General features: G+C 72.1%; 45 protein-coding genes and 3 pseudogenes. 27 read left to right on the top strand and 21 right to left on the bottom strand.

All coding sequences use genetic code 11. The features are described 5' to 3' along the window. Positions 1-115: 115 nt before the first annotated feature. The 6 genes from AB0I15_RS57870 to AB0I15_RS57845 all read left to right on the top strand — a co-directional run bounded on the left by AB0I15_RS57870 (position 116) and on the right by AB0I15_RS57845 (position 6,855). On the top strand, positions 116-529 hold the full coding sequence (locus tag AB0I15_RS57870; RefSeq protein WP_358117251.1) for a fibronectin type III-like domain-contianing protein: 414 nt from the start codon (positions 116-118) through the stop codon (positions 527-529). Beyond that, on the top strand, positions 526-1,512 hold the full coding sequence (locus AB0I15_RS57865) for an ABC transporter permease subunit (RefSeq protein ID WP_358117249.1): 987 nt from the start codon (positions 526-528) through the stop codon (positions 1,510-1,512). Before AB0I15_RS57870 ends, AB0I15_RS57865 begins: the two co-directional genes overlap by 4 nt. Further along, positions 1,506-2,384 (top strand): carbohydrate ABC transporter permease, encoded by an 879-nt coding sequence (locus AB0I15_RS57860; protein WP_358117246.1) that lies wholly within the window; start codon positions 1,506-1,508, stop codon positions 2,382-2,384. The genes AB0I15_RS57865 and AB0I15_RS57860 overlap by 7 nt, the downstream gene beginning before the upstream one ends. Before the next feature lie 36 nt (positions 2,385-2,420). Further along, positions 2,421-4,055, top strand: coding sequence for an extracellular solute-binding protein (locus AB0I15_RS57855; protein ID WP_358117243.1), 1,635 nt, complete (start codon positions 2,421-2,423; stop codon positions 4,053-4,055). 107 nt (positions 4,056-4,162) lie between these two features. Next, positions 4,163-4,849: a hypothetical protein gene (locus AB0I15_RS57850; RefSeq protein WP_358117240.1), complete on the top strand. Its 687-nt coding sequence runs from the start codon at positions 4,163-4,165 to the stop codon at positions 4,847-4,849. Positions 4,850-4,866: 17 nt separating this feature from the next. After that, a complete protein-coding gene (locus tag AB0I15_RS57845) occupies positions 4,867-6,855 on the top strand; it encodes an alpha-glucuronidase (RefSeq protein WP_358117238.1) in 1,989 nt (662 codons plus the stop codon). Positions 6,856-7,030: 175 nt separating this feature from the next. Here the strand turns inward: AB0I15_RS57845 and AB0I15_RS57840 are convergent, their stop codons facing one another. From AB0I15_RS57840 to AB0I15_RS57825, 4 genes are all read right to left on the bottom strand, one after another. Next, positions 7,031-7,669: a response regulator transcription factor gene (locus AB0I15_RS57840; protein WP_358117236.1), complete on the bottom strand. Its 639-nt coding sequence runs from the start codon at positions 7,667-7,669 to the stop codon at positions 7,031-7,033. Next, the gene (locus tag AB0I15_RS57835; RefSeq protein WP_358117234.1) at positions 7,666-8,778 is read right to left on the bottom strand and encodes a histidine kinase; all 1,113 of its coding nucleotides are present in this window, start codon (positions 8,776-8,778) and stop codon (positions 7,666-7,668) included. The genes AB0I15_RS57840 and AB0I15_RS57835 overlap by 4 nt, the downstream gene beginning before the upstream one ends. Before the next feature lie 3 nt (positions 8,779-8,781). Further along, the gene (locus AB0I15_RS57830; RefSeq protein WP_358117231.1) at positions 8,782-8,955 is read right to left on the bottom strand and encodes a hypothetical protein; all 174 of its coding nucleotides are present in this window, start codon (positions 8,953-8,955) and stop codon (positions 8,782-8,784) included. A 69-nt stretch (positions 8,956-9,024) separates the two neighbouring features. Then, positions 9,025-9,612 carry a hypothetical protein gene (locus AB0I15_RS57825; protein ID WP_358117229.1) on the bottom strand — a complete coding sequence of 196 codons (588 nt, stop codon included), beginning with the start codon at positions 9,610-9,612 and terminating at the stop codon, positions 9,025-9,027. 369 nt (positions 9,613-9,981) lie between these two features. Between AB0I15_RS57825 and AB0I15_RS57820 the strand changes: the two genes are divergently transcribed. After that, positions 9,982-10,989, top strand: coding sequence for a LacI family DNA-binding transcriptional regulator (locus tag AB0I15_RS57820; protein WP_358117226.1), 1,008 nt, complete (start codon positions 9,982-9,984; stop codon positions 10,987-10,989). 70 nt (positions 10,990-11,059) lie between these two features. Here the strand turns inward: AB0I15_RS57820 and AB0I15_RS57815 are convergent, their stop codons facing one another. Beyond that, positions 11,060-12,976, bottom strand: a complete 1,917-nt coding sequence (locus AB0I15_RS57815) for a primary-amine oxidase (protein WP_358117223.1) — start codon at positions 12,974-12,976, stop codon at positions 11,060-11,062. Between the two features lie 223 nt (positions 12,977-13,199). On the opposite strand from AB0I15_RS57815, the pseudogene AB0I15_RS57810 reads away from it, so the two are divergent. The 3 genes and pseudogenes from AB0I15_RS57810 to AB0I15_RS57800 all read left to right on the top strand — a co-directional run. Further along, positions 13,200-13,832 (top strand): annotated as a pseudogene (locus tag AB0I15_RS57810) (sugar-binding domain-containing protein); the annotation flags it as partial. 115 nt (positions 13,833-13,947) lie between these two features. Then, a pseudogene (locus AB0I15_RS57805) lies at positions 13,948-16,245 on the top strand (glycoside hydrolase family 2 TIM barrel-domain containing protein); the annotation flags it as partial. Between the two features lie 76 nt (positions 16,246-16,321). Next, on the top strand, positions 16,322-17,725 hold the full coding sequence (locus AB0I15_RS57800; RefSeq protein ID WP_358117220.1) for an NPCBM/NEW2 domain-containing protein: 1,404 nt from the start codon (positions 16,322-16,324) through the stop codon (positions 17,723-17,725). A 33-nt stretch (positions 17,726-17,758) separates the two neighbouring features. On the opposite strand, the gene AB0I15_RS57795 is transcribed toward AB0I15_RS57800, so the two are convergent. The 5 genes from AB0I15_RS57795 to AB0I15_RS57775 are packed head-to-tail and all read right to left on the bottom strand — an operon-like array spanning position 17,759 to position 22,919. Next, entirely contained in the window at positions 17,759-19,033 is a 1,275-nt protein-coding gene (locus tag AB0I15_RS57795; protein ID WP_358117217.1) for a cytochrome P450, read from the bottom strand. A gap of 1 nt (position 19,034) precedes the next feature. Next, positions 19,035-19,631, bottom strand: coding sequence for a helix-turn-helix domain-containing protein (locus tag AB0I15_RS57790; protein WP_358117214.1), 597 nt, complete (start codon positions 19,629-19,631; stop codon positions 19,035-19,037). Between the two features lie 42 nt (positions 19,632-19,673). Further along, entirely contained in the window at positions 19,674-20,570 is an 897-nt protein-coding gene (locus tag AB0I15_RS57785; protein ID WP_358117211.1) for a carbohydrate ABC transporter permease, read from the bottom strand. A gap of 10 nt (positions 20,571-20,580) precedes the next feature. Then, positions 20,581-21,495 (bottom strand): sugar ABC transporter permease, encoded by a 915-nt coding sequence (locus tag AB0I15_RS57780; protein ID WP_358117209.1) that lies wholly within the window; start codon positions 21,493-21,495, stop codon positions 20,581-20,583. Continuing rightward, the gene (locus AB0I15_RS57775; RefSeq protein WP_358117207.1) at positions 21,492-22,919 is read right to left on the bottom strand and encodes a sugar ABC transporter substrate-binding protein; all 1,428 of its coding nucleotides are present in this window, start codon (positions 22,917-22,919) and stop codon (positions 21,492-21,494) included. The genes AB0I15_RS57780 and AB0I15_RS57775 overlap by 4 nt, the downstream gene beginning before the upstream one ends. A 373-nt stretch (positions 22,920-23,292) precedes the next feature. Between AB0I15_RS57775 and AB0I15_RS57770 the strand changes: the two genes are divergently transcribed. From AB0I15_RS57770 to AB0I15_RS57755, 4 genes are read left to right on the top strand one after another with little or no spacing between them, the layout of a single operon-like run. After that, complete coding sequence (locus AB0I15_RS57770; RefSeq protein ID WP_358117204.1) at positions 23,293-25,038, top strand: glycoside hydrolase family 97 catalytic domain-containing protein; 1,746 nt, start codon at positions 23,293-23,295, stop codon at positions 25,036-25,038. After that, positions 25,035-25,811: a hypothetical protein gene (locus AB0I15_RS57765; RefSeq protein WP_358117201.1), complete on the top strand. Its 777-nt coding sequence runs from the start codon at positions 25,035-25,037 to the stop codon at positions 25,809-25,811. Before AB0I15_RS57770 ends, AB0I15_RS57765 begins: the two co-directional genes overlap by 4 nt. Next, positions 25,808-27,016, top strand: coding sequence for a hypothetical protein (locus AB0I15_RS57760; RefSeq protein WP_358117198.1), 1,209 nt, complete (start codon positions 25,808-25,810; stop codon positions 27,014-27,016). Before AB0I15_RS57765 ends, AB0I15_RS57760 begins: the two co-directional genes overlap by 4 nt. Next, positions 27,006-28,589, top strand: a complete 1,584-nt coding sequence (locus tag AB0I15_RS57755; RefSeq protein ID WP_358117195.1) for a hypothetical protein — start codon at positions 27,006-27,008, stop codon at positions 28,587-28,589. The genes AB0I15_RS57760 and AB0I15_RS57755 overlap by 11 nt, the downstream gene beginning before the upstream one ends. Before the next feature lie 9 nt (positions 28,590-28,598). Here the strand turns inward: AB0I15_RS57755 and AB0I15_RS57750 are convergent, their stop codons facing one another. From AB0I15_RS57750 to AB0I15_RS57740, 3 genes are all read right to left on the bottom strand, one after another. Further along, a complete protein-coding gene (locus AB0I15_RS57750) occupies positions 28,599-30,254 on the bottom strand; it encodes a glycoside hydrolase family 36 protein (RefSeq protein ID WP_358117192.1) in 1,656 nt (551 codons plus the stop codon). Positions 30,255-30,570: 316 nt separating this feature from the next. Next, positions 30,571-31,728, bottom strand: coding sequence for an ROK family transcriptional regulator (locus tag AB0I15_RS57745; protein ID WP_358117190.1), 1,158 nt, complete (start codon positions 31,726-31,728; stop codon positions 30,571-30,573). Positions 31,729-31,862: 134 nt separating this feature from the next. Beyond that, on the bottom strand, positions 31,863-32,447 hold the full coding sequence (locus AB0I15_RS57740) for an NUDIX hydrolase (protein WP_358117188.1): 585 nt from the start codon (positions 32,445-32,447) through the stop codon (positions 31,863-31,865). Positions 32,448-32,609: 162 nt separating this feature from the next. Between AB0I15_RS57740 and AB0I15_RS57735 the strand changes: the two genes are divergently transcribed. Beyond that, on the top strand, positions 32,610-33,239 hold the full coding sequence (locus AB0I15_RS57735) for a sigma-70 family RNA polymerase sigma factor (RefSeq protein ID WP_358117185.1): 630 nt from the start codon (positions 32,610-32,612) through the stop codon (positions 33,237-33,239). Positions 33,240-33,317: 78 nt separating this feature from the next. Then, complete coding sequence (locus AB0I15_RS57730) at positions 33,318-33,557, top strand: zf-HC2 domain-containing protein (protein ID WP_358117182.1); 240 nt, start codon at positions 33,318-33,320, stop codon at positions 33,555-33,557. Between the two features lie 49 nt (positions 33,558-33,606). On the opposite strand, the gene AB0I15_RS57725 is transcribed toward AB0I15_RS57730, so the two are convergent. Then, complete coding sequence (locus tag AB0I15_RS57725) at positions 33,607-33,876, bottom strand: zf-HC2 domain-containing protein (protein WP_358117179.1); 270 nt, start codon at positions 33,874-33,876, stop codon at positions 33,607-33,609. 160 nt (positions 33,877-34,036) lie between these two features. Here AB0I15_RS57725 and egtA point away from each other — a divergent pair, with 160 nt between their 5' ends. The 6 genes from egtA (at position 34,037) to AB0I15_RS57695 (ending at position 41,027) form a co-directional block, all read left to right on the top strand. Then, positions 34,037-35,353, top strand: coding sequence for an ergothioneine biosynthesis glutamate--cysteine ligase EgtA (gene egtA / locus AB0I15_RS57720; protein ID WP_358117177.1), 1,317 nt, complete (start codon positions 34,037-34,039; stop codon positions 35,351-35,353). Further along, positions 35,350-36,642, top strand: a complete 1,293-nt coding sequence (gene egtB, locus AB0I15_RS57715; RefSeq protein WP_358117174.1) for an ergothioneine biosynthesis protein EgtB — start codon at positions 35,350-35,352, stop codon at positions 36,640-36,642. Before egtA ends, egtB begins: the two co-directional genes overlap by 4 nt. A 1-nt stretch (position 36,643) precedes the next feature. Continuing rightward, positions 36,644-37,351 carry an ergothioneine biosynthesis protein EgtC gene (gene egtC / locus AB0I15_RS57710; RefSeq protein WP_358117171.1) on the top strand — a complete coding sequence of 236 codons (708 nt, stop codon included), beginning with the start codon at positions 36,644-36,646 and terminating at the stop codon, positions 37,349-37,351. 20 nt (positions 37,352-37,371) lie between these two features. Further along, positions 37,372-38,352: an L-histidine N(alpha)-methyltransferase gene (gene egtD, locus AB0I15_RS57705; RefSeq protein ID WP_358117168.1), complete on the top strand. Its 981-nt coding sequence runs from the start codon at positions 37,372-37,374 to the stop codon at positions 38,350-38,352. Then, positions 38,349-39,542: an ergothioneine biosynthesis PLP-dependent enzyme EgtE gene (gene egtE, locus AB0I15_RS57700; RefSeq protein ID WP_358117166.1), complete on the top strand. Its 1,194-nt coding sequence runs from the start codon at positions 38,349-38,351 to the stop codon at positions 39,540-39,542. Before egtD ends, egtE begins: the two co-directional genes overlap by 4 nt. A 69-nt stretch (positions 39,543-39,611) precedes the next feature. Further along, positions 39,612-41,027, top strand: coding sequence for a BNR repeat-containing protein (locus AB0I15_RS57695; protein ID WP_358117163.1), 1,416 nt, complete (start codon positions 39,612-39,614; stop codon positions 41,025-41,027). A gap of 37 nt (positions 41,028-41,064) precedes the next feature. On the opposite strand, the gene AB0I15_RS57690 is transcribed toward AB0I15_RS57695, so the two are convergent. After that, positions 41,065-42,504, bottom strand: a complete 1,440-nt coding sequence (locus AB0I15_RS57690; protein WP_358117160.1) for a hypothetical protein — start codon at positions 42,502-42,504, stop codon at positions 41,065-41,067. Positions 42,505-42,628: 124 nt separating this feature from the next. Here AB0I15_RS57690 and AB0I15_RS57685 point away from each other — a divergent pair, with 124 nt between their 5' ends. Next, positions 42,629-43,936 carry a hypothetical protein gene (locus AB0I15_RS57685; RefSeq protein WP_358117157.1) on the top strand — a complete coding sequence of 436 codons (1,308 nt, stop codon included), beginning with the start codon at positions 42,629-42,631 and terminating at the stop codon, positions 43,934-43,936. Positions 43,937-43,942: 6 nt separating this feature from the next. Here AB0I15_RS57685 and AB0I15_RS57680 read toward each other — a convergent pair whose 3' ends face one another. Further along, a complete protein-coding gene (locus AB0I15_RS57680; protein ID WP_358117154.1) occupies positions 43,943-45,856 on the bottom strand; it encodes a S41 family peptidase in 1,914 nt (637 codons plus the stop codon). Positions 45,857-45,981: 125 nt separating this feature from the next. Further along, entirely contained in the window at positions 45,982-46,707 is a 726-nt protein-coding gene (locus tag AB0I15_RS57675) for a maleylpyruvate isomerase family mycothiol-dependent enzyme (protein WP_358117151.1), read from the bottom strand. A 116-nt stretch (positions 46,708-46,823) separates the two neighbouring features. On the opposite strand from AB0I15_RS57675, the gene AB0I15_RS57670 reads away from it, so the two are divergent. Continuing rightward, a complete protein-coding gene (locus AB0I15_RS57670) occupies positions 46,824-48,203 on the top strand; it encodes an OFA family MFS transporter (protein WP_358117148.1) in 1,380 nt (459 codons plus the stop codon). A gap of 126 nt (positions 48,204-48,329) precedes the next feature. On the opposite strand, the gene AB0I15_RS57665 is transcribed toward AB0I15_RS57670, so the two are convergent. Together AB0I15_RS57665 and AB0I15_RS57660 are read right to left on the bottom strand one after the other, a co-directional pair. Beyond that, positions 48,330-48,590 (bottom strand): hypothetical protein, encoded by a 261-nt coding sequence (locus tag AB0I15_RS57665; protein WP_358117145.1) that lies wholly within the window; start codon positions 48,588-48,590, stop codon positions 48,330-48,332. Further along, the gene (locus tag AB0I15_RS57660) at positions 48,587-49,075 is read right to left on the bottom strand and encodes a hypothetical protein (protein WP_358117143.1); all 489 of its coding nucleotides are present in this window, start codon (positions 49,073-49,075) and stop codon (positions 48,587-48,589) included. Before AB0I15_RS57660 ends, AB0I15_RS57665 begins: the two co-directional genes overlap by 4 nt. An 82-nt stretch (positions 49,076-49,157) precedes the next feature. On the opposite strand from AB0I15_RS57660, the pseudogene AB0I15_RS57655 reads away from it, so the two are divergent. The 3 genes and pseudogenes from AB0I15_RS57655 to AB0I15_RS57645 form a co-directional block, all read left to right on the top strand. Further along, positions 49,158-49,427: pseudogene (locus AB0I15_RS57655) on the top strand (hypothetical protein); the annotation flags it as partial. A 91-nt stretch (positions 49,428-49,518) separates the two neighbouring features. Further along, complete coding sequence (locus tag AB0I15_RS57650; protein ID WP_358117140.1) at positions 49,519-50,199, top strand: helix-turn-helix domain-containing protein; 681 nt, start codon at positions 49,519-49,521, stop codon at positions 50,197-50,199. Positions 50,200-50,207: 8 nt separating this feature from the next. Then, positions 50,208-50,807 (top strand): DJ-1/PfpI family protein, encoded by a 600-nt coding sequence (locus tag AB0I15_RS57645; RefSeq protein WP_358117269.1) that lies wholly within the window; start codon positions 50,208-50,210, stop codon positions 50,805-50,807. 1 nt (position 50,808) lies between these two features. Here the strand turns inward: AB0I15_RS57645 and AB0I15_RS57640 are convergent, their stop codons facing one another. Both AB0I15_RS57640 and AB0I15_RS57635 read right to left on the bottom strand, forming a co-directional pair. Further along, a complete protein-coding gene (locus tag AB0I15_RS57640; protein ID WP_358117138.1) occupies positions 50,809-51,246 on the bottom strand; it encodes a MarR family winged helix-turn-helix transcriptional regulator in 438 nt (145 codons plus the stop codon). A gap of 159 nt (positions 51,247-51,405) precedes the next feature. Continuing rightward, positions 51,406-51,657, bottom strand: a 252-nt coding sequence (locus tag AB0I15_RS57635) for a hypothetical protein (RefSeq protein WP_358117136.1), incomplete at its 5' end; no start/stop codon positions are given.

The following is a 51,657-nucleotide window of genomic DNA, read 5'->3' as shown; positions in this document are numbered from 1 at the left end:
CGGAACAGCGGCCGGAACAGCGGCCGGAACAGCGGCCGGAACAGCGGCCGGAACAGCGGCCGGAACAGCGGCCGGAACAGCGGCCGGAACAGCGGCCGGAACAGCGGACGACCCAGTGGGCGGTTCCGGGGACTGGCCGGTCGACGGCGAGGTGCGCGCCGGGATCACGGTGCGCAACACCGGGTCGCGGGCCGGCGCGGAGATCGTCCAGCTCTACCTGCACGACCCCGTCGCGCAGGTGACGCGGCCGGTGGTCCGGCTGATCGGCTACGCCCGCGTCCCGCTGGAGGCGGGGGAGTCGGCGCGCGTGACCTTCACCGTCCCCGCCGACGTCACGTCGTTCACCGGGACCCACGGCCGGCGCATCGTCGAGCCGGGCGCCGTCGAGCTGCGCTTCGGCCGTTCCAGCGCGGAGACGGCGGCGAGCCTGCCGCTGCGCCTGGTGGGCGCCGAGCGCCAGGTCGGACACCAGCGGCGGCTGCAGGCGCCGGCGCACATCGACCGCAACCCACCGGAGGGCCGAGGATGACCACATCCAAGACGCTGAGCCCGGACGCGCGCGACACCCGCGAGAAGAAGCCCGTCCGGGGCCGGCGCGCGCGTTACGGGGGCGGCTCCTGGCGGGCCGCGATCCGGCGGGACTGGCAGCTCTACTCGCTGGCGATCCTGCCGCTGCTGTTCTTCGCGATCTTCCGGTACGCGCCCATGATCGGCAACATCATCGCGTTCAGGAAGTTCGAGCCGGGCGGCAGCATCTTCGGCGAGGACTGGGTGGGTCTGCGCTACGTGAGGATGTTCCTGAGCGACCCGACGTTCTGGAACGTGTTCACCAACACGCTCGTCCTCGGGGCGCTGACCCTGCTGTTCTGCTTCCCGCTGCCGATCGTGCTGGCCCTGCTGCTCAACGAGGTGCGCAGCGTGCGCCTCAAGAGGTTCCTGCAGTCGGTGTCCTATCTGCCGCACTTCCTGTCGATGGTCATCGTGGCCGGCATCGTCATGCAGATGTTGTCGATCGACGGGCCGGTCAACCAGATCGTGAAGTCGTTCGGCGGTGAGGCCACGGCGTTCATGCAGAAGCCGGACTGGTTCCGCACGATCTTCGTCTCGTCGGAGGTCTGGCAGACCGTCGGCTGGGGGACCATCCTCTACCTGGCCGCGCTGACGACCATCAACGAGCAGCTCTACGAGGCGGCCAGGATGGACGGCGCCGGCCGGTGGCGGCAGATCTGGCACGTCACCCTGCCGGGCATCCGGCCGACGGCGATCACGCTGCTGGTGCTCAACATCGGCACGTTCATGGCCGTGGGCTTCGAGAAGGTCTTGTTGCTGTACAACCCGCTGACCTATCCGACCGCCGACGTGATCTCCACCTACCTGTACCGCATGGGCGTGGAGTCCAGCAACATGAGCTACGCCGCCGCGATCGGCCTGTTCGAGGCGCTGATCGGCGTGGTGCTCATCCTGTCGGCGAACCTGATCTCCCGTCGCACAGTAGGGACGAGCCTGTGGTAGCGATCAGCAAGAGCCGGGGCTACCGCGCGTTCCAGGTGATCAACGCCGTCGTCCTGACCGGCGTCGTGATCGTGACGCTGTACCCCTTCGTCAACATCATCGCCCGTTCGTTCAGCCAAGAGCGCTACATCATCAGCGGGCAGGTCAACCTCGTCCCGCGCGGGTTCAACCTCACGACCTACCGGATCGTGATCTCCGACCCGATGTTCTGGACCAACTACGGCAACACCGTGCTCTACACCGTCGTCGCCACGGCCATCGCGATGCTGCTGACGACGTGTTACGCGTACGTGCTGTCCAAGAAGCACCTCAAGGGCCGCACGTTCCTGATCTGGGTGGCCGTCTTCACCATGATCTTCTCCGGTGGCCTGATCCCCCAGTACGTGCTGGTCAACGGCCTCGGGCTGACCAACTCGATCTGGGCGATCGTGCTGCCCAACGCCATCAGCGTGTTCAACCTCCTGGTCATGAAGGCGTTCTTCGAAGGGCTGCCGCAGGAGCTGGAGGAGGCCGCCGCCATCGACGGCCTGAACACCTACGGCGTCCTGTGGAAGGTCGTGCTGCCGCTGTCGAAGGCGGTCCTCGCCACGATGGTGCTGTTCTACGCGGTCTCGTTCTGGAACTCGTGGTTCACGGCGTTCCTCTACCTGAACGAGACCGACCTGTTCCCGGTGACCATCTACCTGCGCAACCTCATCGCCGGGGCCACCGGAGCCGAGTCGGCCGGCGCCGTGACCTCCGAGGTGACGCAGGCCGCCGCCAACATCCAGTCGGTGACGATCATGCTCACCGTCCTGCCCATCCTCGCGGTCTACCCCTTCGTCCAGAGGTACTTCGTCTCCGGAGTCATGATCGGCGCGGTCAAGGGCTAGTCCGTTCCCCCCACCGCCTCACCAGAAGGAAATCCCATGCGCGAACTCTCCCGACGTCAGGCGCTCCTCGGCCTGGGGGCGCTCACCCTCGTGCTCGCCGGCTGCGGCGAGGACGGGGCGCCGAAGAAGGCCGCCGACGTTTCCGCGAACAAGGCGGGCGCGATGGCGAACTACGGCGTCAACCAGCAGTTCAAGGCCACCGAGCCGGTCTCGTTCGACGTGCTCTACAACAACCACCCGTTCTACCCGCACAAGGACGACTGGCTGTTCTGGCAGGAGCTGACCAAGCGCACGAACGTGACGCTCAAGGCCGTGACGGTGCCGCTCAGCGACTACGAGAAGAAGCGCGGCCTGCTGGTGGGCTCGGGGCAGGCCCCGCTCATCATCCCGAAGACGTACCACCCGCAGGAGGAGGCGTTCGTCGCCTCCGGCGCCGTCCTGCCGGTCAGCGACTACCTCGACCTGATGCCGAACTTCAAGGACAAGGTCGCCAAGTGGAAGATGGAGCCGGAGCTGGACACGCTGCGCCAGTCCGACGGCCGCTTCTACCTGCTGCCCGGCCTGCACGAGGAGATCTGGGTCGACTACTCCCTCGCGGTGCGGACGGACATCCTGGAAAAGCTCAACCTGAAGGTCCCCACGACCTGGGACGAGCTGTACACCGTGCTCAAGGCCATGAAGGCCGAGTATCCCGACCAGTACCCCATGACCGACCGGTGGGGCGTGCCCACGCCGGGCGGCAACCTGCTCAAGATCGTCGCCCAGGCGTTCGGCGCCAAGGGCGGCTGGGAGTACCAGCACGCGACCTGGGACTCCGCCGCCGGCAAGTTCGCCTACACCGGCGCCATGCCGCAGTACAAGCAGATGATCGAGTATCTGCACAAGCTGGTGAAGGAGAAGCTGCTCGACCCGGAGAGCTTCACCCAGCAGGACGATCAGGCCAAGCAGAAGTTCGTCTCCGGCAAGTCCTTCGTGATCAGCAGCAACGCACAGTCGCTGATCAACGACTACCGGGCGTCGCTGACCGAGAACAACCCCGACGCCAAGATCGCCAAGATTCCGGTGCCGATGGGCCCGGTCGGGGACTACAAGATCGGCACACGCCTCGAGAACGGCGTCATGATCTCCAAGAAGGCCCTGGAGAACAAGAACTTCGTGGCCATGATGCAGTTCATGGACTGGCTCTGGTACTCCGACCAGGGTGAGGAGTTCGCCAAGTGGGGCGTCGAGGGCACGACGTTCAGCAAGGACGGCGGCACGTACAAGCTGGCCGCCGACATCGACTTCGTCGGGCTCAACCCCGGCGTGCCCAAGCACCTGCAGAAGGACTTCGGCTTCTCCAACGGCGTCTTCGCCTACGGCGGCACCACCGCGCTGCTCAACTCCACCTTCTCGGAGGAGGAGCTGGAGTTCCAGAAGGTGATGAACGCCAGGAAGCCGTGGCCGGTCGACCCCCCGCACCCGTTCAACGAGGAGGAGCGTGAGCAGACCACGCTCTGGGAGACGCCGCTCAAGGACTACGTCACCCAGAACACGCTCAAGTTCATCCTCGGCGAGCGCGACATCAGCGAGTGGGACGCCTACGTCAAGGAACTGGAGGGCAAGAACATGACCTCCTACATCAACCTGGTCAACTCCGCCTACGAGCGGTTCAAGAAGGACCACGGCTGACCTGCCGGAGACGGCCAGGACACGAAGGACGATGACGCGGCGGTGGCCGACGGGACTCCACCGAGGTGGGACGACGACCGGCCGCTCGGACTGGGGGAGGGCGCACCATGAGCGACGTCAAAGCGGATCAGCGCTTCGGGACGGGGCCGCTCTCGCGTGCCGCCGCGCTGATCTACACCCTGCTGACCGTGGAGCTCCTCCTGCTGGTCACCTCCGCGCCCGGCCTGGCCGGGCTGATCCTGCTCGACCGGCACGCCAGCAACGTGCCGCTGGCCGCGCTCTGCCTGCTCCCGCTCGGCCCCGCGCTCTCCGCCTCCCTCTACGCGCTGCGCCACCGCCGCCGGGAGCTGACGGACCTGAAACCCGGGGTCGCGTTCTGGCGCGGATACAAGGCGAACGCCGGCGGCGCTCTGAAGATCTGGGCACCCTGGCTGGTCTGGCTGACCGTCGTCGGGACGATCCTGGGCAACTTCTCGGCCGCGGGGGTGCCCGGCTGGTGGGCGGTGCTGCTGGTGGTGTTCGCGGCGGTGTCCACGCTGTGGGTGGGCAACGCGCTGGTGATCACGTCGCTGTTCGCGTTCCGGGCGGTGGACGTGGCCCGGCTGGCCGCGTACTCGCTGGGCCGCTTTCCCGGGGCCACCCTGGCCAACCTGTGCCTGCTGATCGTGGCGGGCGGCGTCACGCTGGTCGCCACCGAGATGGTGCTGGTGCTGCTGGGCTCGGTGCTCGCGGCGGCGCTCCTGTGGAACGCCCGCCCGATGATCGCCGAGGTCCAGCAGCGCTTCACCGCCTGACGTGAGGAGTTTCCCCGATGACCATTCCCGAGCTGAACGACGTCCATCCGGCCTGGCTGCCCCCTGAGGCGTTCCGGGCGGTCGGCTCGCGCCGGACGCTCGTGGCCGGCGACGGGACGCTCGCCGAGACCGTCCGGGCCGAGGTCGCGCACGCCTGCGCCCGGTACGGCGGCGAACCCGTCGCCTCCGGCGCCGCCCACGATCTCGCCCTCACGCTGTCCCCGGACGGCGACCTCGGGGACGAGGACTTCGTGCTCGGCCGCCGGGACGGCGTCACCACGGTGCGCGCCGGCGGCCAGGCCGGCCTGCTGTACGGGTTCTTCGAGGTGGTCAGGCTCGGCGAGGCCGCGTTCGCGGCGGACCGGGCGGCGGTCCGCCACCGCCCGGCGACGCGGCGGCGTATGCTCGACCACTGGGACAACATCGACGTGCATCCCGTGATGGGCCAGGTCGAGCGGGGCTACGCGGGCGGGTCGATCTTCTGGCGGGACGGCGTCGCGCACGACGACCTGACCCGGGTGCGCGCCTACGGGCGGCTGCTGGCCGCGTCCGGGGTGAACGCGGTCGCGGTGAACAACGTGAACGTGCACGCCACCGAGGCCCGTCTGCTGACGGACCGGCTCGGCGAGGTCGCCGCGATCGCCGCGGAGCTGCGCCCGTACGGGATCCGCGTGCACCTGTCGGTCAACTTCGCCTCCCCCGTCGCGCTCGGCGGGCTGCCGACGGCCGACCCGCTCGACGCGGGCGTCCGGGAGTGGTGGGCGCGCACGACCGAGCGGGTGTACGCGACGATCCCCGACTTCGGCGGGTACGTGGTCAAGGCGGACTCGGAGGGCCAGCCGGGGCCGTTCGCGTACGGGCGCAGCCACGCCGACGGGGCCAACCTGCTGGCCGACGCGCTGGCGCCCCACGGTGGGGTGGTGCACTGGCGTGCCTTCGTCTACGACCACCGCCAGGACTGGCGCGACCGCTCCACCGACCGCGCCCGCGCCGCGTACGACCACTTCGCCCCGCTCGACGGGCGGTTCCGCGACAACGCGATCTTGCAGGTCAAGTACGGCCCCATGGACTTCCAGGTCCGCGAGCCGGTGTCCCCGGTGATCGCCGCCATGCCCGCCACCCGCCTGGCGGTGGAGTTCCAGGTGACCCAGGAGTACACCGGGCAGCAGCGGCATGTCTGCTACCTGGGGCCGCTCTGGAGCGAGGTGCTCGGGTTCCGGCCCTGGGGCGAGGCCGGGCCCGCGGTCGCCGACGTGGCGGTGCGCGGCGGGGTGGTCGCGGTGTCCAACGTGGGCGACGACCCGTACTGGACCGGCCATCCGCTCGCCCAGGCCAACCTGTACGCCTTCGGCCGCCTGGCCTGGGCGCCGGGCCTGGAGCCGGGTGCCGTGCTCGACGAGTGGATCGGGTTGACGTTCGCGGGCTGCGCCGATCCGGAGCGGCTGCGGCGCACGCTGCGCGAGATGATGGACGGGTCGTGGCGGACGTACGAGCGGTACACCGCACCGCTCGGGGTGGGGTTCATGGTCCGGCCCGGCCACCACTACGGGCCTGACGTGGACGGATACGAGTACACGCCGTGGGGGACGTACCACTTCGCCGACCGCGACGGGGTGGGGGTGGATCGCACCCGTTCGTCCGGAACCGGGTTTACCGGCCAGTATCCGGAGCCGTGGTCGGAGGTGTACGAGTCGCTCGACGACTGCCCCGACGAGCTGCTGCTGTTCTTCCACCACGTGCCGTACGGGCACGTGCTGGGTGACGGGACCACGGTCGTTCAGCACATCTACGACACCCACTTCGCCGGGGCGGAGGAGGCGGCCCGGACGCGGCTGCTGTGGGAGAAGCTGGCGGGCGACGGGCTGGTCGCGCCCGACCTGTACGCCCGGGTGCGGGAGCGGCTCGACGAGCAGGTGCGCTCGGCCGGGGAGTGGCGTGACCAGCTCAACACCTATTTCCTGCGCAAGTCGGGCGTCCCCGACGCGCACGGCCGCCCCATCCACTGACCGCGCGGTCCGGGGGTTCGCGTTGAACGGGGTGAGCCGCAGGCGGATCGAGGTGGGGGCGAGGTCCTGGATGTAGGTGGACTGGTCGGCGACGTCGTCGAAGGGGTAGCCGTGGGAGTGTGAGAGAGCGCTCTCTCACAATTCGGTTAAGTTTCTTTCCAGTAAGGGCGGGCTGTCAAGGGAGGAGTTTGTCCCGGGCGTACCCGGCGGCCTCCGTGCGGTTGCGTACGCCGATCTTGGCGAAGGCGTTGTTGATGTGCGTCTTGACGGTCGTCCCGGCGATGAACAGCCGGGCGCCGATCTCGGCGTTGCTCAGACCCTCCGCGATCAGCCGCAGCACCTCCACCTCCCGGACGGTCAGCCCGTCGGGGCACGTCGTCACCGGCTCGGGCGGCCCGCTCCGCGACAGCGCCGCCACCAGCCGCCGGGCGGCGGCCGGCGAGAAGGTGGACTGCCCGGCGGCGGCCGAGCGCAGCGCGGCGGCGATCTCGGCGCGCCCGGCGTCCTTGGTGAGGTAGCCGCGCGCCCCCGCCAGCAGCGCGGAGTCCACCGACCGGTCGTCGTCGTACGTCGTCAGCACCACCACGGCCACCCCCGGATACTCGCGGGCGATCCGCCTGGTCGCTTCGACGCCGTCCATGACCGGCATGCGCAGGTCCATCAGCACCACGTCGGGGCCGAGCGCGGCCACCAGGCTCAGGGCCTCCTCGCCGTGCCCCGCGTCGCCCACGACCTCGACCTCGTCCACCAGCCCCAGCAGGGCCACCAGCCCTTCGCGCATCGCCTGCTGGTCGTCCACCACCAGGACCCTCATTCCGGCACCACCGCCCGCACCTGCCAGACCCCGCCGGCGGGCCCCGCGACGAGCCTCCCGCCGGCCAGCGCCACCCGCTCCCGCATGCCGGACAGCCCGTATCCGGCCTCGCCCGGCGCGGCGGCCGGTCGCCGGAGGGGGTTGCGCACCGTCAGGCGGACGTCCTGGTCGCCGTACGTCAGCTCGACCGTGATCGGCCGGTCGGCGGCGTGCCGGGCCGCGTTGGTGAGGGCCTCGCGGGCCGTGCGCAGCAGGCAGACCTCCGCCGCCGGGGTGATCGGGCGGCGCACACCGGTCGTGCGCAGCTCGGCCGGCACGCCGTGATCGCGGCGGTGCTCGGACACCAGCAGCCCGAGCGCGTCCGGCAGCGGCGGTATGTCCTCACGCAGCGCGGCCACCGCCGCCCGCGCCTCGACGAGCCCCTCCCTGGCCAGCCCCCGCGACCTGCGGATGCGCGCCACCGCGCCGTCCACGTCGCCCCGCTCGGTCAGCAGCGCCTCGGCCACGTCGAGCTGCACGCCCAGCGCCCCGAGCGAGTGGGCGAGCACGTCGTGCAGCTCCCTGGCGATGCGGGCCCGCTCGTCGAGCGCCATGGCCCTGGCCCGGTCCTGCTGGGCGCGGCGGTATTGGCGCCGGTGCAGCGCGAACAGCACCGCGCAGAGCATCACCGCGGCCTGCACCGCGATGGCCGCCCGCGACGGCTGCTCGAACCAGAGCATGCTGCCCGCCATCAGCGTCAGGTCGGCCGCGGTGACGAGCGCGATGGCCGCCATGCCCGGCGTCATGTGCGCCGAGAACAGCAGCAGCATCGCGAACAGGAACACCGTGGGCGCCGCCTCGGCCGAGCCGCTCACCGCGGCCGACGCCGCGGAGCCGCCCGCGAGCAGCCCCACGGCCAGGCGCGGGAAGCGGCCGTCGAGCAGCACGAACGCCAGCCAGCAGGCCATCGCCACACCCAGCGCCGTCCACACGAGCGCGGGCGCCCGGCCGGGCGAGACCGTGACCAGCGACCACGCCAGGACCACGCTCAGCACGAACCTGGTCAGCCGCCCCGTCTCCGGGTCGTCGGCGGCCAGCAGCCGCTTGACCCGCGCCCACACCTCCCGCATGGCCTAGCGGGAGTCCCTCAGCGTGAGAATCATGTCCACCAAGATAAGGCGGAACGCGACGAATCCGATGACGACGATCACGGCCACGACGGCGATCGCGAGCAGGAACTTTCCGGTCAACTTTCCCCCATTGGCGTCCAGGAGCCGCTGCAGCAGTTCGAGTTTCTTGTTGTTCACGGCAGCGACGGTAGGAAACGAGCCGGGTGGACCGGCACCTCCGAAGGGTGGAGACCGGGGTGGAGCGCCCTACTTCGCGAGCTGACCCGGCGGGGTGTGCGTCTGCTCCTGCCCCGGTGCGCCGGCCTGGCCCGGCGGCCGGCGCGTCTGGCCCGGCGGGGTGCGGTCGCGGCCGGTCGCCGGGGTGACGCTGGGCGGCGGCGTCACGGTCGCGGTCCGGGTGGGGCGGGCGGCCCTGCGCTGCTTGGCGGGGGGCGGGGTGGCGGGCACGACCTTCAGGACCTCCCGCCCGGTGGGCGTGCGGCCCGACACGGGCGGGGTGGTGCGCGTGGGGCGCCGGGTGGCGGGGCTGGTGCGCGCGGCGGGCGTCGGCGGGGCGCCGGCGGAGGCCGTCTCCGGACGCGGGGGCGCGGGGGTCCTGGACGGCGAGGCCGTCGGGCGAGGGCTGAGCGCGGCCGCCGGTCGGCGGGTCGCGAGATGCCGGTGGTCGTGGTCCAGGGTGGGCAGCGGGGCGAGCGTGGGGGAGCTGCCGGGGACGCCGACCAGCAGGGCGGCCAGGACGAGCTGAACGAGGCCGGCCAGTACGGTGGAGACGCGTAACGCCCGTCCCCGGCGGCGGCGCCGCTCTACGGCCTGGTCGGGATGCTCGGTCAGCACGGCGTACGCGTCCCTGCCGAAGCCATGCGGGTGTCCTCCGAGGGGTTCTGGGGCGGGTGAACCTTTTGATCTAAGGATGGATGTCCGATGCGGTCAAGGCCATCTGACGAAGATCACCCAACCGTGACGCGTCAAAGCGAATGAGGTACGGGGCGCTCACGACCCCAAGGGCGTCAAGGACCTCGGCCGGGTCACGGACCCGCTGGGCCGATGCCAAGTAGTGAGTAAATCGTTTCGGAACGGCCCGTGTCGGCTGCGCTATGATCACCGTGACGACACGCTCGCGACCTGGAACGATTCACCACCCCCTGACGTCGCCGCCGAGCCGCGTGTCGCCAGCGCTCCGCCGCTCACCTGACGCGAGGAACGATGTCGAGCATCAAAGAGGTTGCCCGGCTCGCCGGAGTCTCCGTCGGCACGGTGAGCAATGTGCTCAACCGGCCGGAGATGGTGGCGCCGGACACCCGGCGGCGGGTTCAGTCCGCGATCGCGCAGCTCGGCTACGTCCGTAACGGCTCGGCCCGGCAGTTACGCGCCGGGCGCAGCCGGACGATCGGCGTGGTCGCGCTCGACCTGGCCAACCCGTTCTTCATCGACGTGCTGCGCGGCGTCGAGACGGCGGCGCAGCGGTCCGACATCACCGTGATGGTCTTCAACAGCAACAAGGACGCCGGCCGCGAGGCGGGGCTGCTGGAGACGTTCGAGGAGCAGCGGCCGCTGGGCGTGCTGATCACGCCGGTGAACGACAGCGGCGAGGAGGAGCGGCTGAGCCGGCTCATCGCCCGGGGCATCCCGGTGGTGCGGTTCGACAGCTCGGCCCGGCACAGTCACGGGTGCGCGGTCGCGGTGGACGACGTGCTGGGCGGGCGGCTGGCGGGGCGGCACCTGCGGGAGCGGGGGCATCGTCACATCGCGTTCGCGGGCGGGCCGTTCAGCGTACGGCAGGTGCGGGAGCGGCACGACGGGCTGGCCGGGGTGCTCGGGGCGGACGACCGGCTGACCGTCATCCCCCTGCCCGACCTCACCGTCGCCACCGGCCGCACCGCCGGCGAGGAGATCGCCGGCCTGCCCCCGGGTGAGCGGCCCACCGCCGTCTTCTGCGCCAACGACCTGGTCGCGATCGGGGTGCTGCAGGAGATGACGCAGCGCGGCCTGCGGGTGCCCGCCGACCTGGCCATCCTCGGCTACGACGACATCGACTTCGCCGCGGCGGCCGCGGTGCCGCTGTCGTCGATCCGGCAGCCACGCGAACAACTCGGCCACACGGCCGCCCTGCTCCTGCTGGAGGAGGCCAACCGGCCCGACGGGCACGAGCACCGGCAGGTCATCTTCCAGCCCGACCTGGTGGCCCGCGCCTCGACCACCCCGCCCCGCTGAGACGGCGCCCGACGCGCACGGCCGGTCGATTGTTCCGGTCGATTGTTCCGGCCGATGTCCGTGTGAGGGGTCAGGCGCCGTGCCCGTCGTGCGCGGCGGGCACGTCGAGCGTGGGATTACGGTCGAAGAAACCGACCGGCCGCAGTGCGAAGCCCGTACGGTCGACCGGCATGATCGGCCAGTCCTCCGGCCGGGGCGCGTGGGTGAGCCCGAACGTGTGCCAGACGACGAGGGATTGGCCGTCGAGGTCGCGGTCGGCGGCGGCGAAGGCGGGCAGCCCCGCGCCGCCCGGATGCCGGTTGACGAAGTCGCCCGCCGGATAGCGCTCGGCCGGGTCGTACGCCGTCACCCACAGGTGCCGGGTGGCGAACGCGGCCCGCGCGGCGATCGAGGAGCCGGGATCGGCCAGCAGCACCGGCTTGCCGTCGGGACACAGGGCGTACCCGACCGGGTTGCCCAGCGCGTTGCGGGCGGCCGGGTTGGTGATGTGCCAGACGCGGTCAACGCTCGCGTCGGCGCCGCGCTGGGCGCGGCTCTCCCGGGTCAGCGGGGTGCGCCGGTAGGTGAAGGCGTTGCCGCGCGGGTTGCCGGGACCCATCGGGATCCGGGCCACGTCCACCTCCTCGACCCGGTTGTCCGCCCCGTCCACCGCCATGTCCAGGCGGGCGCAGAACAGGTGCTGGTGGAAGGGCGCGCCCAGGCCCGGCGCCACCTCGGCGGCGTACGGCTGCTCGCCGCCCGGGTGGGCGCAGGTGAACAGCACGCCGGTGGCCTTGAGCTCGAACTCGATGCCGCCGTCGAGGTAGAGGTACCAGTAGAAGCCGTAGTCGTAGTTGCCGACCGTGGTGAAGAAGGACAGGACCAGGCGGCGCTGACGGCGGGTCTGCGCCGCGTTCGTCCACAGGTCGCTGTGCTTCCAGAGGACGCCGTGATCCTCCTCGTGCACGCAGACCGCGTTCGTGATGGTCTTCGGGGCGCCGTGCTGGTCGGCGATGACGGCGTCGAGGTAGGTGATCTCGCCGACGCAGTCGCACCCGAGCTCGAGGGGGTTGGCGTACTGGCCGACGAGGTATTCGCCGGTGTCGAAGTAGTTCTGCCACGAGCGCACCGGCGAGGGGTCGGCGTACGGCACCACCATCTCGGCGATCGAGGCGCGGTGGACGATCGAGCGGTCGCGGCCCGCATCGCGATCACGGAACGAGAGCTGGTGCAGGACCAGCCCCTCGCGGGCGTCGAAGCCGACGCGGAGCGACCAGTTCTCCCAGCGCAGCAGGTTCCCCTCCAGGGTGAACGAGGGCCCCTCCGGCTGGCTGATGACGATGGGCCGTTGCGTCGTGCGCGGCGGGCCGGTGACGGCGGGGTCGTCGTAGTTGCCCGACACCGCGGGCACCGGCACGGGCCCGAAGTCCAGGACGCGGTCCACCGACCGGTTGGTGACGTCGACGTAGGCGACCAGGCCGTCCACCGGGTGCGCCCACGCGTGGTCCTTCTCGTGCTCCTGCACGAAGGCCAGGCCGCGCAGCAGGCGGCGGCCGGTCTCGTCCGGGTATTCGTCGGCGTACACGCCGGCCGACAGCGGGGCGACCCTGACCTGCGCCACGTTCAGGCCCCGCTTCCTGAGGGCGGCCAGCCACCGCTCGTCGGTGGCCAGGAGCTCCTCGACCACCCCGAACTCCTCGTCCAGCACGGGAAGCTGGCCGTCCGTCGCGGCGTCGAGCACGCGGTCGGAGTCGATCAGCTCTCTGGTGACCGAGACGACCACGTCCCGCGACGGCCCGCCGGCGACGTCGAGCAGCATGACCCGCACCCGGCGGTCGACGGGGTCCCCTGGCGCGAAGCCGAGGAGCGTCTCCTTCGCCGGTTCCTCGAGACCGGCGTAGGCGAACCGGGTGGTGCGCCCGACCAGGCCGGCGGCGTCCAGCACGGTGCGGACGGTGGTGAACTCGTCCGGCGTCAGCGGGTCGAGCGGGTGCGGCGTGGCGGTCATGGCCCCTCCTGTGACGAGCGTCCCGGATCGGTGCGTACGCGGGGAGCCGCCCCCCGTCCCATCGGCGGGCACCCACGACAGCGAACACCACGGGCACGATGATTTCCAGGGCGGCCTGGCCAGGGCTGATCTGCAACCGATTGTTTTCGCCGCCGTTCGATGTTAGATATGGCGGAGTCAACCCTCATGTCAGCATCAGCACCCTCGGCTTCCTGGAGTGGCGATGTCCCCACGTCGCGGGCGGGTAGCAAGGATCAGCGGGTTCGTGGTCGCCGTGGCCGCGCTCCTGACTCCGTTCCTGACAGCGGCGCCCGCCGGCGCGGCCCCGGAGGCGGTGGACGTTCACCGCTATCTGGAGGATCCGGAAATGGTGGGAGAGGGGCAGCAGGCGCCGCACGCGGTGCTGCGGCCGTACGCCGACGCGCGCTCCGCGATCGCGGACGTGGCCCGGCACGAGGCCCGCTCCCCGTGGATCGCCTCGCTGAACGGCGACTGGCGGCTGGACCTCGTCCCGCGGCCCGAGGAGGTGCCCGAGGGCTTCCACACCGCCGGCCATGACGTCTCGCGCTGGCCGGTGGCCAAGGTGCCGCACACCTGGCAGTCCGACTTCACCGACCACCCGATGTTCCGCAACATCACCGAGGAGGTCTGGCCGGACACCCCGCCCAAGGTGCCCCGCGACGTGAACCCGACCGGCGCGTACGTCCGCCAGATCGACGTGCCGGCGAACTGGTCGGGGCGCCGGGTGTTCCTCCGGTTCGAGGGGGTCACCAGCGGCTACTTCGTCTGGGTCAACGGCGCCTACGTGGGCTACGACCAGGGCGGCTACACCCCGGCCGAGTTCGAGGTGACCGCCGCGTTGCGCCCGGGGGCGAACCGGGTGGCCGTGCAGGTGCACCGGTGGGGGGGCGGGGTCGTACCTGGAGGACTTCGACCAGTGGCGCTACAGCGGGATCTTCCGCGACGTCTGGATGTACGCCACCCCCCGGACCCTGCTCCGCGACGCCTACGTCACGACCGACCTCGACGACCGGCACGAGAACGCCACGCTGACCGCGAAGGTGCAGGTCGCGGGCGAGGCCGCCGGCCACACCGTGCGCGGCACGCTGACCGACGCCCGCGGCCGCCCGGTCGCCACCGTGTCACAGCCGGTCGACCAGGGCGGCGCCACGCTCACCGCCCAGGTCGCCGCCCCCGCCAAGTGGAGCGCCGACTCGCCCACCCTGTACGCCCTCGCCCTCGAACTGCTCGGCCCCGACGGCAGGATCCTGCACACCACCGCCCAGGCCGTCGGCTTCCGCGAGGTGGCGGTGCGCGACCGGCAGATGCTGGTCAACGGCGAGCGCGTCCTGATCAAGGGGACCAACCGCGCCGAGACGGACGCGGACACCGGCCGCCACCTCACCCGCCAGGCCCAGCGGCGCGACGTCGAGCTCATGAAGAGCCTGCACATCAACGCGGTCCGCACCTCGCACTACCCCTCCGACCCCTACCTGTACGATCTGGCCGACCGCCACGGGTTGTGGGTCGCCGACGAGGTGGACATCGAGACCCACTCGCGCGAGTCGTGCCCCCGCAACTGCCTGGCCGACCGGCCGGAGTGGCAGGCCGCCTTCGCCGACCGGTTCAGGGCCATGGTCGCCAGGGACAAGAACCACCCCAGCGTCATCATCTGGGACACCGGCAACGAGGCCGGCCTCGGCGCCGCCCACTACGCCATGGCCGAGTGGGCCGACGCGAACGAGCCGACCCGCCTGCTCTACCACCAGTCCAACAGCCCCAACGGCGACGCCCCGTACGCCGACGTGTGGGGCCCGCGCTACCCCACGCCCGGCTACGTGGACTCCATCGGCAGGACCACCACCAGGCCGGTCGTGTTCGGCGAGTACGCCCACGCGATGGGCAACAGCCTGGGCAACTTCGACCGCTTCTGGGAGCTGATCCGCCGTTACCCGTCGCTGCAGGGCGGGTTCATCTGGGACTGGGCGGAGGCCAACCTGCGCCAGCCGCTGGTGTTCACCCCCGACTCCTCCCGCAACCGCGTCCAGGCCTTCCTCGTGGGCAGGCCCCGGGCCGCCGGCGGGCATCGCGGCCAGGCGGTCGAGCTGTCCAGCCTCGACGACTTCGTCAACGTGTTCAGGGACCGCGCGCTCGACCTCACCGGCGAGGCCGTGACGCTGGACGCCTGGGTCAAGCCCGGTCAGTGGGCCGGCAGCTTCCCCATCGTGACGAAGGGGCGAGCCTACGCGCTGCAGATGCGCGACGAGCGGACCCTGGAGTTCGGCGTCACGACCGGCGGCGGCTGGAAGGCCACGGCGGCGGCCGTGCCAGAAGACTGGTACGGCGCCTGGCACCGCGTCACCGGCCGCTACGACGGCACGGAGCTGCGGCTGTCCATCGACGGGCGGCAGGTCGCGACGGCCGCCCAGTCCGGCGCCCTGGAACCCGGCCTGTACGAGGTCAACGTCGGCCGCAACGCCGAGACCCAGCAGGACAACACGCCGACCCGGCTGGCCCGCGGCCTCATCGACGACGTCCGCGTGTACGGCGCGGGCGCGGACCCGGTGCTGGCGCTCGACTTCGACCGGTTCGAGCGGCGCGGCGACTTCCTCAGCCTGGGCCTGAGCCTGTCCGGCACCGACGGGCTGATCGGCTCCGACCGCTACCCGCAGCCGGAGACCACCGAGATGGCCTGGGCGCACGCCCCCATCAGGTTCACCACCGCCGGCACCGGCGCGGTACGCGTGCACAACGAGCAGCCCGCGGGCGAGCTCCGGGTCAAGGTGCGCTGGTCCCTGGAGGAGGTGGACCGCACGCTCCGCTCCGGCACCCGCGACCTGCGCCTGGAGCCGGGCGGCAGCGCGGACCTCGACCTCGGCGCCCCGCCCGCCAACCCGCGGAACCGGCAGCGCTGGCTGAACCTCGAGGCCCTGCCCGCCGACCCGCCCGCCTGGGCGCCCCAGGGCTGGCGTCTCGGCTGGCAGCAGCTCGCCCTCGGCGGGCGCGTCGTGCCCGGCATCGCCCAGCCGCCCGCCGGCACGCCCAAGCTGAGCCGCGACGGCGACACGATCACCGTCAGCGGCACGGGCTGGCGATACCGCTTCGAGCGGGGCGCCCTGACCTCGATGGACGCCGCCGGCCGCGAGCTGCTGCGCGCGGGCCCGGAGCTCGACGTCTACCGCCCGCCCACCAGCAACGAGACCTACGACTGGGGCACCGCCGACCGGGACGTCTGGCACCGGGCGGGGCTCGACCGCCTGCGGACGCAGGTCACCGGCGTGCGCGCGGACCTGGACGTTGACGCCGCGGTCGTCGAGGTCACCAGCACCGCCGCCGCCCCCCGGGATGGCGAGCCTGTTGTCGTTCGAGCAGGTCATGAGCTACCGGGTGGACGGCCGGGGCACGATCAGCCTGCGGCACCGGGTGGTGCCGCGCGGCTCGCGGCTGACCACGCTGCCGTACCTGCCGCGGGTCGGGGTGCAGGTCGAGGTGCCGGAGTCGATGCGCGGGCTCGCCTACTACGGCAAGGGGCCGCAGGAGACGTACAACGACCGGTCGAGCGGCGCCTTCACCGGCGTGTGGCGCGGCGACGTGGACCGGGAGTACGTGCGTTACTCCCGGCCGCAGGCGTACGGCAACCACACCGGGGCCCGCTGGGTGACGCTCAACGACGGCCGGGGCGCCGGGCTGCTCGTCGGCAGGACCGACGGCCCGATCGACGTCAGCGCCACCCGGTACGACGACCTCGACCGCGCCGAGTACGACTTCCAGCTCCCGCTCGTGCGCAACGACGGCTGGATCACCCTGCACGCGGCGATCGGCGAGACGGGCATGGGGGAGACGCCCAACTCGGTGCTGACCGAGTACCGCGTGCCCCCGGGCAAGACCCAGGACTACACGCTGACGCTGCGCCCGCTCACCGCCAAGGAGGTCCGGGCCGGCGGCGTGGTGGACTCCGGCGTGACGGCCCCCTGCCCGCCGGACGTGACCGCGACCGGCGACGGGAACGCCGAGCCCGGCGCACCCGAGCGGATCACCGTCACCGTCGCGGCCGGCTGCGCGGACGGCCTGACCGGCACGACGGTCACCGTGGCCGCGCCGCAGGGCTGGACGGTCACCCCCGCCACGGCCGACCTCGGCACGGTCGCCCACGGCACGCCCGGACAGGCCGCCTTCACCGTCACCCCACCCGCGGGCACGGACTTCGGCGAGCACGAGCTGACCGCCACGGTCACGGCCACCTCCTCCGGCTTTCCCGTCACCGCGCGGGCCGCGACGACGCTGCGCACCCCGCTCCCGGCGGGCAGCGTGTGGGCGAGCGACCTGCCGTTCACGGCGTCGGAGAACGGCTGGGGGCCGGTGGAGCGCGACCGCAGCAACGGCGAGCAGCCGGCCGGCGACGGCCGGACGCTGTCCGTCGGCGGCCGGACGTACGAGAAGGGCATCGGCGCGCACGCGCCGTCGCGGATCGCCATCGACCTGGGCGGCCGGTGCACCACGTTCCGCGCCGACGTCGGGGTGGACGACGAGATGGGCGGCAGCGGCTCGGTGGCCTTCGAGGTGTGGGTGGACGGGCAGCGGCGCGCGGCCTCCGGCGTGCTGACCGGGGCGGGCGGCGCGGAGGCGCTGTCGGCCGACGTCACGGGGGGTGAGCTGCTGGAGCTGCGCATCACGGACGGCGGAGACGGCAACGGCGCCGACCACGGCGACTGGGCCGCCGCCCGCCTGGCCTGCGCGACGTCCTCCTGACGCCTCTCCGGCAAAGGCGTCAGGAGGCGGGGCTCAGCGCCCCAGGCGGAGGGGCAGGGCGCGCGGGCCGCGTACCTGCCCGGTGGACCAGATCACCGCCGCCGGGTCGTCGAGGGAGAAGACCGGGACGCGTTCGAGCCACACCTCGAGCGCGACCCGCAGCTCCATCCGCGCCAGGTGCGAGCCCACGCACCGGTGGATGCCCAGCCCGAACGCGGCGTGCCGGTTCACCTCACGGTCGATCACCACCTCGTCCGCCCGCTCGAACTGCCCGGGGTCGCGGTTGCCCGCGGGAAAGGACAGCAGGATCCAGTCGTCGGCCTTCATGTCGACGCCGTTCCAGCTCATGTCCTCCCTGACCAGCCGCGCCATCGTGACCGGCGCGTAGGCCCGCAGGAACTCCTCCATCGCGGTCGGCAACAGCCCCGGCTCCGCGACCAGCCGCTCCCGGTCGGCCGGCGTCCTGGCCAGGTGCCACAGCGACGCGCCGATCGCGCTCCACGTCGTGTCGATGCCCGCGATGAGCAGCAGGGCCATCGTGCCGGCCACGTGCGACCGCTCGAGCTTGTGGCCGTGCAGCTCCGCGTTGACGAGATAGGTCGTCAGGTCGTCGCGCGGATGGTCGAGGTGGTCGCGGATCTGCGCGAGCAGGTAGTCGAACAGCTCGTCCATCCGGGCCATCCGCTCCTCGGGCGGCAGGTTGACGCCTTCGAGCACGTTCTCGATGAAGCGGGTGAAGCGCGGGCCGTCCTCCTGGGGGAAGCCCAGCAGGTCGGCGATGACACGGACCGGGATGTGCTGGGCGTACTCGCGGGCGGCGTCCACGGACGGCCGTCCCTCGAACGCGTCGATGAGCTCGTGGCACGTCGCCCGCGCCGCCTCCTCCCGCTTCTGGACCGCGCTCTTGGTGAACGCCGGGAGCAGCAGCTTGCGCGCGTGGTGGTGGAAGGGCGGGTCGGAGGAGATCGGCGGCGTGCTGCCCACGGGGGCCAGCTCGTGGGGCGGCCGGAAGTTGCCCATGACGATCGCCCGCGACGAGAAGCGCTCGGTGTCGTACGCGATCGCGGCGACGTCCTCGTAGCGGGTCGGTAACCAGCCGCCGCCGAACCGCCCGGTGTGCGCGATCGGGCAGCGCTTCCGCAGGTCCGCGAGGATCGGGTAGGGGTCCGCGGCCCACTCGGGCTCAAGGTGGGAGAAGTCGGTCGCCCAGTCCGAGACCGGCCCGGTGACGATCTCGTTGCGTACGCCGGTGGGCTCGTCCTCCTCGCCCCGCTGGAAATCCTGGACGAAACGGTCGTCCACGCTCATGTCATGTCTCCTCGGTGGGGGCCAGAGCACCGATGACGCGGGTGAGCAGCGCGGCCCACTCCTCGCGGTCCACCGCGTGCAGGTCGGGGGTGACGAGCGCACTGCCCATCGCGAGCAGGAGACAGAAGTGGGCCACCGCGTCCGGCGACAGCGCGGTGTCGAACTCGCCTTCGCCCTGTGCCACCTGCACGAGCTCGGCGATCCAGGCCGCGCGTTCGCCGACGTAGTCGCGCGTCGGCCCGGCCACGTCCTCGTCCCGGCGGGCCGCGACCAGGGCCTCGACGATCAGGTGGCCGGCGGCGTCGCGCCGCTCCGGGAGCCGGAGCCCGATGGCGAGGAGGAGCTCGGTGGCCGACCGGTCGGGATCGGCGGCGAACAGGCCGGCCAGCAGCCGCCGTTTGTGCGCGCGCAGCGCGGCCACGAGCAGCTCCGCCTTCGAGCCGAAGTGGGCGTACAGGGCGCCGTTGCTCACACCCGCGGCGGCGGCGATGTCGGCGACGCGCGTGCCGTCGTAGCCGCGCTGGGCGAAGACGTCGGCGGCGGCGCGCAGTAACCGCTCACGCGTCTCCGCCGCCGTCACGCCCGCGATGCGTCCCATGTGGCAAATTAAAATGATCGTTCATTTGAATCGTCAAGAGGGTCAGCGGCCCGCGATCCCGGTGAGCGTGACGCCTTTGATGAACGTCTTCTGCGCGATGAAGAACAGGATCAGGATCGGCATCAGCGTGATCAGGGCCACCGCCATCATCTGGTTGTACTGGGTCGCGTACTGGCCGGAGAACATGGCCAGCCCCAGCGGGATCGTGAACTTGTCCGTCGTCCGCAGGTAGATCACGGACTCCAGGTACTGGTTCCAGTTCCCGACGAACGAGAACAGCATGATGGAGGCGATCGCCGGTTTCGACAGCGGCAGCATGACCCGCCACAGGATGCGCAGCTCGGAGGCGCCGTCGATGCGGGCGGCGTCGATGAGCTCCTGCGGGATCGTGGTGAAGAACTGCCGCAGCAGGAAGATGTAGAGCGCCACCCCGAAGAACTCGGGCACGACCAGCGGCAGGTAGGTGTCCACCCAGCCGAGGTTGGCGAACATGATGTACTTCGGCACCAGCGTGATCTCCCGCGGGATCATCATGGTCGCCAGCATCAGCGCGAACATCACGCCCGCCGCCCTGGCCCGCAGCCGGGCGAAGGCGTAGGCGGGCAGCACGCACGAGACCAGGTTCCCCAGCATGGACAGCGCGGTGATGAGGACGCTGTTGATCAGGAACGTGTTGAACGGCAGGCTGCCGCTCCACCCGCGGGCGTAGTTCTCGACGTGGAAGGAGCTGGGCAGGAACTCCGGCGGGAAGGCCAGGTTCTCCGCGTCCGACTTGAGCGACGTGGTGATCATCCACAGGAACGGCAGCACGAACACGGCCGTGGCGATCACCAGCAGCAGGTAGGCGCCCGTGCGCCTGATCCGCCGCACGCGCTCCGCCTGCGCGGCGGTGAGGGCCCTCGACGGGGTGGCCGCGGGCCTGGCCGTCTCCAGCAGCATCACGGCCTCCTCACTTGAACTCGTAGTGGACCCAGCGCCTGGCCAGGCGGAACTGGATGAAGGTGACGGCGATGACGATGACGAACATCGCCCACGAGAGCGCGGCGGCGTACCCCATGTCGAAGTAGACGAACGCGTGCCGGTAGATGTAGAGGCCGAGCACCATCGTGGAGTTGGCCGGGCCGCCCTCGGTCATGATGAGGATCAGCGTGTACGCCTGGATGCTCGCGATGAACCCGGTGACCACGTTGAAGAAGATGACCGGCGACATCATGGGCACGGTCACGCTCCAGAACCGGCGCCACCAGCCGGCCCCGTCGATCTCCGCGGCCTCGTACAGGGACTTGGGGATGCCCTGCAGGCCGGCCAGGTAGATGATGATCGTGTTGCCGGCGCCCCACACGCTCATGAGGATCAGCGCGGGCATCGCCCACTCGGGCGAGCCCAGCCAGCCGGGGCCGGTGATGCCGGCCATCGCCAGCAGCTTGTTGATCAGCCCGTAGTCGGGGTGCAGGATGTTCAGCCAGAGCAGCGCGGTGGCCACGCCCGAGACCACCGACGGCATGTACATCACGGTGCGGAAGAGACCCTGGAAGCGCAGCGGCTGGTTGAGCAGCATGGCCAGGAACAGGGTGAAGGTCACGCCGAGCGCCACGGAGCCGAGGCCGTAGTAGAAGGTGTTGCCGACCGCGTCCCAGAACTCCGCGTCGGCCAGCATCTTCCGGTAGTTCTCGAACCCGATCCACTCGGGCGGGCGCAGCAGGTTCCACTTGGTGAAGCTGAGCACGACGGAGGCGAGGATCGGGCCGCCGCTGAAGAAGACGAACCCGATCACCCACGGCGAGACGAACAGGTGGAAGCGCCGCGCCTCGCGCCGGCTCGCGGAGACGGGCCGGCGCCGCCTGCCGACGCTGACCGCCGTCATGCGATCTTGTTCTCGGCCAGCAGCGGCGTGACCTTGGCGGCGATCTGGTCGAGCGCCTCGTTCAGGCCGATCTTGCCGATCATGGCCTGCTCCCAGATCGGCTTGGCCGTGTCCACGACCTTCTTGTTGGCGGGCAGGTGCATGACGCCGTCGCTGGTGGCGTAGTCCTTCATCGCCTGCTGCGCGACCTCGATGACGTCCTTGGGGATGCCCAGCGCCTCGGCGTTCGGCAGCCAGGCGGACTGGCGGGCCGGGGCGCTGATGCGGCGGAACTGCTGGCCGGTGGAGGACAGGTACTCGTTGAGGTAGATCCAGGCGGCGTCCTTCTGCTGCGAGGTCGCCGTCATGGCCAGCGCGCTGCCCACCGCCGGGGTGAAGCGGCCCGCCGGGCCCTTCGGCACGGCCACGGCCCCCCACGTGAACGACTTCTGCTTGGCCAGCTCGGTGAGGATCCAGGCGCCCTGGATCGACATCGCGGCCTTGCCGGTCTTGAACGGCTCCACCTTCTCCAGCACCTGGTTGAGCTCGGCCAGGCTGGGCACCGCCTTGTCCTTGAGCAGCACGTCCAGCCACATGCCCATGGCCTTCCTGGCCGGCTCCTGCGTGATGGCCACCGACATCTCGTCCTGGCTGAGGAAGCGGCCGCCGTACGGGAGCAGGAAGATCGTGGCCAGGTCGGGCGCCGGGAGCGGCATCGGGGTGAAGCCGAAGATCTTCTGCGCGCCCTCGCCCTTGGTCAGCTTCTTCGCGGTCTCGACCATCTTCTCGACGGTCCAGGACTCGTCGGGGTGGTCGACGCCGGCCGCGTCGAAGATGTCCTTGTTGAAGAAGAGCAGCTTGGGGGCCATGTCCGTGGGCAGGGCGTGGAGCTTGCCGCCGCCGTCCTTGAAGTAGCCGAGCGCGTTCTCCGGCAGGTCGTCCATGCCGAACCCGGGGGTCCTGGCGATGTACGGCTCCAGCGGCTCGAACACGTCGTTGGCGATGAAGTTCTGGGCCCAGCTGTAGTGCGTGTACATGACGTCGGGCAGCTTGCCGCCCGCCGCCTGGGCCATGTACTTCGTGAGGTAGCCGTCGAACGTGGAGGTCTCGCGCTTGATCTCGATGTTCGGGTGGCGCCGTTTGAAGAACAGGTCGAACTGGGCGTTGCGCACCTCGGCGATGACGTCGGCCGTGATGGCCACGGTCAGCACGACCTTGGACGACGGCTCGGGCACCTGCGTCGTGGGCCAGGTCAGCGACTTGTCGAGCGCCTCGGCCTCCGCGTAGGGCCAGGTCTCGTTGCCGGGCCGGTTCGGGTCGAGCTCCGGGACTCCGGACTTGACCGGGCCGGAGGGCTGAGCCTGGGGACGCTGGCGGGTGTCACCGGCGCACGCGGTGAGCGCGGGCAGGGCGACCGCGAGGGCCAGCAGCCTTCGGCGGTTCATCTCCATGGGACAGGGCCTTTCAGAGGAAGTGCTCGATCACCGGTACGGCCGCCGCGAGGGGGGCCGCCGGGTGAGGGTGCCACTCGTCCGGAGCGGACAGGTCGAAGCGCTGCTGGCGGAATCTGGCCGGACGCGCGGCAGAGGTCGGATGAATAGCCGGGCCCGTCTGGGCTTCCTGAGACGGTCCGTGAGGCATGGCCGTACCGTAGACCTGGTAATTAACTTCGTCAAGAATTGAATTGAAAGCGCTTGCAACCTAGGCTCGGGCGCACTGTGAGGAGTCGGGTGGCCGCCCGTTCGCAGCCGCCGCGACCGGCCCCGCAGAGTAGCGGGCCGCGGTCGACTCCTCCTATCTCTTCGTACTGGAGGACTTGTGCCGGAGTGGACGCTCAGCGAGGACGATCTGGAAGCGACGGTCGCGCTCAGCGCGGTCGGCGAGCTGACGCTGGAGGTGCGGCACGAGGGCCGCACCGTGCTCAGGCCGTCCCGGCTCGGGATCCGGGCCGCCCACGAGGACCTGACCACGGGGCTGGCCTTCGCCGGCGCCGCCGAGCGGCGGATCGAGGATGCCTATCGGACCGTGACGGGCAAACGGCGTGAGCACCGGTACGCAGCAGGGGAGTGGACGCTGTCGTTCGCCAAGGGCCGGCACCGGCTCGACCTCGTGGTCCGGATCGGCGGGGGCGGCGTGGCCTACCGGTACGCGGTCCCCTGGACCGGGCCCGTCACCGTGACCGAGGAACTGTCGGAGTACGTCGTGCCGGGCGACGCCCGCGCGGTGCTGCTGCCGTACGAGAACGGGCGGTGCGACTACGAGGAGATCCACCGCCACACCACGGTCACCGCCGCCGAGCCCATCCTGTACGGCTACCCGTCGCTCTTCCACACCGGCGGCACCTGGCTGCTCGTCACCGAGTCGGACCTGGACAGCGGCTACGCCGGCTCCCGCCTGCGCTTCGACGGCCACGCCTTCCGCCTCGACCTGCCCGACCCGTACGTGACCGCGGCCAGCCCCCTCGTCACCCCGTGGCGCACGATGATCGTCGGCGACCTGGCCACGATCGTGGAGAGCGACTTGGTCACCAGCCTCGCGGCCCCTTCCGAGGTCGAGGACACCGGGTGGATCCGCCCGGGGGCCGTCGCCTGGTCCTGGTGGTCGGACGGCCCCTCCACCCGCGACCTGGACGCCCAGAAGCGCTGGGTGGACTTCGCCGCCGCCCACGGCTGGCCGTACGTGCTGGCCGACGCCGGCTGGAACAAGGAGTGGATGCCCGAGCTCATCGCCTACGCCGGCGAGAAGGGCGTCGGCGTCTGGCTGTGGTCCCACTGGCAGCACGTGGACACCGAGCTGGAGCACCGCGAGAAGCTCGCGCTCTGGAAGCAGTGGGGCGCCGTCGGCGTGAAGATCGACTTCACCGAGTCGGACGGCCAGGACCGCATGCGCTGGTTCGACGCCATCCTGGCCGCCACCGCCCGGCTCCGGCTCATGGTCGTCTTCCACGGCGGCACGATCCCGCGCGGCACCGAGCGCACCTGGCCGCACTTCATGACGGCCGAGGCGGTCAAGGGCGCCGAGTGGATCAAGCCCAAGCCCGGCAAACAGCCGCTGTACGCGGCCACCCACTACCTCGCGCTCGCCTTCACCCGCAACGTGCAGGGCCCGATGGACTTCACCCCGTGCACGTTCACCGGCGTCCGCGTGATCTCGGCCGGGTTCGAACTGGCCCTGTCGGTGCTCTTCGAATCCGGCGTCCAGCACTTCGCCGACGGCATCGAGGCCTACGAGGCCAGGCCGGAGGCGCTGCGGCTGCTGTCGTCCGTCCCCACCGCGTGGGACGAGACGCGGCTGCTGTCCGGCGACCCCGCCGACCACCTCCTGCTGGCCAGGAGGAGCGGCGGCGACTGGTACGTCGGCGCCGGCGTCGCGGGCGAGGCCCGCACGCTCACCGTGCCGCTCGGCTTCCTCGACGAGGGGGAGTGGACGGCCGAGATCTACCGGGACGCCCCTGGCGACCGGATCCTCGCCGAGACGGTCACCGTCTCCGCCGGGGGCAAGCTCGACCTCGCCGTACCCCCCAACGGCGGGTTCACGCTTCACCTCAGGAGAGAGATCTCATGATCAAGCGACTCGGCGGCGTCATGGCCGCACTGATGACCCTCACCGCCACAGCCCTCCCCGCCGGCGCGGCCGCCTGGACCCTGCGCTGGAACCCCGACCCGGCCAGCCAGAGCGTGGCCGCCGCGTTCGAGGGCATCGAGGACGACCGCGCCGACTCCCACTCCGGCGCCACGCACATCTACGTCTCCGGCGGCGCCTACCGCTTCGACATGCACACCCAGGACCGCGACGGCTCCGACCGGCAGCGGAACGAGGTCAAGGGCATGCGCACGAGCAGTAGCTCGTACCTCAAGATCCTGGAGAACCAGACCTGGCGGATCAGCTACCAGCTCTACATCCCCACCTCACTCGACGCCACCAGTTCCTTCAGCCACATCGCGCAGATGAAGACGCCCGGCTCCGGCGCGCCCCTCTACACGATGTCGCTGCCGATCTCGGGCGGCACCCCGAAGATCAACGTCAGGTACTGGGACGAGTCCGAGCAGACCCACGAGGTCGGCAGCACGAACCTCAACCCGATCCAGGGCAGGTGGCTGGACACCACCTTCGAGTTCAAGGCCGCCGACAACGGCTACCTGCGCTGGACGCTCAAGGACGGCTCCACCACGCTCGTCGACCGGCGCATGGACGGCACCGACCTGTGGCGGGGCGACGACGAGTACCTGCGCCCGAAGTGGGGCATCTACCGCAGCATCAACAGCTCCGGGCTGCAGAACACCTACCTGCTGATCAGGAACCTGCAGGCCCACCAGCTCACCGGGAGCGCCGAGTGAGCGCCCGCCTGGTGAGCGTGCTCTGCGCCGTGGCGCTGCTCGTCCAGGTCGGCGCCGCCATCCCCGCCGGGGCGGCGCCGCGCTGGGAGCGGCGCTGGGAGCCGAGCCCGTGGCGCGACGGGGTCGGCGCGTTCGAGGCGCTGGAGGACGACCGGCGCGGCTCCCACCCCGAGGGGCAGCCGCACGTCCGGGCCGAGGGCGGTGCCTGGCGCTTCGACGCGCACCTGGAGGACCGCGACGGCTCCGACCGCATGCGCAACGAGGTACGCGGCATGCGCGCCGCCGACGGGCGGCCGCTGGAGATCCGGAAGGACGAGACGTGGCGGCTCACGTACCGGATGTACATTCCGGACACGCTCGACGCGACCACCGGCTTCAGCCACATCTGGCAGCTCAAGACCTCCGACATCGGCACCCCCGTCGCGCAGATCTCGCTGCCGGTCGTCGGCGGCGTGCAGAAGATCGTGGCCCGCTACTGGACGCTGGCGGACAACAGGGCGCACGATTTCGCGACGGCCGACCTGGAGCCGATCCAGAACCGCTGGGTGACCACCGTGATCGAGTTCAGGTCGGGTGACGACGGATACATGCGGTGGGCCCTGCGGGACGGGCGGCGCACGATCGTCGACCAGCGGGTGGACGGGATCGACCTGTGGTGGACCGATGAGCAGTACAACCGGCCGAAGTGGGGCATCTACCGCAGCATCCGCAGTACCGGGTTGCAGGAGACGTACCTGCTGGTCAAGGACCTCACGGCGGAGCAGCTCGGGCCCGCGACGCCGCCCGTCTCGCTGCCGCCGCCGGACCGGAGCCCGGGGACGTACGAGGCCGAGCGGGTCGGGAACGTCTGGGAGGGCGCGGCCGAGCCCGCGTACTGCAAGGTGTGCTCGGGCGGGCGCAAGGTCATCCTCATCGGCGGCAACGTCTACGACTACGCCGTGGTCAAGGGCGTGCTGGCGGAGACCGCCGGGCCGCGGCGGATGACCGTGCACGCGCTGGTGGACGGCGCGCAGTCGTTCTCCGTCAGCGTCAACGGCGGTGACGCGATCCAGGTGCCGATGACCGGGACCAAGGACACGGTCACGACCGCCAGTGTGCCGGTGGACCTGGTGGCCGGGGTCAACACGATCAGGTTCTTCGGGCACACGGCCCGCGGGCCGGAGCTCGACAAGATCGTCATCGGGGAGGCCGTGAATGGGAGCTGACCTCACCAGGCGCGGGCTGCTCGCGGCGGGCGGCGCGCTGGCGTTCACCGCCGCGGCAGGCGGTACGGCCGTCGCGGGCACGCCGGCGGTCTGGCAGTCCCGGCTGGTGCGGTACGACCGGCGGGGACGGCTCGTCTACGAGCAGGACGCCGAGGGCAACCGCGTCCCCGACTTCAGCCACGCCGGCTACCGCAACGGCGAGCGGCCGATCCCGCACGTGCCCGTGGTGAAGGTGATCCGGCCGGTCGAGGGCGACAACACCGCGCACATCCAGGCCGCGCTCGACGCCGTCGGCGCGCTGCCCCGGGCACGGCGCGGCGCCCTGCTCCTGCTGCCCGGCCTCTACCCGGTCGCCGGGACGCTGTACGTGCGGGCGAGCGGCACCGTGCTGCGCGGCGCGGGCGACGGCGAGGACCCGGCGGGCAACACGATCATCAAGGCGACCGGGAACAACCCGAAGGACCGGGACGTGATCGTGGCCGGCGGGGTCGCGGGCGGCGGCTGGGGCGGCGAGGTGCCGGGCACCCGTACCGAGATCACCACCGGGTTCGTGCAGGTGGGCGCGCGCGCGTTCGAGGTGGCGAACCCGGGCGCGCTGCGGCCGGGCGACAACGTCGTGATCCACCATCCCTGCACCGAGGAGTGGCTGAAGGCCATCGACTACGGCGGCCACGACGTGGGACCGGCGTGGAAGGTCGGCGAGCAGCCGATCATCTACAACCGCTACGTACGCGACATCTCAGGAAATGTCGTGACCATCGATGTGCCGGTCTTCAACCACCTCAACCGCTCCCACGCCACCTCCTCCCTCTACAAGTGGGACCGGGCCGGGCTCGTCACCGAGGTCGGGGTGGAGCGGCTGCGCGTGGACATCGAATACCACGGTGACCCCGAGCAGGACGAGGACCACGCCTACAACGCGGTCGTCCTGCTGCGTACCGAGGACTCGTGGGTGCGGGACTGCACGATGCTGCACTTCACCCAGGCCGGGGTGGCCACCCAGGAGACCACCCGCGCCACGGTCGAGAACTGCCGCGCCATCGACCCCGTCAGCGTCGTCACCGGCAGCAGGCGCTACAACTTCAACACCTACGTCTACTCCCAGCAGGTGCTCTTCCGCGACTGCCATGCCTACAAGGCCAGGCACGCGTTCGTCTCCAACGGGCACAGCACGGTCTCGGGCGTCGTCTTCCTGCGCGGCACGGCGGAGTACGCGCTCAACTCCAGCGAGGGCCATCGGCGCTGGTCGCAGGGGCTGCTGTTCGACGGCCACAAGGACGTGGACCCGCACTACGACTACACGCTGGGCCTGTACAACCGGGGCCGCTACGGCACCTCGCACGGCTGGTCGGCGGCCCACTCCGTGGCCTGGAACTGCGACGTGGCGACCAGCCGGCTCATCGTGCAGAAACCGCCGACGGCCCAGAACTACGCGATCGGCTGCCGGGGCACGGTGACGGGCGACGGGCCGTTCCCGCAGCCGGCCGGCCACATCGAGGGCCCGAACGTCCCCGGCCTCCTGCCGCCCTCGCTCTACCAGGCTCAGCTCCTGGACCGCCTGCGGCGATCCTGACCCACGCCCTCAGTCGCCGGGTTCCTCCCGGCGCTCCAGACGCAGCAGACCGCCCTCGGGCACGGTGACCTCCACCAGCCCGGGGGCCAGCGTCACGATCTCGTCGCCCTCGACGCGGCCCCGGCAGTCGCGGACCGTGGCGCGGGCCGTACCGGGGCCGGCGACCCGGAGGAGCACGGCGGCGGAGGCGTCGCCGTTGGCCAGCCACAGCGTGCCGGTGGCGGGCACCTCGACCGGCAGCGGCGCGTAGCGGGCCGTGATCACCGTGCCCTCCGCGCGGGCCGTCACCTGCGGGTAGGCCAGGTCGGGGCGGGCGGGCAGGAAGTCGCCGCGCTGCAGGACGGCGGCGTGCTCGCGGAAGAAGGCCAGCCAGAAGCGCAGGGCCTCCTCCTGCGCCGGGGTCTGCGCGGTCAGGTCGACGGAGATCTGCGGGACCGCGAACAGCACGTTGATGAGCTGGGCCGCGACCCGCTGCGGGCTCTCGCCGGGGTGCCACATCAGCATGTCCGCGTGCACGGCCAGCGGCCCGGCGATCAGCCGCAGGTCCACGGTGCGCTGGCGGTTGTGGGCGGGGCTGAGCGGGCAGTCGGAGGCGCGCACCATCGTGGCGTACGGCCACAGCCCCGGGCTCACGTACGGCTGGCGCAACTCCACCAGGCAGTCCTGGGGCAACTGGGCCAGCAGCCTGCGCACGCCCTCGTTGACCGTGGCGCAGTCGGCCTCGGGGCCCGGCTCGGGCGGGTCCTCCACGGCGAACTGGTCGATGAAGTCGATCTTGAGGCCGTCCATGCCCCACTCGCCGACGGCGCGGGCGAGGCGGGCGGCCAGCAGGTCGCGGACGAAGGGGTAGCGGGGATCGACGACGGCCGCGTTCATGTGGTCCTTGTAGGCCAGGGTGTAGCCCTGTACGCGGTCCCAGAGGGCGGTGTGGCGGCCGGCGAAGGGGAGAGCGTACCAGAGGAGGTAGGCGAGTCCTTCGGCGCGGACCTTGGCGACATGCGCCGAAATATCAGGAAAGGCGGTGGGGGAGGGCTCCCAGTCGCCGACGAACCCGTACCCACGGCCCCGGTCGTCGCTGTGCCAGCCGTCGTCCACGATGATCGCCGCACAGCCCAGCCCGGCCGCCGGGCCCGCCTGCCGTTCCACGCCGCCGGCGTCGACGTGCTGCTGCATGGCGTACCAGGTGGAGTAGGCGGGCATCCGCGCCACCTCGGGCACCTCGCGCACCGGCCCGTGCGACTCGCCCCACCACTCCGCCATCCCGGCCAGCGCCCGCGCGAAGTGCCGCCGCCCGACGTCCAGCCGCAGCACCAGCCCGGTCCCGGGCTCCGCCTCGTGCTCCACCCAGAACCCGAACTCCCCGGTCTCCTCCACCACCCCGGTACGGGTCCGCACGGGCCGCACGACCTCGCCGACCGCGTACGCGCACAAGGCCACGTCACCGGCTCCCACCAGGCAACCGACGGGCGCGTTCCGCTCAAGGGCGGCGGTGCGCGGCCGCCGCCAGAACGGCGGCAACCCCCGATGCTCCCCGCCGTCGGCCGCCCAGAACGCGGTCGCGCCCACACACGGCACCCGCCACGCCACCCGCACGAGCGCGGCCCGATCAGGCACCACCCGCACCTCGACCACACCGTCCCCGACCTCGGCGACAACCCATTCCAACCCCACCCGCCCCCCAGCGTCCACCAGGCCCTGCGCCCCGGCCTCCGCCGGGCCCTTCGAGGGGCCCTGCGCCGCTGTCCCGGCCGCGTCCGCTGTCGCGCCCTTCGAGGGGCCCTCCGCCGCAAGCCAGGCCGCGTCCTCTGTCCCAGGTCCAGCCACTGCCCCTGCCGGTGTGCCGGCCCCACCCTCAGCCTCTGCTCTTGCCTCGGCCGAGCACTCAAGGGTCAGTCCGGCCGCGATGACCTCCACCAGCCGCCGTGACGCCTGGTCGTGAGGTTGCCAAATACCGGCAGGAGAGGCGGTCATGCATGAGCTCCTACACGCTGAAGAGGGTCTGGACGGCCACCGCGGCCGCGCCGCGTGCCCACTGCTCGAACGTCCTCGGGCGCAGCAACACCCGGCAGTCGGCCGCCGCACCGAACGCCTGGGCCGCGAACGACCGCTTGACCTGCTCCTCGAACAGCTCGTAAGACGCCAGCCCCGGCACGTCCCCCGTCACGATGATCCGCTCGGGCCCGATCAGATTGGCCATGGACGCCATGGCCAGCCCGATCGCGTGCCCCGCCCGCGCGAACACCTCCCGCGCCGCCGGGTCCCCCGCGCGCGCGGCCTCGATCGCCGCCTCGACGGTCATCGGTTCCCGGCCGGTCGCCGCGCCGACCGCCGCCACCAGAGGCGCGGTCCCGGCGATCGCCTCGACGCAGCCGCGTCCGCCACAGTGACATTCCGGCTCGTCGCCGCCGACGGGGATATGGCCGATCTCCCCGGCCACCCCGTGCGAGCCGGCCACCACGCGGTCGTTGACCACCAGCCCGCAGCCGATCCCCACCCCCACGGTGACCAGCGCGAACGACGACGCTCCCACGCCGTCGCCGAACCACTGCTCGGCGACGGTGAGCGACTTGACGTCATTCTCGATCGTGACGGTCAGGCCCGTCGCCTCGGCGGCCAGCCGGGCCAGCGGCACCTGCCGCCAGCCCAGGAAGGGCGAGTAGCGCACCAGCCCGCCGGCCTTGTCGACGTCACCCGACACGGCCAGCCCCAGCGCGTGGCAGCGCTCGCGGTAGGCGGGGTCGGCGTCGAGCAGCCCGCTCACCAGGGCGGCCAGCTCCGCGACGACGTTTTCGACCGCCGAGGCGGTCAGCGGGCGGTGGGCGGAGACGAGCGGCTGCGCGCGCAGATCGGTGACCACCCCTATGAGCTCGTCATCGGTGATCTTCACACCGATGAAGAACTCTCGATCCGGTCTGATCACCAGCGGGCTGGCCGGACGTCCGGCGCCCGGCCCCGTGCGCTCGGTCGCCTCCAGCTCCTCCAGATAGCCCGCGTCGATGAACGGGCGAGCGGCCTTGGTGACGGCGGCCGACGACAGGCCGGTCCGCCTGGCGATCTCCACCCGGGAGACCGGACCCTGCGTCAACACCATGGTGAACACCGTGGTCGCCGCAGGGGTGGTGGTGAGCCGAGGGTGCATGGCGGTCATGGTAGCAGTAATTAACTTCGTCAAGAATTGAATTTGAGCGGGCATGTTCTGGATCGATCTACTTACGGGTGGGGGGTATGTTCTCGGCCTCTTCACGGGGTGCGGCGAACTGCGCTGGTGAGGGCCTAGTGCGCGGGTCTGGCCTGCAGCAGGCCGGCCAGGAAGTGCAGCAGGGCCGCCGACGTGGTGGCCGAGGTGATGGCCTGCTCGCCGATCAGCCCCTGGATGCGCAGGGTCGGCAGCCATTCGGCCCGCCCGACCTCCTCGTCCCCGGCCACACCCCGGGCCCGGCCCGCAGCCGGGTCCCCAGCCGGGTTTGCGGTGGGCTCCGTGGCCGCGGGGGAGGCGTGGTGGGCGGCGAAGACGAGGTGTTCGCAGTCGGCCACGTCCTCGGCGGGGCGGATCCGGATCAGGGGCCGCAACGGGCCGGGGAGCCAGCCCGTCTGCGCCTCCACGTGCCGCGCCGCCGCCTCCTCCGGCTCCTCGTCCGGGCCGATCTCGCCGAGCGGGATCTCCCATCCCCAGGTGTCCGTGATGAGGCGGTGCCGCCACAGTAGTAAGACGCGCCCGCCATGGAACACCACCGCTCCGGCGGCTCTGGGCACCCGCACGAACGGCCGCTCCACTCGTTCCCCACCGGTCAGCTCGACGTCCGCCACCCGGAGATCGACCCCGTTGGCCGCGTACAGCAGCCTTTCCGAGCGTCGCATGGAATGCTCCTCACCCGTTAGCCGGGATGTTCTCCGCCGATAACCGCTTGTACCACTTTTTCGAGAATACGCACGAGATGTCGTCTCTTGTCGGGGCAGGAGAACGTCGGTGGGAATGATTAGCCTGGGATGTCCCAGCGTTCGACCGGAGGGGAAGCGATCGTGGGGTCTTTCGCGGGCGGAGCGCTGCCCCCGGATGACGTCGTCGTCACGGCCCTGCGCGCCGGTGATGAGACGATGTTCGCGGGGTTGCTCGACACCTGGTCGCAGGGCATGTTGCGCGTGGCCAGGTCTTATGTGTCCACCGATCACTCCGCCGAGGAGGTCGTCCAGGACACGTGGCTGGCGGTGATCGACGGGATCGGCCGTTTCGAGGGCCGTTCCTCGGTCAAGACGTGGGTCTACCGCATCCTGGTCAACACGGCCAAGAAGCGCGGCGTGCGGGAGAGCCGGACACTTCCGTGGAGCGCCTTCGAGTACGACGGCGCCAAGGTCACGGATCTCGGGCCGCCGCCGGGCGGCTGGCCGGAGCCCACGGCGGCCTGGCCCACGCCGGAGGGTGAGGCGCTGGCCTCGGAGGTGCGCGGGCTGATCGCCGAGGCGCTGGGCCGGTTGCCGCCCCGGCAGCGGATCGTGATCACCTTGAGAGACGTGGAGGGCTGCACCTCCGACGAGGTGTGCGACATCCTGGACATCACCGCGGCCAACCAGCGGGTGCTGCTGCACCGGGCCCGCATGGCCGTGCGCGGCTGGCTCGCCGACTACTACGAGTCCGTGAAACAGCCGGAATAGCGTGTGGGCGCCATCGGGGTTCGTGGCGCGGCACAATAAGTGAAACGGTTCATCTCAGAGACAAGGGCGGTCAACGTCGTGAAGCGGTTCACCTGCGACGAACTGGTGGAACTCCTCACCGCTTACCTGGAAGACGCCCTCGACCAGGCAGAGCGCGACGGCGTACAGGCGCACCTGGCCTCCTGCGAGGGGTGCGGGCGCTACCTCGATCAGTTCCGCGCGACCATCGTCGCCCTCGGCGACCGGCCACAGGAGAAGCTGTCCGCCGACGTCCGCGACCGGCTCATGTCCGCCTTCCGCCAGCGTCAGCGGCACTGAGGTCGTCCACAGCGGCCCCGGACGGCACTGAGGTCGTCCGCGGCGGTCCTCAGGAGGTGGCGAAACTCTCCTGCAGCGCGGCCAGCACCGGTGGGGAGATGGTGCCCTCCCGGAGGCAGCCCAGCGCCGCGACCGTCGCCAGAACCTGTGCCAGCCAGGCCGAACACCCCGTGCACCCGTCCAGGTGCCACGCCACGGCGCGCCGTGGCCCGTCGGGAAGCGCCTGCTCCAGATAGTCCGTGAGCAGTTCGCACACGTCGTCGCACCCGAGCCCGTCCGCTCGTGTGCCCCGCGCCCGATGTCCCCGCGCCCGATCCATGGGATCTAGTCCCCGTTTCGCCCCATCCGTTACGCGGTGTGGCACAAATCTCTCGAATCCCTCTGTAACGATCGCGCGACTCGCGGGTCTGTAGGGGAGGACCGCGCCCCGCAGCGGGGGTGGTCCACCGCGGACCAGTGCGCCACGCGAAGGGGAGACGATGACCGGGCTTACGGTGGAGAGCACGCCGCTTCGGGACGTCTCGGCGGTGGCGGAGTTCGCGCGCCGCTGCTTCGACCCCGCCCCCGGCGACCAGGTGGGCGTCGAGCTGGAATTCCTGGTCTTCGACCGTACGTCGCCGACGGCCCACGTCCCGCTGGCCAGGTTCGAGCGGCTGGTGCCCGGGCTGCCGGGCGGCAGCAAGGTGACGTTCGAGCCCGGCGGGCAACTCGAACTGTCCGGGCCGCCGGCCGCGCTGCCGGAGGCGCTGAACCGGATGGCCGCCGACGTGGCCGCCGTGCGCGACGCCCTGGGCGCCGCGGGCCTCGCGCTGGGCGGGGTCGGCCTCGACCCGGTACGGCCGGCCCGCCGCCAGCTCCGCCTGCCCCGCTACGACGCGATGGCCGAGTTCCTCGGCAGGCCGTACGGGTCGCTGATGATGTGCTCGACCGCCTCCGTCCAGGTCAACCTGGACCTGGGGGAGCGCCCGGCGGTGCGCTGGGAGCGGGCCCACGCGCTCGGCCCGATGCTGATGGCGGCCTTCGCCAACTCGCCGCTGAGCGGGGGCCGGCCGTGCGGCTGGATGTCGGGGCGGCAGGCCGTCTGGAATCGCCTCGACCTCACCAGGACCGCCCCCGTGCCGGTCACCGGCGACCCGGCCGCCGACTGGGCCGAATACCTGCTGGACGCCCGGCTCATGCTGGTGCGGGAGCCCGAGGAGCGCTGCCGCCCGGTACGCGACGGCTCGACGTTCCGCGACTGGCTCGCGGGCGGTGGCGGCGGCGGTCACGGCGGACGCCGTCCCACGGCCGACGACCTGGCCTACCACGCCACGACCCTCTTCCCCCCGGTACGGCCCAGAGGCTGGCTGGAGATCCGCTACCTCGACGCCCAGCACCCGGCGGCCTGGCCCGTGTGCGTGGCCGTGACCCACGCCCTCATCACCGACGACCGCGCCGCCGACGCCGCGATGGCGGCCGTGGCCGCCGCCGAACCGCTCACGGACCCGGACAACGGCCTGTACCGGGAGCCGCCGGGCCCGATGGCGGGTCGTACGACGGACCCGTACCCGGGCGCATGGGAGGTCGCCGCGCGGTGCGGGCTGGCCGATCCGCGCCTGCGCCGGGCCGCCGAGGCGGGCTTCCGGGCGGCGCTGGAGGCGCTGCCCCGGCTCGGCGCGGACGCCGCGCTGGTCGCCGAGGTGGCCGCGTTCGCCGACCGGCACGTGACCACCGGCCGCTCGCCGGCGGCCGACCTGATGGACCCGACGCCGGGGCCGCGCGTCCCGGCCTGGCTCAACGACGAAGGACGGCAATGAACGACATCAAGGAACGCATCGCCGCCGAGCTCATCGCCGTGCGCGACCGGTCGCTGGCCTACACCGACGCGGAGGACGACCTGCTGGTACGCCAGCACTCCCCGCTCATGTCACCCCTGGTCTGGGACCTGGCCCACGTGGGCAACTACGAGGAGCTGTGGGTGCTGCGCGAGGCCGGGGGCATCACCCCGCTCCGCCCCGAGATCGACGACATCTACGACGCGTTCAAGACCCCGCGCAAGGACCGCCCCACCCTGCCCTTCCTGGGCCCGACCGAGGCCCGCCGCTACATCGAGGGCGTACGCGGCCGGGTGCTGGACGTCCTCGACTCGATCGACCTGGAGAGCGCGGCCCCGCTGCACCGCGACGGGTTCGTGTTCGGCCTGGTCATCCAGCACGAGCACCAGCACGACGAGACCATGCTCGCCACCCTGCAACTGTCGGGGCAGCCGGGCCTGGTCCGCGAGGGCGACCTGCCGCCCGGCCGGGACGCGGGCCCCGAGGAGGTGCACGTCCCCGCCGGCCCCTTCTTCATGGGCACCGACACGCTGCCCTGGGCCTACGACAACGAGCGGCCCGCCCACCAGGTGGAGGTGCCCGGCTACTGGATCGACCGGCTGCCCGTCGGCAACCGCGCCTACGCGGCGTTCATCGAGGAGGGCGGCTACGACGACCAGCGCTGGTGGACGCCGGAGGGCTGGCAGTGGCGGCAGCGCAGGAGCATCACCGCCCCGCTGTTCTGGGAAAGGGATGGGGGGTCGTGGTCGCGCAACCGCTTCGGCCGGATCGAGCCGGTCCCGATGGACGAGCCGGTCCAGCACGTGAGCTGGTACGAGGCCGACGCCTACGCCCGCTGGGCCGGCAAGCGGCTGCCCACCGAGGCCGAGTGGGAGAAGGCCTGCGGATGGGACCCGGAGGAGCGGCGGGCGCGCCGGTACCCGTGGGGCGAGGCCGACCCGGGCCCTTCCCTGGCCAACCTCGGCCACCGCGCGGCCCATCCGGCGCCCCTGGGGGCCTACCCGGCGGGGGCGAGCGCGTACGGGGCCGAGCAGATGGTGGGGGACGTGTGGGAGTGGACGTCCTCGTTCTTCCATCCGTACCCGGGGTTCCGGAGTTTTCCGTACAAGGAGTACAGCGAGGTGTTCTTCGGCCAGGAGTACCGGGTGCTGCGCGGCGGCTCGTGGGCGGCGGACCCGGCGGCGGTGCGGACCACGTTCAGGAACTGGGACTACCCGATCCGGCGGCAGATCTTCACCGGGTTCCGCTGCGCCCGCTCGGAGCTGGTCTGAGGTGTGCAGGCACGCCGCCTGGCTGGGGGCCGCCCGCCCGCTCACCTGGCTCATCCACGAGCCGGAGCACGGGCTGCTCGAACAGTCGTACGCGCCCCGCCGCCAGCGGGCCGGCCTCATCAACGCCGACGGGTACGGCATGGGCTGGTACGACGCCGGTCGTCCCGAGCCCGTGCGCTACCGCCGTGCCGTACCGATCTGGACCGACGCCAACCTGCCCGGCCTCGCGCGGGCGGCCCGCTCGACCTGCCTGCTGGCGGCCGTCCGCTCGGCCACCGTGGGCATGCCGATCGAGGAGAGCGCCACCGCGCCGTTCGCCGACGGCACGTGGCTGCTCAGCCACAACGGCCGGGTCGCGCGCGACGCCGTCAGGGATCTCGCCGACGGCGCCGAGAGCACCTGCGACGCCGCCTGGGTGGCCGCGGCCGTCTTCCAGCGCGGGCGCGCCGGGACCGGCCTCGCCGACGCGCTGGCCGACGTCGTCGTACGGGCCGGGGCCAAGGACCCCGTCGCCCGCCTCAACCTGCTCGCCTGCGACGGCGCGTCCATCGCCGCGACCGTCTGGGGCGACACGCTCTTCACCCACCGAATCCACGACGGCGTGCTGGTGGCCAGCGAGCCGCTCGACGACCTGCCCGGGTGGCAGGCCGTTCCCGAGCGGAGCCTGCTGACCGTCGCCGACGGCGACGTACGCGTCCAGCCGCTGTGATCTCTCTTTCAGGAGGCCCCGTGCCTGTCAGCCAGCCGACCGTGCAAGTGATCAACCATCTCGACCACGACTACCTGCGCCAGGCGCTCGAACACGACGTCACGACCGGTCTGACGTCGTCGCCCAAGTGGCTGCCGCCCAAGTGGTTCTACGACGCCACCGGCAGCGAGCTGTTCTCCCGCATCACCCGGCTGCCCGAGTACTACCCGACCCGGCGCGAGCTGGCCATCCTGCGGACGCGGGCGGCGGACCTGGCGGCGGTCTCCGGCGCGGACACGCTGGTCGAGCTCGGGTCGGGCACCAGCGAGAAGACCGAGCTGCTGCTGGCGGCGCTCGCCTCGGCGGGCACGCTGCGCGGCTACACGCCGGTGGACGTGGACGCGGTCACCCTCGAGGCGGCGGCGCGCCGGGTGGCCGGGCGCTTCCCGGGCGTGGACGTACGGGCGGTGTGCGCCGACTTCGAGCGCCATCTGGCCCTGCTGCCGCGCGACGGACGGCGGATGGTCGCCTTCCTCGGCGGCACCATCGGCAACCTCGAACCGGTCGCGCGCGCGGTCTTTTTGAAGGAGCTGCGGGCCACGCTGCGGCCGGGGGACACGTTCCTGCTGGGCGCCGATCTGGTCAAGGACGTCGGGCGGCTGGAGGCGGCCTACGACGACTCGGCCGGGGTGACGGCCGAGTTCAACAGGAACGTGCTGCGGGTGATCAACCGGGAGCTGGAGGCGGACTTCGTACCGGAGGCGTTCGAGCACGTCGCGCTCTACGACGAGCGCCACGACTGGATCGAGATGCGCCTGCGGGCGACCCGGGCCATGCGGGTGTGGCTCGGCGGGCTCGGGCTGGGGGTGAACTTCGCGGAGGGGGAGGAGATGCGGACCGAGATCAGCGCCAAGTTCCGCCCGGAGGGGCTGCGGGAGGAGCTGGCGACGGCGGGCTTCAGGCTGCGCCGCCGCTACACGGACCCCGCGGGCGACTTCACGCTGGTCCTGGCAGAGGCGTGAGCCCGGACGCCGCGATCGGGGGGAGATGGCGGGCCGCGCGCAGCGTGATGCCGCCGGGGCATCTGGACGCGGCCGGTTGCAACGTGCTCAGCGACCGGGCGTTCGACGCGGTCGTGGCGCACCTGGAGCTGGAGCGTCGGCACGGCGGCTACGCGGCCGTCCCGGATCTCACGGTGCCCAGGGCGGCCCTGGCCGCCCTGGCCGGGGCCGGTCCGGCGGACGTGGCCTTCCTGGAGAGCGGGACGGCCGCGATGTCGGCGCTCCTGGGCGGCTGGGACCTCGCGCCGGGCGGCCGCGTCGGCGTGGCCCCCACCGAGTACGGGAGCACCGTGATGCTGCTGCGCCGCCTGGCCGAGCGGCGCGGGTGGCGGCTCGTCGAGCTGCCGGTGGACGGCGACGCCCGCATCGACCCGGACGCGCTGCGGACCCGGCTGGCCGCCGGCCTGGACCTGGTGGTCGTCTCCCACCTCGGCTCCCACCACGGGGTGGTGCAGCCGGCGGAGGAGATCGGGGCGCTGTGCCGGGCGGCCGGGGTCCCGCTGGTGCTGGACGTGTGCCAGTCGCTGGGCCACCTGGAGGTACGCGGTACGGGGGCGAGCGCGTACGTGGGGACGTCCCGCAAGTGGCTCGCGGGCCCGCGCGGCATCGGCTTCCTGATCGTCCCCGGCCTCACCCCCGCCATGGACGCCCCGGCGCCCACCCTCGGCGGCCACCTGTGGTCCGAGGAGAGCGGCCCGGTGCCCGTGGCGGGCGCCCGGCGGTACGAGAGCGCGGAGAACGCCGTCGCCGCCCGGGTCGGCCTGGGCGCGGCCGTCCTCGAACTGCACGCGCTCGGCCTGTCCGCCATGCACGCGCACCTGGCCGCCCTCGGCCCCACGGCCCGCGGCCTGCTCGACGGCGCCGGGGGCTGGCGGGTGGCCGAGCCGCTCGGCGAGCCGTCGGCCATCGTCACGCTCAGACCTCCGCCCGGAGACAGCGCCGAGCACGCCGCCGCGCGGGCGGCCGAGGCGTCCCTGCTGGTCGGCGTCGTCCCGACCGCGCGGGCCCCGCTGCACCTGCGCGAGCCGGTCCTGCGCGTCTCCCCGCCGCCCGGCACGCCCACCGAGACGCTGGAGGCCCTGGCCCGCGTCCTGAAAGTTTCATCGCGCGCCGGCACCAGGTCGGGCGGGGCGGGCGGCGGCGGCGATTGACGGGCGGCGGCCCGCGTTGTACCACTGGGGCACTCGCGACGCGTGTTATCGCTCACAAGGGAGAGCGCGTTGACCTTCGTACGCGTGATCATCGCCACGGTCGCCGCGGCAGCCCTGACCGCACACCCGCAGTCGGCGGCGGCCCCGTCGGTCCAGGTCCTGCGCAACACCCTCGTCGACGCCCAGGCCGTCTACTTCGTCTCCTACGACGGCCTGGTCAACCAGGCGACCTTCCAGCAGGACGGGATCCTCACCCACGGCGCCCACCAGTACGCCGCCTGGTACACCGCCGACCGCAGCGCCATGATCGCCCGCCGCGCGTACGCGGGCGCCGCCCAGCCGGGCCCGTGGCAGACGGTCAAGCTGCCGCACAGGCTGACCGTCAACGACTCCCACAACGTCATCTCCCTGGGCGTCTCCCGCCAGGACGGGCGGCTGCACGTCGCCATGGACACCCACAACAGCGCCGTCCACTACGTCAGGTCGGCGCCCGGCCTCATCGCCGCCCAGAACGCCCCCGCCTGGACGCTGTCGCAGTTCGGCCCCGTGCAGCGCGCCCTCGACGGCGTCGCGCTCGGCGACATCACCTACCCGCAGTTCCTGGCCACCCCGGAGGGCCGCCTGCAGCTCAGCTACCGCACCGGCGGCTCGGGCAACGGCACGAACGAGCTCGCCGAATACCACAACGGCGCCTGGACCAGGCTCGGCCGCTGGCAGTCGGCGAGCGGCACGTACACGACCGCGCACGGCACGAGCACCACCCGCAACATGTACCTGCACGGCCTCGACTACGGCCCCTCCGGCCGGCTGCACGCCGCCTACACCTGGCGGGAGGGCAATTTCGGGGTCGTCTGCAGCGCGGGCGGTATCAGCAACCACGACACCGGCCACGTCCACAGCGACGACCGGGGCCGTACGTGGAAGACCCGCGACGGCGCGACGGCCGCCGTGACCGGCACCGGCACCCAGGTCTCCATCGGCACTCCCAACCAGGTCGTGGACCCCCTGAACCCGGATCACGCGCTGATGAACCAGGAGGCCCAGGCCGTCGACTCGCAGGGGCGCCCGCACGTGCTCATCAGCTACGTGCCCGGCCGCTTCACGCAGTGCGTCACCGACTTCGCCGCCGGCCGCCGCGCCTACGCCCGCAACTTCCACCTCCGGCAGCTCGCCGACGGCACCTGGAGGAAGGTCGAGGTCACGGTGCCCCTGCAGGCGTTCGGCCGCTCCCGCCTGGTGCTGGACGCCCGCGACAACGCGTACGTCATCATGCCCGGCGGGCGCATCGTCGCCGCGAGCGCCGCCAGCGGCTGGACCGACTGGACCCTCCGGTACGACGCCGCCGGCCTCAACGCCTTCGGCGAGATCGACGTGGACGACTCCGCCGCCCGCACCACGGGCGTGATCTCCCTCGCCTACCAGGAGCGCTCCACCGGCACCACCCCGTCACCCCTGCGCGTCCTGGACGTGCGGCTCCTCGGCTGATCCGGCGGCGCGGCGGGTCGCCGGAGCGCGGCGCCGATCACGGGTCGCAGGGCTGGAAGAGCTCGCCGACGGCCGTGGCGACACGCCGGGTGAAGGGGGAGGCACGACCGGGGCCGTGGAAGGGCTCGACGGCGCCCTCCGTGACGCCCTCGATGGTGGCCACGTCGGCGCCCGGGTGGCAGACGATGTCCGGCCCCGGCAGGTCGGCCAGCAGGAACTCGCCCTGGTCGACGTGGGCGTCCGACGGGTGCGCGCCAGGGCGCTTCCAGCGCAGGCGGTCGGCGTGGTCGAGGTGGTAGACGCCCGGCCCCTGACCGGCCACCAGGCGCATCGGCCCCTCGTGGGTCAGCCGGACCCGGACGGAGAAGGGCCCGCCCCGCTGGGTGGCGCGCAGGAGACTGATGTGGTTGAACTCCTGCGGGTCGGCCAGCCAGGTCACCCGCGCGCCCAGCATCACCGCCAGATGACCCAGCACGAACGGCGGGACGCCGATGAGCTGCTGGCTCACGCCCGCCACCTCGGGGCTGTCGTGGTGACGCCACTTGATGCCGGACAGGTAGACGCGCTCGCTCGGGGTGAGCAGGGCGTCCAGGGTGAACAGCCCGGCCACGCCGTACCGGCGCCAGGCCCAGAGCGCGACGCGTTCCGCGCACTCGATGAGCAGCGCGGCGGCGGGCGCGGGCCAGGGGCGCGACCAGTCGTGGCCGTCGCAGGCGGTGTTCGGTTCCGTGACGCGGGTGGTGCCGTGGGAGGGGCGGTCCACGTACACGTCCAGGCCGCCGGCGTCGTTGGGCACGCCGAGCACGGTGACCGCGCACGGCCAGCCCTCCACGAACGCCGCCACCCGGTACGGGCCCAGCAGCCGCACCGCGCGGCCCATGTCCTCGTCGCCCGAGACGATCACCGTGCCGCGCCCGCCCGACGGCCCGCCCGCCTGCACCACGACCCGCTCGGTGCCCACCGAGCGCCGTAACTCGGCCAGGCCGGGCAGCCGGTCGGCGGGCACGCAGCGGATCCGCGCCACGGCGGGCACGCCGGCCGCCCGCAGCAGGTCGTCGAAGAGGTGCCTGGCCTCGATCATGTCGCGCACGCCCGCGTCGATGGCCGCCACCGTGCCGCCGGGCCCGGCCAGCTCCCGGAGCTGCACGCCGGTGCACCAGGTGGCGAGGACGGGCGGGCGGTCCAGCTTGACCAGGTGGCGGGCGGCGTCGTGCCGGACGCGGCGCAGCCAGCCCTGCCGCTCGGCCACCGACCGCACCTGGGTGCGGTCCTCGGCGGCGACGACCATGCCCGGCATGGCCGGCTCCCACGTCGAGTAGCAGCCGATGCTCAGCGCGGGCCGCAGGGCCTCGATGGGGGCCGGGCCCGTGTAGCAGGTGCGCAGGGTCGTGCCGTACCGGTCGACGGTGACCAGGGGCCGGCCCGCGAGGGCGGTCAGGAGCTCGCGGTGCACTGTTTCGGTGCGGGCGTCGTCCATGCTCTCTCCTTCTGCGGTGACGGTCCGCACTATTGACGGTGCGCTGGGTACGGCGCATCGTCGAGGGCACCGCGATGTGAAGCGATGTGAAGCTGCCATGCCGCCACGGCGTACCCGTCCCGTCGTGAACCGGGCCCTCGCCGCGCTGATCGAGCAGGCGGGCTGGACGCACGCCGACACCGCGCGACACGTCAACGCCGTCGCGGCCGAGACCGGGGAACGCATCCACTACGACCGTTCGGCGGTCGGGCACTGGCTGACCGGCACCATCCCCAGGCCCGAGGCCGTGTACGCGGCGGTGGAGGCGTTCCGGCGGCGGCTCAGCCGGCCCGACCTCGGCCCCGCGCAGCTCGGCTGGCCGGACCCCGCCGTCGCGCCGCCCGCCGACGACCCCTGGCGCGGCGACCCGGTCGCCCGGCTGGCCACGCTGGGGAAGGACGACCTGCTCAACCGGCGGACGGTGCTGACCGTGGGCACGTTCACGCTGGCCGCCCTGTCCGCCCGAGGCGGGGGGATCCGGTCCCGGGCCCAGAGCGGCCGCGCGGGGGCCGGGGACGTCGCCCGCGTCCGCGCCGCCACCGCCAGCTTCGCCGACCTGGACGACCAGTACGGCGGCGGCCACGCCCGCGCGGCGGTCGCCGCCTACCTCTCCTGGGAGGTCACGCCCCTGCTGCACGAGGCGAGCGGCCGGACCAGGCCCGATCTGTTCAGCGCGGCGGCCGAGCTGAGCTACCTGGCCGCGTACATGGCCATGGACGCCGGGGCGAACGCGCTGGCCCAGCGCTACTACATCAGCACCGTGCGGCTGGCCGACGAGGCGGGCGACCTGCTCCTGCGCGCGACCGCGTTACGCAGCATGGCCGTCCAGGCGGCCGAGCTCGGCCACGACGGCGAGGCCCTGGCGCTGGCCGACGCCGCCGCCTCCGCCCTCGGCGGCCACGGCCCCGGGCGCACGCTGGCCTGGATCACCGGCATGCGCGCGGAGGCCCACGCGGGGGCCGGCACCCGCTGGGACGCCCTCAACCTGTTACGCCGCACCGAGACCCAGCTCGAACGCGCCGACTCGCCGCCGGAGAGCGAATGGACCGGCAACTACCGGCGCGAATCCCTCGAGCACCAGATCGGCCTGACCCTCACCCGCCTGGGCGACCACGCCACCGCCGCCCGGCACTTCGCCGCCTCGATGAACGGCCGCCGCCCGATCGAGCGGCGCACCAGGACGCTGATCGGGCTGCGGGCGGCGCACGCGTTCCTGCGCGCCGGCGACCTGGAGCGGGCCGCCGGCATGGTGCTCGGCCTGCGCGACGACGTGCGGCTGATCGCCTCGGCCCGGGTGCGCGACGAGCTGAGCCGCCTGCGGGCCGAGTGGCAGCCCTACCGCGCCAGCCCGGTCATCGCCGAGGCGGACCGGGCCGTCGCGGACCGGAGCTGACCCTTCCTACCGGCGCACCACCGTGCGCGCGGCGACGAGCTCACCGGCCTGGAAGCCCTCGACCCGGATGCTGCGGGCGGCTCCGGCGCCGGGCACCGGCACCGCCACCGTCTCCTGCGTCAGGTCCGCCGACGCCCGGGGGCGCCCGTCCAGGTAGATGTCGGCCCGGTCCAGCAGCGCGGTCGTGAGCGTCACCTCGTCGGCGGCCACCCGCACGTCGAGCCGGCGCACCGGGCCGCCGGCGAGCAGCTCTCCCGCGCGGGCCAGCAGGTCGACGTTGCCCTCCAGCACGTCCTTGCGCGTCATGCGGTGGCGGTGCCCCGGCGACACCCCGAGGTCCTCGACGGGGGTGCCGGCCAGCTCGCCCACCCGCAGGGTGCGCCGGATCGACACCCGCATGTTCGCCCCGCCCGGCAACGGCTTGTACGGGCTGTCGGACGCGGGGGAGGGCACCTCGAGAAGCTGCTTGAGCAGCGCGTGCGTCCACACGTTGGCGCCGCCCGCGCCGGTGTTGTCGTCGGTGCCGAGCACCTCGCCGATCTTGTGGTCCTGGAAGCCGGCGGCGAAGATGTCGGTCGCCGAGTAGCAGCGGGCGTCGGTGACCAGCACGACCGGGCCGAAGTACTGCTGGCCGAGGGCGTTGGCCCCGTCGACGGGCGTGATGGAGAAGGCGCCCGAGAAGACCGCGCCCGTCTCCAGCGCCTGGTTCATGGACGGGCACCAGGGGCCGAGGTCGATCTGGCCGGTCGGGTTCTCCTGGTGCTGGTTGCAGATCTTCAGGTTCAGCGCCGTCGCGATGAACTGCGTGGGCTCGGGGACGACAGGGTGCGGGGTGAGCGTCTGCAGCAGGAACTCGCTGGCGAAGATGTGCCCGCCGCCGTTGGCGCGCACGTCGACGACGAGCCCGTTCTGCGGCAGCAGCCCGATGAGCCGGACGAACTCTCGCACGAACCCGTCCGGGTCCATGACGCTGAAGCTGAACACGCGGATGTGGCCGAAGGTGCCCGACGGCGTGACGATGCTCCGGGCCCGGAAGATCGAGGGCATGGAGGTCGGGACCTCCGCCCCTGCCTCGGCCGGCTCCGCCGTCAGCTCGGCGACGTCGATCCGCTCCCGGTGGGTGACGACCTCGGGGACGTACAGGAGCTTGAGCGCGCGGCCGATCTCGTCGGTGCCGAGGTCGAGCCCCTGGGCCACGGCCGCCGTGGTGACCACGTCGGCGTTGACGAAGGGCGGCAGGTTCTCGGTGACGCGCCACTTCTCCCGCAGTTCCCTGACGATCCCGTCGGCGTCCTGGTAGGTGAGCACGACCCAGTCCTCGTCGGGCGGCACGTGGATGCGCAGCGGCCGGATGGTCAGCGACTCCAGCCCCCGCGAGTGCCGGGCGGCCGGGTTGCTGCCGGCGAACCGGTCCGCGTTGATCTCCACCGCCCGGTCGATCGGGATCCCGTTCCAGTGGGTGACCTCCACGCCCGGCCCGAAGCCGGGCACGGAGAAGCCCTCGACGGTCCTGGTGACCACGTAGTGGCGGGCGTCGCCGTCGTAGTACTCCTCGATCAGGAACGGCAGGTAGGCGATCCTCGTGTTGTACGGCTGGGGCAGCAGGTAGTTGGTGTGCAGGTCGCGTACCGAGTGGAAGATCTCCGACAGCTCGGCGTGGAAGTGCCACTCCGGGTCCATGGTCGTCGCGGTCTGCCGGCTCAGCCGCAGGGCCAGCAGCCTCAGCCGCTGCACCGGGTTGACCGCGTGCATGGCGGCCTTGAGCGGCAGGTGCACGTAGTTCTGCTCGATGAGCACCAGCGCCTGCTGGACGAGGGTCCTGCGGTCGGCGAGCGTCAGTGTGCCCGCCGTCGTCATGAAGTCCTGGAGCTCCACCGCTCCGGCGAGTTGCTTGGCCACCCCGCCCGCTGGCTCGGTCATGTCGTCGTCCCCACCCATCCAGGTCGTGTGATCGAATAATCGCACGGTGTCACGGCGTCGAGCGCGTCCGCATCGGGACACGCCCTAGGGCTTTCCCTAGCCTGGGGGAAGAGCCGCGGGCTTCGTCAGAAGGCGTAGTTGCGCAGGACGGCCAGCGCCTGGGCGCCGTACGGGCCCGTCGGCTTGAGCGCCGAGTCGGCCGGGGCCAGGCGGCGGGCGCCGACGCGGCAGAAGTCGGCGGCGGGACCCGTGATGACGGACTCGGCGGCCGGGTCGCCGAACCGCCAGAGGTCGCCGCCGGGCGCGGTGAGCTCGCAGTGGACGGGCCCGCCCTCGACGCCCTCGATCTTGAACGCGTACGGCAGCGTGCGGTGGCCGAGCCAGGCGATGTGGCGCAGGCGGGCGGTGTCGGGGTAGGCGATGCCGAGCGGGGCGGTGACGTCGTAGGCGTGGGCCCAGTGCTCGGCCAGGCGGGTGGTGGCCAGGGTCGCCGGGGAGAGCGAGGTGGCCACCCAGGACAGGCGGGAGCCCTTGGGCCGGGCGCGCAGTGCGCCGGGGGTGGCGAAGGCGGCCGTGCGCCAGCGGGCCAGCAGGGCGGCCGGGGCGATGTCCCGCTGGGCGGTCACGAGGGCGTCGGCCACGGCGTCCACGTCGCCCGGCGGCCGGGCCAGCTCGTCGCCCGCGATCGCGGCGGCGACCAGCTCCTCGCTCTGGGCCAGGTGCAGGACGACGTCCAGGACGGTCCAGCCCGCGGCGGCGGAGGGGTGTGCCCACTGGGTGGCGGTGAGCGCGGTGAGGACGGCGTCGAGTTGCTCGTACTCGGCTTGGAGATCGTCGAAGATGTCCGTCATGAGGCAACCTTACAGAACAATGTTCGGCATGCCGTTGATCGACGGGATTTGACCGCTCACCGTAAAGATGCAACGCGTCCTAAATACTGCATACGGTATGTGATAGCCGTATTGGCGTGGCAGAAAGGACGAGGTTCCTCAGTCGTTCCCGTACCGTCGCGGCCCCCACCTGGAGCCGATGGCTCATACCCCCCGCCGCGCTCTCCGTGCACCTGGCGATCGGGCAGGCGTACGCGTGGAGCGTGTTCAAACCCCCACTCGAGTCCGCGCTGGGCCTGTCAGGCACCCAGAGCGCGCTGCCGTTCCAGCTCGGCATCGTCATGCTCGGCCTGTCGGCGGCCTTCGGCGGCACGCTGGTCGAACGCAACGGGCCCCGCTGGGCCATGTTCGTCTCGATGACCTGCTTCTCCTCCGGCTTCCTGCTGTCCGCGCTGGGTGTGGCCACGCGGCAGTACTGGCTGGTCGTCCTCGGCTACGGGGGCGTCGGCGGGATCGGGCTCGGCATCGGCTACATCTCGCCGGTGTCCACGCTGATCAAATGGTTCCCCGACCGGCCGGGCATGGCGACCGGCATCGCGATCATGGGGTTCGGCGGCGGAGCGCTGATCGCCTCGCCGTGGTCGGCGCAGATGCTCGACTCCTTCGGCGCGACCACGAACGGCATCGCCACCACGTTCCTCGTGCACGGCCTGGTCTACGCCGCCTTCATGTCGATGGGCGTGCTCCTCGTCCGGGTGCCGCCCGACGGCTGGAGCCCCAAGGGCTGGCGGCCGCCCGAGAACCGGGTGCGGGCGCTGATCACCACGGCCGACGTCTCGGCCCGCAACGCCATCCGCACGCCGCAGTTCTACTGCCTCTGGGTCGTGCTGTGCTGCAACGTCACCGCCGGCATCGGCATCCTGGAGAAGGCCGCCCCGATGATCAGGGACTTCTTCTCCGGCACGCCGGTCGCCGTCGCGGCCGGGGCGGCGGCCGGGTTCGTGGCGCTGCTGTCGCTGGCCAACATGGCCGGGCGCTTCGTCTGGTCCTCGACGTCCGACGTGATCGGGCGCAAGAACATGTACCGCGTCTACCTGGGCGTCGGCGCGCTGCTCTACCTGGCCATCGCGCTCATGGGCGACAACTCCAAGCCGCTGTTCATCGTGTGCGCGCTCGGCATCCTGTCCTTCTACGGCGGCGGCTTCGCGACGGTCCCGGCGTACCTGAAGGACCTGTTCGGCACCTACCAGGTGGGCGCCATCCACGGGCGGCTGCTCACGGCCTGGTCCACCGCGGGCGTGCTCGGCCCGCTGATCGTCAACGCCATCGCCGACGCGCAGAAGGCCGCCGGACGATCCGGGCCCGACCTCTACACCGCGTCGCTCTTCATCATGATCGGGCTGCTCGCGGTGGGCTTCCTCGCCAACGAGCTGATCCGGCCGGTACACGAGAGATTCCACGAGCGGCCCGTGACGGAGCACGGGACGCCGGTGGCGGAGAAGGGGCAGGCGGTATGAGCGACAGGCGGACCGGGCTGATGGTGCTGGCGTGGGGCTGGGTGGGGGTGCCGTTCGCGTACGGGGTGTACGAGCTGTTCCTCAAACTCACCCAGCTCTTCAGCGGCTGAGCGCACGGCCGTGCCGTCAGGCGCCCGCTTTCCGCAGCCGGCGCAGGGCGAGCAGCCCGCCGACGACCGGCACGGCCGAACGCCAGCGGGCGCCGGTCGCCGCGGCGGACGGCAGTGCCAGGGTGGCCGCCACGACGGTGAGGTAGGCCGCGCCGTGCAGCGGGCCCACCAGCGACGAGATCGCCTTGATGTGCGCGGTGGCCAGGTTGAGCAGCAGCACGGTCAGCGAGATCGTCTCGACGGCGGTGGCGACACGCAGCGTACGCACCGCCGTCACGCCCCCTCGGCCGAGCCGGGACGCACGATCATCAGCACGACCACGATCGCCCACAGCAGGTTGTAGAAACCGGCGAACATCGACAGCGTCCGCAGCCGCGCGGGCTCGCCGGGGGTGGCGAGCGCCTCCCGCTGGCGCGGGTAGATCGCCAGCGCCAGCAGCAGGCCCGCGGCCGCCGTGAGGATCATGGACACGGTGATCCAGATCTCCCCGGTACGGCCCTGCACGAAGGCCAGCACGATCCCGGCGGCGGGCACGACGACACCGAAGATGCTGTAACCACGGGTGATCCGGTGCAGCGCGACGGCCACGGAACGGCTGCGGTCCGCCATCACCTCCGCGGGCCCCACTGCGGGCCCTTCTGCGGGCCCTTCCGCGGGCGCCGCGACGGGTGCGTAGCGGGGGAACAGGCTCGTCGCGACGGCCGACCCTCCGACGAACACGATGGCGGCCAGTACGTGCACCGACAGCAAGAGACCTTCCATGAACCCTTCCTCATCGACCCGACCTTCAGGAGAGCTGAAGCCTAACACGTGACCTTCAGGGTCCCTGAAGGAGGGTGAAGGGATGGCGCGATCTGTGGGGTGGCGGTCGTTGACGCCACCACCGGGTGCGCCACAGGCTGAAGGGGTGAACCAGCGCCGCGTCGTCTTCGTCGTCTTCGACGGCTTCCAGTCGCTCGACCTGGCCGGGCCGTACGAGGTGTTCCAGCAGGCCGGCGGCTACACGTGCGAGATCGTGGCGCCGCGGCCCGGCCTCGTACGGTCGGGCAGCGGCCTGCCCGTGCACGCCGGGCACGGCATGGACACCCTGGACCCGCGCGGCGTCGACACGCTGGTGGTCGCCGGCGGCGCCGGCGTCTACGAGGCCAGGAACGACCCGGAGCTGACCGGCTGGGTCGCCGCCGCCCGGGGCCGGCGCCCGCCGGGTGACCTCGGTCTGCAGCGGGGCGTTCCTGCTGGCCGCCGCCGGGCTCCTGGACGGCCGCCGGGTCACCACGCACTGGGCCCGTACGAGACGGCTGGCCAGGGAGTACCCCGCCGTCACGGTCGACGGCGACCCGATCTTCGTCAGGGACGGGCACGTCTGGTCGTCGGCCGGGGTGACCGCCGGCATGGACCTCGCCCTCGCCCTGGTCGAGGACGACCTCGGCCGCGAGGTCGCGCTGACCGTCGCCCGCCACCTGGTCATGTTCCTGCGCAGGCCCGGCGGCCAGTCCCAGTTCAGCGTGGCCCTGTGGTCGGCGCAGCCGGCCACCGACCCCGTCCGCGCCGCGGTCGCGGCCATCCACGCCGACCCCGGCGCCAGGCACGGCATCGGCGACCTCGCCGCGCACGCCGGGCTCAGCCCCCGCCACCTGCAACGCCGGTTCACCGCCGAACTCGGCGTGCCGCCCGGCTCGTACGTCGAGCGCGTACGCGTCGAGGCCGCCCGGTGCGCGCTGGCGGAGAGCGACGACCCCGTGGAGGTCATCGCGCGCCGCTGCGGATTCGGCACCGCCGAGACCCTGCGCCGCACGTTCCACCGCCGCGTCGGCGTCGCGCCGTCCGACTACCGCGACCGCTTCCACTCCACGGCGAGCCCTGCCACGACCTCCATCGGAAAGTGAGAAGAGCCTTGACCACCTACGGACTGCTGATCTTCGAAGAGGCCGAGGAGCTGGACTTCGTCGGGCCCTGGGAGGTGTTCACCGTGTCGTCGATGCTGCGCGGCGGCGTCGACACCGCCGTGCTCATCGCCGAACGCCCCGGCCCCGTACGCTGCGCCAAGGGCATGCGGGTGCTGCCCGACCACGGCCTCGACGACCACCCGCCGCTGGACGTGCTGCTGGTTCCCGGCGGCAAGGGCGCCAGGGCGATCGAGCCGGGCAACCCCGTCGTGACCGGCTGGATCACCAGGACGGCCGCCCAGGCCGAGTGGACGGTCAGCGTCTGCACGGGCGCGCTCCTGCTGCACGCCGCCGGCCCGGCGCGGGGCCGCCGCGTGGCCACGCACTGGAGCTTCGAGGAGGAGCTCGAGGAACGCGGTGACGTCACCGTCGTCCGCGACGTCCGCTACGTCGTGGACGGCAACCTGCTGACCAGCCAGGGGGTGTCCGCCGGGATCGACAGCGCGCTGTGGCTCGTCGGCCGGCTGCACGGCCCCGACCACTCCCGCCAGGTGCGCCGCTACCTCCAGTACGACCCCGCGCCGCCGTATCTCGCGGACGCCGGCTGAGTCAGAACCCCGAGAAGGCGGCACGGACGGCGTCGCCCACCTGCCGCTGGATCGGATCGGCCGCCGCCCCGAACATGCGCTCGTCCACCTCGGCCACCGCCTCCTGGGCCGCGCGCAGCAGCCGCGCCCCCTCGGGGGTGACCTCGATCGCGGAGGCGGACCCGGCCCGGGCGGTGTTGTCGCGCACCAGCCCCGCGCCGGCCAGCGCCTTCACCGCCGTGTGCACGCTCTGCACGGTGATGCCGGACATCCGCGCCAGGTCGCTGAACGACACGCCCGGCACGGCGGAGATGTGGCCGAGCAGCCCGAGCCGGCTCACCGTGAGGTCGAGCGGCGCGAGCGCGGCGGTCAGCTCGGTCTCGACGCGCCGCGCCAGCGTGAGCACGATGATGGAGGTGCTGGTCGCCGGGGGAGTGGGGCGGTCGTTCTCGAGGCTCACCGTCCTAGTCTCCCGCACCGCGCCCGAAGCCCGCCGCCGCCGCCCCTCCGGGTCGCCCGCGGCGCGGCAGCGCGTGCGGAAGAGGTGCCTCGGAAGACGTGGCTCGGAAGACGTGGCTCGGAGACGTGGCTAGGCCCGTTTTCCGCAGGTGCGTGATCGTCAACGGAGATCGCGAGGGTCGACCCCGAGCAGATTGAGCAGGTTGATCTGTGCCGGGGTCGGCTGGAGGATGATGGGTGGCGCGGTCCCGCTGCCAGGGATGATGCGCATGGTAGCGAGTGCACGGAAGATCAGGTTTCCGGTGGGGATGGCAGGCCGACCGGCGTACAGACCGTTGACCTTGCTCTGCCCGTGCGTGGCCAATGCCTGTCTGACCTGGCGTTCTACCAGGCAGAAGATGAGCAGAGCCAG

The organism is Nonomuraea sp. NPDC050643 (assembly GCF_040654715.1).
Lineage (GTDB): Bacteria > Actinomycetota > Actinomycetes > Streptosporangiales > Streptosporangiaceae > Nonomuraea.
This window is presented reverse-complemented; position numbering and strand designations above follow the sequence as displayed.

Coding starts and splice junctions, on each gene's coding strand:
- AB0I15_RS57865 (WP_358117249.1), top strand. CDS start 526: ATGACCACATCCAAGACGCTGAGCCCGGACGCGCGCGACACCCGCGAG.
- AB0I15_RS57775 (WP_358117207.1), bottom strand. CDS start 22,919: ATGAACCGCCGAAGGCTGCTGGCCCTCGCGGTCGCCCTGCCCGCGCTC.
- AB0I15_RS57845 (WP_358117238.1), top strand. CDS start 4,867: ATGACCATTCCCGAGCTGAACGACGTCCATCCGGCCTGGCTGCCCCCT.
- AB0I15_RS57780 (WP_358117209.1), bottom strand. CDS start 21,495: ATGACGGCGGTCAGCGTCGGCAGGCGGCGCCGGCCCGTCTCCGCGAGC.
- AB0I15_RS57660 (WP_358117143.1), bottom strand. CDS start 49,075: ATGGAAGGTCTCTTGCTGTCGGTGCACGTACTGGCCGCCATCGTGTTC.
- AB0I15_RS57765 (WP_358117201.1), top strand. CDS start 25,035: ATGATCAAGCGACTCGGCGGCGTCATGGCCGCACTGATGACCCTCACC.
- AB0I15_RS57690 (WP_358117160.1), bottom strand. CDS start 42,504: ATGGACGACGCCCGCACCGAAACAGTGCACCGCGAGCTCCTGACCGCC.
- AB0I15_RS57755 (WP_358117195.1), top strand. CDS start 27,006: ATGGGAGCTGACCTCACCAGGCGCGGGCTGCTCGCGGCGGGCGGCGCG.
- AB0I15_RS57850 (WP_358117240.1), top strand. CDS start 4,163: ATGAGCGACGTCAAAGCGGATCAGCGCTTCGGGACGGGGCCGCTCTCG.
- AB0I15_RS57795 (WP_358117217.1), bottom strand. CDS start 19,033: ATGAGCGTGGACGACCGTTTCGTCCAGGATTTCCAGCGGGGCGAGGAG.
- AB0I15_RS57785 (WP_358117211.1), bottom strand. CDS start 20,570: ATGCTGCTGGAGACGGCCAGGCCCGCGGCCACCCCGTCGAGGGCCCTC.
- AB0I15_RS57840 (WP_358117236.1), bottom strand. CDS start 7,669: ATGAGGGTCCTGGTGGTGGACGACCAGCAGGCGATGCGCGAAGGGCTG.
- AB0I15_RS57855 (WP_358117243.1), top strand. CDS start 2,421: ATGCGCGAACTCTCCCGACGTCAGGCGCTCCTCGGCCTGGGGGCGCTC.
- egtA (WP_358117177.1), top strand. CDS start 34,037: ATGACCGGGCTTACGGTGGAGAGCACGCCGCTTCGGGACGTCTCGGCG.
- AB0I15_RS57835 (WP_358117234.1), bottom strand. CDS start 8,778: ATGCGGGAGGTGTGGGCGCGGGTCAAGCGGCTGCTGGCCGCCGACGAC.
- AB0I15_RS57820 (WP_358117226.1), top strand. CDS start 9,982: ATGTCGAGCATCAAAGAGGTTGCCCGGCTCGCCGGAGTCTCCGTCGGC.
- AB0I15_RS57815 (WP_358117223.1), bottom strand. CDS start 12,976: ATGACCGCCACGCCGCACCCGCTCGACCCGCTGACGCCGGACGAGTTC.
- AB0I15_RS57745 (WP_358117190.1), bottom strand. CDS start 31,728: ATGCACCCTCGGCTCACCACCACCCCTGCGGCGACCACGGTGTTCACC.
- AB0I15_RS57800 (WP_358117220.1), top strand. CDS start 16,322: ATGGCGAGCCTGTTGTCGTTCGAGCAGGTCATGAGCTACCGGGTGGAC.
- AB0I15_RS57675 (WP_358117151.1), bottom strand. CDS start 46,707: ATGACGGACATCTTCGACGATCTCCAAGCCGAGTACGAGCAACTCGAC.
- AB0I15_RS57790 (WP_358117214.1), bottom strand. CDS start 19,631: ATGGGACGCATCGCGGGCGTGACGGCGGCGGAGACGCGTGAGCGGTTA.
- AB0I15_RS57680 (WP_358117154.1), bottom strand. CDS start 45,856: ATGACCGAGCCAGCGGGCGGGGTGGCCAAGCAACTCGCCGGAGCGGTG.
- AB0I15_RS57725 (WP_358117179.1), bottom strand. CDS start 33,876: ATGGATCGGGCGCGGGGACATCGGGCGCGGGGCACACGAGCGGACGGG.
- AB0I15_RS57740 (WP_358117188.1), bottom strand. CDS start 32,447: ATGCGACGCTCGGAAAGGCTGCTGTACGCGGCCAACGGGGTCGATCTC.
- egtB (WP_358117174.1), top strand. CDS start 35,350: ATGAACGACATCAAGGAACGCATCGCCGCCGAGCTCATCGCCGTGCGC.